This is a genomic window from Alsobacter metallidurans (assembly GCF_014636935.1).
In the GTDB taxonomy this organism is placed as follows: Bacteria; Pseudomonadota; Alphaproteobacteria; order Rhizobiales; family Beijerinckiaceae; genus Alsobacter; species Alsobacter metallidurans.
Genome location: NZ_BMES01000002.1, coordinates 742,382 through 787,410 on the forward strand (window position 1 = coordinate 742,382; position 45,029 = coordinate 787,410).

At 68.1% G+C, this 45,029-nt stretch carries 39 protein-coding genes (1 of these 39 cut by a window edge); 17 read left to right on the top strand and 22 right to left on the bottom strand.

Annotated elements, in window-relative coordinates:
- From IEV99_RS13750 to IEV99_RS13765, 4 genes are all read left to right on the top strand, one after another.
- On the top strand, positions 1-431 hold the 3' end of the coding sequence (locus IEV99_RS13750; protein WP_188518340.1) for an NAD(P)/FAD-dependent oxidoreductase. 871 nt of this gene lie to the left of the window's left edge; only the last 431 of its 1,302 coding nucleotides appear in the window; its start codon lies beyond the left edge, outside the window; its stop codon occupies positions 429-431.
- The gene (locus tag IEV99_RS13755; protein ID WP_188518341.1) at positions 428-1,330 is read left to right on the top strand and encodes a DUF1365 domain-containing protein; all 903 of its coding nucleotides are present in this window, start codon (positions 428-430) and stop codon (positions 1,328-1,330) included. The genes IEV99_RS13750 and IEV99_RS13755 overlap by 4 nt, the downstream gene beginning before the upstream one ends.
- 110 nt (positions 1,331-1,440) lie before the next feature.
- The gene (locus IEV99_RS13760) at positions 1,441-2,610 is read left to right on the top strand and encodes an SAM-dependent methyltransferase (RefSeq protein WP_244643858.1); all 1,170 of its coding nucleotides are present in this window, start codon (positions 1,441-1,443) and stop codon (positions 2,608-2,610) included.
- On the top strand, positions 2,607-3,938 hold the full coding sequence (locus tag IEV99_RS13765) for an MFS transporter (RefSeq protein WP_188518343.1): 1,332 nt from the start codon (positions 2,607-2,609) through the stop codon (positions 3,936-3,938). Before IEV99_RS13760 ends, IEV99_RS13765 begins: the two co-directional genes overlap by 4 nt.
- 3 nt (positions 3,939-3,941) lie before the next feature.
- Here IEV99_RS13765 and IEV99_RS13770 read toward each other — a convergent pair whose 3' ends face one another.
- Together IEV99_RS13770 and IEV99_RS13775 are read right to left on the bottom strand one after the other, a co-directional pair.
- Positions 3,942-4,736 (bottom strand): SDR family NAD(P)-dependent oxidoreductase, encoded by a 795-nt coding sequence (locus IEV99_RS13770; protein WP_244643859.1) that lies wholly within the window; start codon positions 4,734-4,736, stop codon positions 3,942-3,944.
- A 61-nt stretch (positions 4,737-4,797) separates the two neighbouring features.
- On the bottom strand, positions 4,798-5,457 hold the full coding sequence (locus IEV99_RS13775; protein WP_244643860.1) for a ChrR family anti-sigma-E factor: 660 nt from the start codon (positions 5,455-5,457) through the stop codon (positions 4,798-4,800).
- A gap of 198 nt (positions 5,458-5,655) precedes the next feature.
- Between IEV99_RS13775 and IEV99_RS13780 the strand changes: the two genes are divergently transcribed.
- Complete coding sequence (locus IEV99_RS13780; RefSeq protein ID WP_188518345.1) at positions 5,656-6,369, top strand: alanyl-tRNA editing protein; 714 nt, start codon at positions 5,656-5,658, stop codon at positions 6,367-6,369.
- Positions 6,370-6,399: 30 nt separating this feature from the next.
- Positions 6,400-7,248 (top strand): 3-mercaptopyruvate sulfurtransferase, encoded by an 849-nt coding sequence (gene sseA, locus IEV99_RS13785; RefSeq protein WP_188518346.1) that lies wholly within the window; start codon positions 6,400-6,402, stop codon positions 7,246-7,248.
- 867 nt (positions 7,249-8,115) lie between these two features.
- On the opposite strand, the gene IEV99_RS13790 is transcribed toward sseA, so the two are convergent.
- The 5 genes from IEV99_RS13790 to IEV99_RS13810 all read right to left on the bottom strand — a co-directional run bounded on the left by IEV99_RS13790 (position 8,116) and on the right by IEV99_RS13810 (position 12,944).
- On the bottom strand, positions 8,116-8,613 hold the full coding sequence (locus tag IEV99_RS13790; protein ID WP_188518347.1) for a hypothetical protein: 498 nt from the start codon (positions 8,611-8,613) through the stop codon (positions 8,116-8,118).
- A gap of 20 nt (positions 8,614-8,633) precedes the next feature.
- The gene (locus tag IEV99_RS13795) at positions 8,634-9,422 is read right to left on the bottom strand and encodes an amino acid ABC transporter ATP-binding protein (RefSeq protein ID WP_280514675.1); all 789 of its coding nucleotides are present in this window, start codon (positions 9,420-9,422) and stop codon (positions 8,634-8,636) included.
- A 12-nt stretch (positions 9,423-9,434) separates the two neighbouring features.
- Positions 9,435-10,619, bottom strand: a complete 1,185-nt coding sequence (locus IEV99_RS13800) for an amino acid ABC transporter permease (RefSeq protein WP_188518348.1) — start codon at positions 10,617-10,619, stop codon at positions 9,435-9,437.
- A 10-nt stretch (positions 10,620-10,629) separates the two neighbouring features.
- Positions 10,630-11,823 (bottom strand): amino acid ABC transporter permease, encoded by a 1,194-nt coding sequence (locus tag IEV99_RS13805; RefSeq protein WP_188518349.1) that lies wholly within the window; start codon positions 11,821-11,823, stop codon positions 10,630-10,632.
- Between the two features lie 101 nt (positions 11,824-11,924).
- A complete protein-coding gene (locus tag IEV99_RS13810) occupies positions 11,925-12,944 on the bottom strand; it encodes an amino acid ABC transporter substrate-binding protein (protein ID WP_188518350.1) in 1,020 nt (339 codons plus the stop codon).
- A 261-nt stretch (positions 12,945-13,205) separates the two neighbouring features.
- Here IEV99_RS13810 and metC point away from each other — a divergent pair, with 261 nt between their 5' ends.
- Entirely contained in the window at positions 13,206-14,393 is a 1,188-nt protein-coding gene (metC, locus tag IEV99_RS13815) for a cystathionine beta-lyase (protein WP_188518351.1), read from the top strand.
- 220 nt (positions 14,394-14,613) lie between these two features.
- A complete protein-coding gene (locus IEV99_RS13820) occupies positions 14,614-15,048 on the top strand; it encodes a lipid-binding SYLF domain-containing protein (protein WP_188518352.1) in 435 nt (144 codons plus the stop codon).
- A 160-nt stretch (positions 15,049-15,208) separates the two neighbouring features.
- On the opposite strand, the gene IEV99_RS13825 is transcribed toward IEV99_RS13820, so the two are convergent.
- From IEV99_RS13825 to IEV99_RS13835, 3 genes are all read right to left on the bottom strand, one after another.
- A complete protein-coding gene (locus IEV99_RS13825) occupies positions 15,209-15,613 on the bottom strand; it encodes a host attachment family protein (protein ID WP_188519664.1) in 405 nt (134 codons plus the stop codon).
- A 258-nt stretch (positions 15,614-15,871) separates the two neighbouring features.
- On the bottom strand, positions 15,872-16,543 hold the full coding sequence (locus IEV99_RS13830) for a transglutaminase-like cysteine peptidase (protein ID WP_244643861.1): 672 nt from the start codon (positions 16,541-16,543) through the stop codon (positions 15,872-15,874).
- A gap of 372 nt (positions 16,544-16,915) precedes the next feature.
- The gene (locus IEV99_RS13835; protein WP_188518353.1) at positions 16,916-18,202 is read right to left on the bottom strand and encodes a cystathionine gamma-synthase family protein; all 1,287 of its coding nucleotides are present in this window, start codon (positions 18,200-18,202) and stop codon (positions 16,916-16,918) included.
- Positions 18,203-18,467: 265 nt separating this feature from the next.
- Here IEV99_RS13835 and IEV99_RS13840 point away from each other — a divergent pair, with 265 nt between their 5' ends.
- Together IEV99_RS13840 and IEV99_RS13845 are read left to right on the top strand one after the other, a co-directional pair.
- Positions 18,468-20,792 carry a bifunctional salicylyl-CoA 5-hydroxylase/oxidoreductase gene (locus IEV99_RS13840; protein ID WP_188518354.1) on the top strand — a complete coding sequence of 775 codons (2,325 nt, stop codon included), beginning with the start codon at positions 18,468-18,470 and terminating at the stop codon, positions 20,790-20,792.
- Positions 20,793-20,978: 186 nt separating this feature from the next.
- Positions 20,979-22,226, top strand: coding sequence for a flavin-dependent oxidoreductase (locus IEV99_RS13845; RefSeq protein WP_188518355.1), 1,248 nt, complete (start codon positions 20,979-20,981; stop codon positions 22,224-22,226).
- 303 nt (positions 22,227-22,529) lie between these two features.
- Here the strand turns inward: IEV99_RS13845 and IEV99_RS13850 are convergent, their stop codons facing one another.
- The 6 genes from IEV99_RS13850 to IEV99_RS13875 all read right to left on the bottom strand — a co-directional run bounded on the left by IEV99_RS13850 (position 22,530) and on the right by IEV99_RS13875 (position 27,918).
- Positions 22,530-22,988 (bottom strand): cupin domain-containing protein, encoded by a 459-nt coding sequence (locus IEV99_RS13850; protein WP_188518356.1) that lies wholly within the window; start codon positions 22,986-22,988, stop codon positions 22,530-22,532.
- A gap of 19 nt (positions 22,989-23,007) precedes the next feature.
- The gene (locus tag IEV99_RS13855; protein WP_188518357.1) at positions 23,008-23,706 is read right to left on the bottom strand and encodes an ABC transporter ATP-binding protein; all 699 of its coding nucleotides are present in this window, start codon (positions 23,704-23,706) and stop codon (positions 23,008-23,010) included.
- On the bottom strand, positions 23,706-24,458 hold the full coding sequence (locus tag IEV99_RS13860; protein WP_188518358.1) for an ABC transporter ATP-binding protein: 753 nt from the start codon (positions 24,456-24,458) through the stop codon (positions 23,706-23,708). The genes IEV99_RS13855 and IEV99_RS13860 overlap by 1 nt, the downstream gene beginning before the upstream one ends.
- Complete coding sequence (locus tag IEV99_RS13865; protein ID WP_188518359.1) at positions 24,455-25,450, bottom strand: branched-chain amino acid ABC transporter permease; 996 nt, start codon at positions 25,448-25,450, stop codon at positions 24,455-24,457. Before IEV99_RS13865 ends, IEV99_RS13860 begins: the two co-directional genes overlap by 4 nt.
- Positions 25,447-26,373, bottom strand: a complete 927-nt coding sequence (locus tag IEV99_RS13870) for a branched-chain amino acid ABC transporter permease (protein ID WP_188518360.1) — start codon at positions 26,371-26,373, stop codon at positions 25,447-25,449. The genes IEV99_RS13865 and IEV99_RS13870 overlap by 4 nt, the downstream gene beginning before the upstream one ends.
- Positions 26,374-26,766: 393 nt before the next feature.
- Positions 26,767-27,918, bottom strand: coding sequence for an ABC transporter substrate-binding protein (locus IEV99_RS13875; protein ID WP_244643965.1), 1,152 nt, complete (start codon positions 27,916-27,918; stop codon positions 26,767-26,769).
- Positions 27,919-28,288: 370 nt separating this feature from the next.
- Here IEV99_RS13875 and IEV99_RS13880 point away from each other — a divergent pair, with 370 nt between their 5' ends.
- From IEV99_RS13880 to IEV99_RS13905, 6 genes are read left to right on the top strand one after another with little or no spacing between them, the layout of a single operon-like run.
- A complete protein-coding gene (locus tag IEV99_RS13880) occupies positions 28,289-29,053 on the top strand; it encodes an SDR family NAD(P)-dependent oxidoreductase (protein ID WP_188518362.1) in 765 nt (254 codons plus the stop codon).
- An 11-nt stretch (positions 29,054-29,064) separates the two neighbouring features.
- Positions 29,065-29,562 carry a MarR family winged helix-turn-helix transcriptional regulator gene (locus IEV99_RS13885; RefSeq protein WP_188518363.1) on the top strand — a complete coding sequence of 166 codons (498 nt, stop codon included), beginning with the start codon at positions 29,065-29,067 and terminating at the stop codon, positions 29,560-29,562.
- On the top strand, positions 29,559-30,389 hold the full coding sequence (locus IEV99_RS13890; RefSeq protein ID WP_188518364.1) for an enoyl-CoA hydratase family protein: 831 nt from the start codon (positions 29,559-29,561) through the stop codon (positions 30,387-30,389). Before IEV99_RS13885 ends, IEV99_RS13890 begins: the two co-directional genes overlap by 4 nt.
- Before the next feature lies 1 nt (position 30,390).
- Positions 30,391-31,572 (top strand): acyl-CoA dehydrogenase family protein, encoded by a 1,182-nt coding sequence (locus IEV99_RS13895; protein WP_188518365.1) that lies wholly within the window; start codon positions 30,391-30,393, stop codon positions 31,570-31,572.
- A 25-nt stretch (positions 31,573-31,597) separates the two neighbouring features.
- A complete protein-coding gene (locus IEV99_RS13900; RefSeq protein WP_188518366.1) occupies positions 31,598-33,241 on the top strand; it encodes a benzoate-CoA ligase family protein in 1,644 nt (547 codons plus the stop codon).
- A 5-nt stretch (positions 33,242-33,246) separates the two neighbouring features.
- Positions 33,247-33,687, top strand: a complete 441-nt coding sequence (locus IEV99_RS13905; protein WP_188518367.1) for a RidA family protein — start codon at positions 33,247-33,249, stop codon at positions 33,685-33,687.
- Between the two features lie 25 nt (positions 33,688-33,712).
- Here the strand turns inward: IEV99_RS13905 and IEV99_RS13910 are convergent, their stop codons facing one another.
- The 4 genes from IEV99_RS13910 to IEV99_RS13925 form a co-directional block, all read right to left on the bottom strand.
- Positions 33,713-34,687 carry an ABC transporter permease gene (locus IEV99_RS13910; protein ID WP_188518368.1) on the bottom strand — a complete coding sequence of 325 codons (975 nt, stop codon included), beginning with the start codon at positions 34,685-34,687 and terminating at the stop codon, positions 33,713-33,715.
- Positions 34,684-35,736, bottom strand: coding sequence for an ABC transporter permease (locus tag IEV99_RS13915; RefSeq protein WP_188518369.1), 1,053 nt, complete (start codon positions 35,734-35,736; stop codon positions 34,684-34,686). The genes IEV99_RS13910 and IEV99_RS13915 overlap by 4 nt, the downstream gene beginning before the upstream one ends.
- On the bottom strand, positions 35,733-37,277 hold the full coding sequence (locus tag IEV99_RS13920) for a sugar ABC transporter ATP-binding protein (protein ID WP_188519666.1): 1,545 nt from the start codon (positions 37,275-37,277) through the stop codon (positions 35,733-35,735). Before IEV99_RS13920 ends, IEV99_RS13915 begins: the two co-directional genes overlap by 4 nt.
- A 90-nt stretch (positions 37,278-37,367) precedes the next feature.
- The gene (locus tag IEV99_RS13925; protein ID WP_188518370.1) at positions 37,368-38,498 is read right to left on the bottom strand and encodes a sugar ABC transporter substrate-binding protein; all 1,131 of its coding nucleotides are present in this window, start codon (positions 38,496-38,498) and stop codon (positions 37,368-37,370) included.
- A 510-nt stretch (positions 38,499-39,008) separates the two neighbouring features.
- On the opposite strand from IEV99_RS13925, the gene IEV99_RS13930 reads away from it, so the two are divergent.
- Positions 39,009-39,971, top strand: coding sequence for an AraC family transcriptional regulator (locus IEV99_RS13930; protein ID WP_188518371.1), 963 nt, complete (start codon positions 39,009-39,011; stop codon positions 39,969-39,971).
- Positions 39,972-39,981: 10 nt separating this feature from the next.
- On the opposite strand, the gene IEV99_RS13935 is transcribed toward IEV99_RS13930, so the two are convergent.
- Positions 39,982-41,688: a response regulator gene (locus IEV99_RS13935; protein WP_244643862.1), complete on the bottom strand. Its 1,707-nt coding sequence runs from the start codon at positions 41,686-41,688 to the stop codon at positions 39,982-39,984.
- Positions 41,689-41,699: 11 nt separating this feature from the next.
- The coding region (locus IEV99_RS23760) for a response regulator (protein ID WP_244643863.1) at positions 41,700-45,029 on the bottom strand (3,330 nt) is incomplete at its 5' end.

Genomic DNA, 45,029 nt, shown 5'->3' on the forward strand with positions numbered 1-45,029 from the left:
AAAACGCCGTCTACCTGCACCGAGACCCAAGCCTGATGCCGCGGCGCCGCCGGGCGTGGTCGGCATGGAACGTGATGCAGAACGACGATCCCGACGCTGATCTCTGCGTCACTTACTGGATGAACCTGCTGCAGAACATCGACCCCGCGAAGCCGCTGTTCGTTACCCTGAATCCGCCCAAGCCGCCCAGGGATGACCTCACCTTCGCGCGTTTTGCATACGCTCATCCGCAATACGACACCGGCGCTCTCGCGGCGCAGAAGCGGCTTTCGGCGATCCAGGGTCAGAACCGCACCTGGTTCTGCGGCGCCTGGACCGCGCACGGCTTCCATGAGGATGGGCTAAAGTCGGGCCTCACGGTTGCGGAGGCGCTCGGCGCCAGCGTCTCGTGGCGCCGCTCGCCGACCGAGATCCTGCAGGCGGCCGAATGAGCATCCACTTCCCACCACCGAAGGAAGCAGCGTCGCTATACCGGGGTGGCGTGATGCACGCGCGCATGAAGCCGGTTGAGCACCGATTTTCATACGAGGTGTTCTCGCTTCTGATCGACCTTGATCGACTAGCGGAAGCGTCGCGCGCCAGCGTCTTCTTCTCGGTCGGCCGCTGGAACCTGCTGTCTTTCTGGCAGAAGGACCACGGCCCGCGGGATGGCTCGTCGCTGCGTGTCTATGTGGACCGCATCCTCGCCGAAGCAGGGCTGAGCCTGCCGGGCGGCAGAGTTCTCCTGCTCTGCTATCCCCGAATCGCCGGCATGGGGTTCAACCCACTGTCCGTCTACTTCGCCTACGCGGCGGACGGAGAACTGGCCGCCGCGATCTACGAGGTCCGCAACACCTTTGGCGAGCACCACACCTATGTGTGCCCGGTCGCCCCGGGCGAGCTCGGCCCGGAAGGACTGCGGCAAGAAAGGCGCAAGCTGTTCTACGTGTCGCCATTCAACGATCTCGACATGCGCTACCGGTTTCGCGTTCGCCCGCCAGGCGACACCATCGCGGTGCGGATCCTCGAAACAGACGACCAGGGCCCGCTGCTCGCCGCCACCTTCCAAGGCAAGCGCCGTCACTTGACGACTTCCTCGCTTCTGGCAGCATTGGCCCGGATTCCGGCTCTCACCCTCACGGTTATCGGCGGCATTCACTGGGAGGCGCTGCGCCTCTGGCTGAAGGGCATGCGGCTGGTGAAACGCCCGCCCGCGCCGCCGCCGCTGAGTTACGGCGACCGCATGGTCGGTTTCGACACGGTCGCGCGACCGCCGGAATCCGGCGCGCAAGAATTTGGCGCCCACGATACCGGCGCAAATGGGTTCGCTCCCTCGACGGCGCGGCCATGACATGACAACGAGCAGGACTCCCCCGCACCATGCATGAGACGAATCCTGATCAACACGGTCCCCTCCGTCTAACGGCGGCGAACGTCGCCGAGGTCGCACGCGATCTGCCGATGGCCGCCCGGCAGGCGCTCGCCTTTGCGACCAAGCTGGAGGTCGGCTCGCTCGAAATCCACCTGCCGGACGGCCGCGTGCTGCTGGCCCCTGGCTCGCGGCCCGGACCCGACGCGGTCATGCATATTCGCGACCTGAGCTTCGCGCGGCGGCTTCTGGAGGGCGGCGACATCGGAATCGCCGAGGCGTTTCTGAGCGGCGAATGGGAAACCCCGGACCTCACGCAGTTTCTCGAGCTCTTCTGCGCCAACCACCATCTCATCGCCAATATGCTGGAGGATCGGCCCCTCGTTCGTTTCTGGCAGCGCATGCGGCATTGGATGAACCGCAACACCAAGGCGGGCTCGAAGCGCAACATCCACGCGCATTATGACCTCGGGAACCGCTTTTACGAGTCCTGGCTCGACGGCTCGATGACCTATTCTTCGGCGCTCTACACCCAGGCGGGCGACGATCTCGCGACCGCCCAGCGGCGCAAATACGCCGCGCTCGCCGAAACGACGAGGATCGATCCGTCGCACCACGTGCTCGAGATCGGCTGCGGCTGGGGCGGCTTCGCCGAATTCGCCGCCAAGGACATCGGCTGTCGCGTCACGGGCCTGACGATCTCGCGCGAGCAGTTCCACTACGCGCAAAAGCGCATGTTCGAGCAGGGACTGAACGAACGCGTCGAGATCAAGCTTCAGGACTATCGCGACGAGCGGGGCATGTATGACCGCATCGCTTCGATCGAGATGTTCGAGGCGGTCGGCAAGGAATACTGGCCGGTGTATTTCCGGCAGCTTTCCGAGCGGCTGAAGGCCGGGGGCGTCGCGGGCTTGCAGGTGATCACAATCCAGGATCGCTTGTTTGAAACATACACGCGCGAGGTCGACTTCATCCGCCGCTACATATTTCCGGGCGGCATGCTGCCATCGCCGGGGATCCTGAAGAACCTCGGCGATAAGGCCGGCCTGGCGCTCAAGGACGAGCGGATCTTCGGCCTCGATTACGCCGCGACCCTGGCCGAATGGCGCGAGCGCTTCCGCGCCGCGTGGCCGAGCCTCATGCCGCTCGGCTTCGACGAGCGCTTCCGCCGCATGTGGGAATACTACCTCGCCTATTGCGAGGCCGGTTTCCGCTCCGGCAACATCGACGTCCGGCAGCTCGTCTACGCCAAAACCGCGTGAGGGCGGATCGCGAACCGGGCGCCAGCCGGCTGCTGGCCTACGGGCTCCCTGCCCTGCCGCTGGCGATCCTCACTTTGCCCTTCTACGTCCTGACGCCGGCCTTCTACGCCGGCGACCTGGCGTTGCCGATCGCGGCTGTCGGGCAGGTTTTGATGCTGGTCCGCATCCTGGACGCCGCCAGCGATCCCCTCGTGGGGGTGCTGGCCGACCGCTTCAGACCAAATTTTGGCAGGCGCCGGCTTTGGATCGTCTGCGCCGCGCCTCTGCTGGCCGCCGCAGCGTGGAAGATCTTCACGCCGCCGGCTGGCGCCGGGCTGTTGTATCTCGGCTTCTGGGGCGTGCTGCTTTCAATTGCCTGGACGGCGGTGCAGATTCCGTATCTGGCCTGGGGCGCCGAGCTGTCGCGGTCCTATGCGGGCCGCAACCGCGTCACCGCTTACCGGGAAGCCTTCACGGTCGTCGGGACCTTGCTGGCGCTGGTCCTGCCCGCGCTTCTGCCGAGCTTCGGCCTGAATGGCGACCGCGCCGTGCTCGGCGCCTTCGCGGCAATTGTCGCTGTCGCGCTGCCGATGGCGGTGCTGCTCACCGTCGCGACGGTGCCGGAGCCGGAGGACCGCTCGCAGCGGCGCGGCTCCTGGCGCGAGGCCGCGACGGCGTTGCTGGCGAACCGCCCCTTCCTGCGGCTCGTGGCGGCCTTCCTGATCAACGGCCTCGCCAACGGGCTGCCCGCGACGCTGTTCCTGTTCTTTGTGCGCCACCGGCTGGAGGCGCCGGATGAGGCCGGGCCACTGCTCGTGCTGTATTTCGTAGCCGGCGCGGCCGGCGTGCCGGCCTGGCTGTGGCTGGCGCGGCGCACCTCCAAGCACCGCGCCTGGGCGCTCGGCATGGGGCTCGCCTGCCTCGCCTTCGCGTTTGCGCCGATGCTGGCCGCGGGCGACGTATGGGCCTTTGCGGCGATCACGCTGGTGACCGGCCTGGCGCTGGGCGCCGACGTGATCCTCCCGGCCAGCATGCAGGCCGACGTCATCGACGTGGACACTGCCCGCACCGGCGAGGAGCGGACTGGCCTGTATCTCGCGTTCTGGGCGCTCGCCACCAAGCTTGCGCTGGCGGGCGCGGTCGGGATCGCGTTTCCGCTGCTCGGCGCGGCGGGTTTCGAGCCCGGCGCCGGCCGTTTCGAGCCAGCCGGGCTCACCATGCTGGCGTTTCTGTATGCAGGGCTTCCGGTGCTGCTGAAGCTCGGCGCCATCGCGCTGGTCTGGCGCTTTCCGCTGGACGCCGCCGGCCACGCCGAGCTCCGCGACGCGATCGAGGCGCGGCTCCGCTGAGCCTCAGCCGCGGCCCGTATCGCTGGCCGTCACCTTGCCGACCAGCGGGAAATACAGCCAGTAGGGCAGAAGGTTCGCGGCCTTCAGGATCCACGACAGCCGGCGCGGGAAGGTGATCTCGAAGCCGCCCCGGGCCAACCCGTCGCAGATGCGCACCGCAGCTTTGTCGGCCGGGATGATGAACGGCATGGGAAAATCGTTCTTGGCCGTCAGCGGCGTGCCGACGAAGCCCGGGTTCACCACCTGGAGGGTGACGCCGGCCTTGTCGAGCGTGAATTTCAGGGCTTCGGCCATGTTGATCAACGCCGCCTTGGTGGCCCCATAGGCGGTGGACGACGGCAGGCCGCCATAGCCCGCCACGGAGGCGTTCACGGCGATCTGCCCCTTGCGGCGCGCCGTCATCAGCGGGATCAGGGCCGCGAGGCCGTTCACCGTGCCGCCTACATTGATGTCGAACGTCCGCATCACGAGGTCTGGATCGAAATCCGGCCCTTTCATCGGAAAAAAGGTGCCAGCGTTCAGGAAGGCGAGCACGATCGGCCCAGCCTGCGCCTCGATGGCCTCCACGGCCCCGACCAGCTCGTCTCGGCGAGTCACGTCCGCCGGATAGGCCAGGATGCGGCCGGGACCGGTCGCCTCGGCGGCAAGCTTCTCCAGCTCGTCCTTCCGACGCGCCGTAGCCGCAACCGTAAAGCCTCGCTTCGCCAGTTCGAGGCAGGTGGCGCGGCCGATGCCGGAACTCGCCCCGGTCACCCACGCGACCCCGTCCGCCGGCGTCGCCCGATACAGGCTCGACATGCTCATCTCCGGTTTGACGTCACGGAGGCGCGCCCTTGCAAGGGTCCGCGCCGGGCCGGGCTCAATGCCCGGTAATGCGGCGCACGAAACGGGCGAGCGGCCCTGTCAGGCGCAACGGCGCGTCCGTCACCGCGAAGCAGATGCAATCCGGCCCGTCGTCCGCCTTCGGATGATGGTCGAGGTCGGCGTCCGCAATGGCGACGTCGCCGCGCCCGTAATGGCCCGTGACGTCCGAGAACGCCCCGCTGAGAACCAGCGTGACCTCGCTGCCCTCGTGCGTGTGCGACGGAATCGTCTTGCCGGCCCTGATGCGATAGAGGGTCGCCTCGGATCCATCCTCGGTCGGCAGGCGAAATTCCCGGATGCCCGGCAGCTTCAGCCGCCATGGAATCTCGTCGAGCGTCCGGCCGGTGAGCGCGCAGAGCGGCGGCGGAAGAACCGCGCAATGCGGCGGCTGGCGCACGGACTCGGGCTTCTCGGCCGCGGCGAAGATCGCCGCGAGCTTGCGGTCGCGATCCGGCAGCGGCTGCCCAGGCATCTCCTCGAGCGCCTCGCCGCCGATCTGCTCGATGGCGCGCACGAAAGCGCGGCTCTCCGGCCTCAGATAGAGGTGAGCCGCCACGAGCTTGTGCAGGCTGGCCGGCAGACTGCCGGCCGCGTAGCCGACGAGCAACTCGTCCAGCCGCGATGTCGTTGGGGGCGTTTCAGCAAAAGAACTCAAGGCAGGTCCCGTCGCGCTCCAGATTGAGCTTGTATAGCCCTTACGCCATGAGGATGCGATTGGATCACGAAACCGCGACTTCGGGCAAACCCGTACGAGCCCCGCCGCCGGCCAGGGCGCTTCCCGCTCCCCGAGAACTGGTCTAGCTTCGCGCCCCCGGGGCACGCCAGCCCGAAACTCGACCGCACGGGAACGCCGATGCCCACCGACATGCTCTTTCGATCCGACGCCTACCTGCAATCCTGCGATGCGACCGTGGTGGCGGTAAACGACCGCGGCGGCGTGATCCTTGATCGGACCGTGTTTTACCCGACTGGCGGCGGCCAGCCGGGCGACAAGGGCGCGCTCGTCACGGCCTCGGGCACGGAGATCCCGATCGAGACCGCCGTGTATGGCGAGGACAAGGGCACGATCGTGCATGTGCCGGCGGCGGGATCGGCTCTGCCGACGCCCGGCGAAAAGGTCACTGCCCGGCTCGACTGGAGCGTCCGGATGCCGCGCATGCGCATCCACACCGCCCTGCACCTTCTCACCACCGTGCTGCCCTACCCGGTGACCGGCGGCTCGATCGGCGATGGCGAAGGGCGGCTCGATTTCGACATCCCGGACGGCGGCCTCGACAAGGACGACATCGCCGCCAAGCTCGCCGAGAAGATCGCCCAGAACGCCGACATCCGCGAGCGCTGGATCACTGACGAGGAGCTCGAGGCCAATCCCGGCCTCGTGAAAACCATGTCGGTGAAGCCGCCGATGGGAACCGGCCGGGTCCGGCTGGTCGAGATCGTCGGCCTCGATCTTCAGCCCTGCGGCGGGACGCATGTCCGCAACACCGCTGAGATCGGCGGCGTCGCGGTCACCAACATCGAGAAAAAGGGCAAGCAGAACCGGCGCGTCCGGATCGCCCTCGTCTGATCCCCCCGACCCTGCCAGGAGCTGTCGCCGATGTCGGCCAACACGAATCTCGTTTCCACCGCGTGGCTGGAAGATCACCTCTCGGCGCCCGACCTCGTGGTCGTGGACGCCTCCTGGTACCTGCCGACGCAAGGGCGCGACGGCAAGGCCGAGTACGCGGCCGGCCACATCCCGGGTGCGGTGCATTTCGACATCGACGCGGTGTCGGACCACGACGACCCTCTGCCGCATATGCTGCCTCGGCCGGAGGAATTCGCCCGCCACATGGCGGCGCTCGGCATCGGCGACGGCATGCGGGTGGTGGTCTATGACGGCCTCGGGATGTTCGCCGCCCCACGCGTCTGGTGGATGCTGCACAGCTTCGGCGTGCGCGACGCGGCCGTGCTGGACGGCGGCGCGCCCAAGTGGAAGTCCGAGGGCCGGCCCTGGACGGACGAGCCCACGCGCCGCCGACCGGCCGTGTTCACGCCGCGCTTCGACCATGGCGCCGTGGCCAGCCGCGAGGATATCGCCCGCATGCTGGCGGCCGGCAGCCACCAGGTGGTGGACGCCCGCGCGGCGGACCGATTCCGCGGCGACGCGCCCGAGCCCCGGCCCGGCCTGAAAGCAGGCCACATGCCGGGCGCCCGCAACGTGCCGTGGACCGACATCGTCCGGAACGGCGAGCTGAAAAGCCCTGAGGAGATTCGCGCCGCCTTCGAGCAGGCCGGCGTCGATCTGAAGCAGCCCATCGTCACCACGTGCGGCTCCGGCGTGTCGGCCGCGATCCTCACGCTGGCCCTCAACACCGCCGGCGTAAACACCAAGGCGCTGTATGACGGCTCCTGGGCCGAATGGGGCGGCCGCGACGACTGCCCGGTGGCGACCGGGCCGGCGTGACGCTTGGTTTTTCACCGGGAGCCTCCGTTTGCCCATTGATGCCTGCCGGCGCTGCGCGCCGCCGGGGATGAAGACTGAATGGTTCAACCTACTCCCCCGTCATTGCGAGCCGGAGGCGAAGCAATCCAGCCTGAAGGCCCGGCGTTAGGCTGGATTGCTTCGCTGCGCTCGCAATGACGGCCGAGAGTTTCGGGCTTTGGCTGCAGGCATGGCTCCGCGTTCTCCGTTCGCGCGGAGGTGAGGCGATCGGTGGAGGGGCGCCGCGAGGCGCCGGCCCATCTAGGGTTTTACGCGTAGGGTTCGGACGGGCCGACGCCTCGCGACCGGCGATTTTGAACCTTTCCGACCCGCGCTCCTTCCTCGTGGCCGCTCCTTGGGGGCCGCGACCGCGAGGGTGTTAAGGTGGCCGCGTCCACGGCCCCACCGTAGTGTGGGGCGGGCGGGCTGACTGCCGGACGTTGGGTCGGCCGAGGCTGTCACCCCTCGAACCCGCCGTCCGGCCGCTCCGGAAAGGCCTCCCGGGAGGGTGGGTCCGGTATCCCCATCCGCGCAGGCGCCGCGCCCCGACCCCGCAACGGACCGCTCCGGAAGCGCCCCCTCCCTGGGTCGAGAGTAGGCGCAGGGTGCGGGAAACGAGGCGGAATGTCAAGGATTATTTTCATATCACGGGCGCCTTCCCTTTCCCCCCGGGAGAGGGACAGGGGTGGGGTGGAGGCGCACCACGATGCAGCGCCTCGCCGTCATTGCGAGCGGAGCGAAGCAATCCAGGTGGTTGGGATGACGCTCGGCGCCGGGCGTCGCGCCCCGCCTCAGCTGGATTGCTCCGCTGGCGCTCGCAATGACGGAGAAATGCAGGCGCCCTCTCCCTTACCCGCCCGCCACACGCCTGTTCCGGGCGTGGCGGGCCAGCAGCAGCGTGAGGGCGCCGGCGAGAAGGAGGATGGGGCCGATGAGGCGGTCGGTTCCGACCGCGCGCAGCGGCGGGGCGGCGTCCAGCCAGGGCAACGCCGCGCAGGGGCAGTGGCCGCCGAAGGTGACGAGCGCGGTGAGAACCCCGGCCCACGCGCAGGTGAGAAGGCCCGCCAACCCGACCGGAAGCCCGGCGCCGCGCGCGAGGCCGTGCGGGTCGAGCGCCAGCGTGACCCAGCCCACGACGAAAAACGGCAGCGACACGAGCGCGCCAACATAGAGCGCGCCGGTGGCGCATTGCCTGCAGTCCACTCCCAAGATGGCGGCCAGCGCCACCATGGCCCCGGCCAGGAGCGGCCCCACAGCCGCCCTGCCGCTGCGCCAGCCGATCAGCGCCAGCACGGCCGCGAGCGTGAGAAGCCCAAGGCCGAGCAGGGCCGCGGCCGCGCGCAGCATGGCGGCTACCCCGCTGCGGGTTAGTGCAGGATCTGGCTCAGGAACAGCTTGGTGCGCTCGTGCTGCGGGTTCTTGAAGAACTCGTCCGGCGTGTTCATCTCGACGATCTGGCCGGCGTCCATGAAGATCACGCGGTTCGCGACCTGCCGGGCGAAGCCCATCTCGTGGGTCACGCAGATCATCGTCATGCCTTCCATGGCGAGCGACACCATGGTGTCCAGCACTTCCTTCACCATCTCGGGGTCGAGCGCCGAGGTCGGCTCGTCGAACAGCATGATCTTGGGGCTCATGCACAGCGACCGCGCGATGGCGACGCGCTGCTGCTGGCCGCCGGAAAGCTGGCCCGGGTACTTGTTGGCCTGCTCGGGGATCTTGACGCGACGCAGGTAGTGCATCGCGATTTCCTCGGCGTCCTTCTTGGGCAGCTTCTTCACCCAGATCGGCGCGAGCGTGCAGTTTTCCAGGATGGTGAGGTGCGGGAACAGGTTGAAGTGCTGGAACACCATCCCGACCTCGCGGCGGATCTCGTCGATCTTCTTGAGATCGTTGGTGAGCTCCGTGCCGTCGACGATGATGCGGCCCTTCTGGTGCTCCTCCAGCCGGTTGATGCAGCGGATCATGGTGGACTTGCCGGACCCGGACGGGCCGCAGACCACTACGCGCTCGCCGCGCTTCACCGTGAGGTTGATGTCGCGCAACACGTGGAACTCGCCGTACCACTTGTTCATGTCGATCAGTTCGATCGCGGTCTCGTTCTTGAGCTGGGCGGGCGCCAGGGCGGCGGGCGTAGTCGCAAGTGCGGATGACATGATGGAACTCCCTTACCGTTTGTCGGCCCGCGCCAGGCGCGCTTCCACGCCCCTCGCATAGCTCGACATCAGGTAGCAGCAGATGAAGTAGAAGATGGCGGCGTAGAGATAGCCTGTGGCCGAGACGGTGGGCGCGCCCCAGGTGGGGTCGATGCGCGCCGCCTCGATGGTCTTCAGGAAGTCGAAGATGCCGACGATCACGACCAGGGTCGTGTCCTTGAACAGGCCGATATAGGTGTTGACGATGTTCGGGATGGTGATCTTGAGCGCCTGCGGCAGGACGACCAGCGTCATCATCTGCCAGTAGCTCAGGCCCATCGCCATCGCGCCTTCATATTGCCCACGCGGCAGCGCCTGCAGGCCGGCGCGCACCACCTCGGCCATGTAGGCGGCCGCAAAAAGCGCGATTCCGACCAGCGCGCGCAGGAGCTTGTCGGGCTGCAGGTAGTCCGGCACGAACAAAGGCAGCATCACGCTGGCCATGAACAGCACCGTGATGAGCGGCACGCCGCGCACGAACTCGATGAAGATCACGCTGATGAGCTTGGCGGCCGGCATGGTCGACCGGCGCCCCAGCGCCAGCAGGATGCCGAGCGGCAGCGACACCACGATGCCCACCGCCGAGCACACGATGGTGACCAGGATGCCGCCCCACAGGTTGGTCTCGACATTGCGCAGGCCGAGCCATGGCGCCCCGACGAGAAGGATGTAGGACAGGATCGGCAGAACCACGAAGAAGTAGACGCCGCCGAGATCGCGTCGCGGCGCCTTCAGGTTGAGCAGCCACACCACGCCGATCGCCAGCAGGGCGAAAAACACGTTCACCCGCCAGCGCTCGGCCACCGGGTATGAGCCGTAGGTGAAATAGGCCGCGCGGTCCCAGATAAACGCCCAGCAGGCGCCCACCGCTGTGCGCTCGGGCGTGTAGATGCAGACGTCGCGGTTGGCCCCGCTCCACACCGCGTCGAAGATCGCGAAGCGGAGGAAGGGCGGGATGATCCAGGCCAGCAGCAGCCCGATGATAATCGTCAGCGCGATGTTCACCGGCCCGGTGAACAGGTGCTCGCGCATCCACGCCACGGGGCCGACCACGCTGTAGGGCGGCGGCGACGGCGCGAGCGTGGTCCGGCTCACATAGGCTGGGCCGGCGTCTACACGCGGCGGCGTTGGAAAGGAGGAAGCGTCTGCGGTCGTCATGGCGCGCCCCTCACCGCTCAACCAGAGCTTTGCGATTGTTGTAGATGTTCATCACGAAGGAGGTGCCCAGGCTGATGGTGAGATAGACCATCATGGTGATGCCCACGACCTCGATCGCCTGCCCGGTCTGGTTCAGCACCGTGCCGGTGAACACGTTGGCGAGATCGGGATAACCCACGAACACCGCCAGCGAGGAGTTCTTGGTGAGGTTGAGGTACTGGCTGGTGAGCGGCGGGATGATCACCCGCATGGCCTGCGGGATGATGATCAGCTTGGTGGTGATGTTGGGCCGCAGGCCTAGCGCGTAGGCGGCCTCGGTCTGGCCGTGCGAGACGGCCAGGATGCCGGCGCGCACCACCTCGGTGATAAACGCGCCCGTGTAGATGGTGAGGCCGAACAGCAGCGCCAGGAACTCCGGCTGCAGCACCATGCCGCCGCCGATGTTGAAGCGCGTCGCGGCCGGATAGTCGAACGCGATCGGGCGGCCGAGCAGCAGGAACACGAGCACGGGCAGGCCGACGATGAGGCCCAGCGTCACCCAGCCGACCGGCGCCTGCGCGCCCGTGGCCTCCTGGCGCTTGCGGGCCCACCAGCGGAACGCGATCGTGGCCACGACGCCGAAGCCCAGCGCCAGCCAGACGAAGTCGAACAGCGGCTCGGGATCCGGCCGGGGCGAGAACAGGCCGCGATTGTTGAGGAAGATGCCGAAGGGCAGCTGCGCGCTGTCGCGCACGCTGGGCAGCGCCTTGAGCACGGCGTTGTACCAGAACAGCAGTTGCAGCAGCAGCGGCAGGTTGCGGACGATCTCCACGTACCAGCGCGCCACCCCGGCCACGAGGATGTTCTTGGAGAGCCGCGCGATGCCCATCGTGAAGCCGAGCAGCGTGGCCAGCACGATGCCGACCACCGCGACCAGCAGCGTATTCAGCAGGCCGACCCAGAACGCCTGCCCGTAGGTGCTGTAGCGCTCGGAATAGTCGAGCAGCGTCTGGCTGATCGGGAAGCCCGCGAGGTTGTTCCAGAAGCCGAGCCCGGTGGCGATCTTCTGCCGCGACAGGTTCTCGTGCGCGTTGCTGACCGCCACATAGACCAGGAAGCCCAGGGCCGCGCACAGCAGCACCTGAAACGCGACGCTGCGCACCTTCGGGTCATAGAGCGGCGAAACTTTGGGCCGCGCGGACGCAGCCTCGGTCTGAACTGACATGATCCCGTTCCCCACTCCCCGACGACCGTCTAGCAAGCGTCGTTCCACTTGCGGCCGCCGTGATGCGGGGCGTGGTTGATCCACGCCCCGCGGTACTCAGATCAGCGGATCGGCGGGGCGTATTGGAGGCCGCCCTTGTTCCACAGCGCGTTGAGGCCGCGCTTGATCTTCAGGGGCGAACCCTGGCCGACGGTGCGCTCGAAGCTCTCGCCGTAGTTGCCGACGAGCTTGATGACGCGATACGCCCAATCATTGGGCAGGCCGAGCGCTTCGCCGAACTTACCCTCGGTTCCGAGCAGGCGCTTGATGTCCGGGTTGTCGGACTTCAGCATCGCGTCGACGTTCTTCTGGTCGACGCCGAGCTCCTCGGCGGTGAGCTGGGCGTATCCGACCCACTTCACGATGTCGAACCACTGGTCGTCGCCATGGCGAACGGCCGGTCCGAGCGGCTCCTTGGAGATGATCTCGGGCAGAACCAGGTGCTCGTCCGGCTGCGCCAGGCGCAGGCGCTCGGCGTAGAGGCCCGACGCGTCCGTCGTGAACGCGTCGCAGCGGCCGGCCTCGTAGGCCTTGAGCGTCTCGTCCGACGACGCGAAGGTCACCGACTTCAGCTGGATCTTGTTGGCGCGGAAATAGTCAGCGAGGTTGAGCTCGGTGGTGGTGCCCTGCTGCACGCAGACCGAGGCGCCGTTGAGCTCGAGCGCGGACGCGACCTTCAGGCTCTTGCGAACCATGAAGCCCTGGCCGTCATAATAGTTCACGCCCGTGAAGTTGAGCCCGAGCGAGGTGTCGCGCGAGATCGTCCAGGTGGTGTTGCGGACCAGGACGTCCACTTCGCCGGACTGCAGCGCCGTGAAGCGGTCCTTGGCGGACAGCGGCACGAACTTCACCTTGGAGGCGTCGTTGAACACCGCCGCCGCGATGGCGCGGCAGAAGTCGACGTCGAGGCCGGTCCAGTTGCCCTGGGCGTCAGGCTGGCCGAAGCCGGCGAGGCCGGTGTTCGAGCCGCACTGCAGGAAGCCCTTCTGCTTGACGTTGTCGAGCGTGCCGGCCGAGGCCGACCCGGCGACCAGCGCCGCGACGGCGCCGAAGGCTGCCGAGACGAGGATGTTGGTTTTCATTGAAAAAAGCTCCCACTCCGTGATTTTCGCCCCTGTTTTCAAGGGGTCTGGTCCGACCTGCGCGCGCAGTGCTCCGCGTCTTGGCAGGGCCCGGAATGGCTGCATCTCATGTGACTTTCGGCGTGCGGTCAAGGGCTTGGCCGCCATCCTCCGGCCAAGGCCTCGCCGAAGTCCCGCCACCTTCGGGGTTGACGCGGCCGGATGTCGCTGCACCCTTTGCGCCCTCGCCTGCCCCGACGCCCCAAGTTCCGGAACACCCCGATGAAGAAGCTCACCGAAGAAGACCGGCGCAAGCTGGCCGTCAGCACCCAGCTCGTCCATGCCGGCCGCGACCCCTCCGAGCAGCACGGCTTCGTCAACACGCCGATCTATCGCGGCTCCACGGTGCTCTATCCCACCTATGACGACATCCTGCACCGGCGCGGGCGCTACAGCTACGGCACCAAGGGCACGCCCACCATCGAGTCGCTGGAGACCGCCTGGACGCAGCTCGCCGGCGCGGCCGGCACGGTGCTGCTGCCGTCGGGCCTCGCCGCCATCGTGGTGGCGCTGCAAACCTGCCTCAAGGCCGGCGACCACCTGCTGGTGACCGATTCGGTCTACCGGCCCACCCGCGAGCTTTGCGAGGGCCTGCTCAGGAAGTTCGGCGTCGAGACCACCTATTTCGATCCCGCGCTGGGCGCCGACGTCGAGCAACTTTTCCGGGCCAACACGACCGCGATCCTCACGGAGGCGCCGGGCTCGCAGTCCTTCGAGATGCAGGACGTGCCCGCCATCGCGGAGGTCGCGCACCGGCGCGGGCTGTGCGTGCTGATGGACAACACCTGGGCGACGCCGATCTATTTCCCCCCGCACGCGCGCGGCGTCGACATCGCGATCGAGGCCGGCACCAAATACCTCTCCGGCGGCTCGGACCTCCTGATGGGCGTGGTCTCGGCCAACGCCGAGTGGTTCCCGCGCCTGCGCAAGACATTCGACCTCACCGCCCCCTGCGCCGGCCCCGAGGACGCGTTCCTGTGCCTGCGCGGCATCCGCACCATGGCGCTGCGCCTGCGCGAACACGAAAGCCAGGCCCTCCACATGGCCCGCTGGATCGAGGCGCGCCCCGAAGTGCACCAGGTGCTGCACCCGGCGCTGGAAAGCTGCCCCGGCCACGCCTTGTGGAAGCGCGACTTCCTCGGCTCCTCCGGCCTCTTCTCGGTGCTGCTGAAGCCCGCCTCCCCGGCCCAGCTCGCCGCCCTGCTGGACGACCTCAAGCTCTTTGGCATGGGCTATAGCTGGGGCGGCTTCGAAAGCCTCGTGATCCCGTTCGACTGCGCGACCTATCGCACGGCGACGACCTGGGCGCCTCCCGGCCCGGCGCTGCGCTTCCATATCGGGCTGGAGGATCTGGAGGATCTGAAGGCGGATCTGGATGCGGGATTCGCGCGGATGCGGCGGGTGGTGTGAGGGATGGGCGCGCGGGGATGACGGAGAGCGTTGAGCGGCCCCGGTTGGGGCGTCGCCAGCCAACGACAATGGGCCGCGCCCTTTGGCCGTGAACGCGACCTCCGCCTAATTCTCGCCAAATGACCCTTGGACCCGCGCGGTTGCGCGGCCTACGTTGAACATCCTGCAATCGCAGGTTTGCGCCTCCCCGCCCGCACTCGTGCCAAAAGGTCTGTCCCCCATGAATGTTTTCTCGAAGCTGAGCGTCGCCGCCGTCGCCCTCTGCGCAGTTGCGGGCGCAGCGACCCAGGCTGAGGCGGCCAATGGGGCCGTGCGGCTGCGGATCTTCAAGGCCGGGTTCGTGCTGGGCGGGTCGGCCGGGGAAGGGACGCTGGTGTTCCAGGGCCGGCGCTATCCGCTGTCGATCGGCGGGCTGAGCTACGGGTTCACGTTCGGCGCGTCGGAGACGCGCTTTCGCGGCACGGTGAGCAACATTCGCCGGCCGTCCGACATCGCCGGCGTCTACGCGCAGGCCGGCGCGGGCGCGGCGGCCATCAAGGGCGCGCAGGCGGTGGTGCTCACCAACCAGAACGGCGCCGTGCTGACGCTGGCCGGCGAGCAGACCGGCGTGATCGTCAGCCTGGACCTGAGCGGGCTGGCGCTGGGGCTGAAGTAGCGCCTCGGGCGCGACGCCTGCCGCAAGCCGCCGGGATTCGGCTCGGCGGCGCCTTGGCTCAGCTTGGCCGGGCGCGGCCGCAGACTGATCAGGAAACGGCGGGGGCGCAGGCCCTCGCCATCTCGATATGCCGACCGGCCCGGGCCGATCGCGGTTGGCGTCAGGCGGCGGCGAGCGTCTTTTCGATGTCGCGCACCGCGTGGCCGGTGAGGTCTTTCGCAATCTCATGCTGGAGAACGGCGATCAGCGCCTTGTGGTAGTGCTTGCGCAGCTCGCCCAACGTTCTCGGCGCCGCGATGATGACGAGGCTCGATATGGCGCCGTCAAGGACCTGGCGATTGAGCAGGTTTGCGGCTCCCGCGGCGAAACCGTCCTCCGCAGCCTGGCTTTCGTCGGGATTGGCCGCGCTGCTGTGATGGCGGGCGCCCGAGCTGGCGCTTTCGCTCTCGACATGAGCCGTCGGCATGGCCGAGAGCTTCATTTCACGTTCGTCGCCATGGTTTTTGAGCATGACCAGCTTTTCGCCGTCGATCACCGCGACAATGGCTCCTAAGGGAAGGATCATCGGAAATTCCTTTAACGATAGGGGCATGGCCGCCGGATTGGCGGCGTCGCCCTGACCGTTAACGCCCGAGATGGTCGATCGATACGCCCGCGGGCGCCCTCTGGCGGCGCTCAGCCTAAAGGCCCGGCAACTAGACTGGATTGCTTCGCCTCCGGCTCGCAATGACGGCGTGGCGGTGGGGCGGTCGTGACGTCCGGCCGGGGATGCCGACTGAGTTGGGGCGCGAACCGCGAGGCGGGGCGCTGAGGCGCCCTCCCGCTAGCGCTGGCCGGAGGCGACGCGCGCCGTACGCGCCCCAACCCCACCGTTTGCGCGCTTCAGCGCGACCAGGATCTGCGTCGGCGGGGCGGTGAAGACCCACTGGCGGGGCGCATCCGCGGATTGGCGGGTGAGAAAGAAATAGCCGGTGCTGCGCCAGGGGCGGATCTCGTCGCGCTTGTTGTCCAGCACGAGGTCGCCGCCGTCCGTGACCGCGGTGAGCACGGCATGGCCTTCGCCGTTCTGGTCGATCACGGCCGTCATCAGCAGGCGACCGGAGGGCCAGCCGAGCGCGATGAGTTTGCGGCGCTTCAGGAGGGCGAAATCCTCGCAGTCGCCGGCGCCGTCGTCCGGAAAGCCCCAGACATCGGAGACGCCGTAGTGCTCCAGGTCGGTGACCTGCCGGATCGTGTCGTTCACCTCGCGGTTTACGGCCTCGAGTTGGGCCATGCGCTCGGGCGTGGCGACAAAGGCGGCGGCGTCGCCGCGGACCACGCACTCGCCGGGGTTCTTGTCGCAAAAGGGGTAAAAGGCCTTCGGCGCAGGGGCGACGCCGCTCACCGTCATGGCGAGCTGGCTGCCGCCCTGGGCGGCGCCGACGCTGCGGGGCCTGGCGTCTGCCGGCGCGTGGGCGCAGGCCAGCAGCATCACCGCGAGGACCGCCGTCCCCAAGCCTCGAATCGCCCCCATCCGACCAACCCCCAGTTGCGGAGATTGCAGCTTGAGGCTGCGCCCCCGGGGTCGTCATCCGGATAGTTCCCTACGCGACGCAAGACCGCGGCGGTGAGTCTTCTGCGCCACAGTCAGGCTTGCGCCGATGCCGGGAGTGGGGGGCGCGGTGGATTGGTTCAGGGCTGAACGGCCGGTTTTGAGGCTGCTTTGCTGGCGCTGCTGGCGGAGACCTTGCGGCATGCCGCGACCAACCTCCCGTCATTGCGAGCGCAGCGAAGCAATCCAGACCTAAAGGCCCGGCCATCAGACTGGATTGCTTCGCCTCCGGCTCGCAATGACGGTGGAGGGGTTGGCGTGTCGCGAGGACCCGCCCTAAGCAATCGTCTCCAGCGCCTGGGCGAGATCGGCGATAAGGTCGTCAGCGTTTTCGATGCCGATCGACACCCGGATGGTGGCGTCGCTGACGCCAAGCCGGTCGCGGACCTCTTTTGGAACGCCCGAATGCGTGGTGGAGGCCGGGTGGCAGGCGAGCGACTCGGTGCCGCCGAGGCTCACGGCCAGCTTCACGATCTGCAGCGCGTTGAGGACCTTGAACGCCTCCGCCTCGCCGCCGCGCACGTCGAACGAGAAGGTGGAGCCCGGCGCCTCCGACTGCGTCTCATAGACGCGCCGCTCGGGCGAGCCTTCGGGCAGGAAGCCAAGGAAGTACACGCCCGTGACGCTGGGGTGCCGGCGCAGCCATTCGGCCGCCTTCTCGGCGTTGGCGTTGGCGGCGCGCATGCGCAGCACCAGCGTCTCCAGCGAGCGGCCGAGCATCCAGCACGAATGCGGATCGAGCTGCGTGCCGATGGCCGAGCGCAGGAGGCGGATGGAGCGGATGTGGTCGTCCGAGCCCAACGCCGCGCCGGCGATCAGGTCCGAATGGCCGCCCACATATTTGGTGAGCGAGTAGAGCGACAGGTCCGCGCCCTGCTGAATCGGTTTCTGAAACACCGGCCCCAACATGGTGTTGTCGCACGCGATCAGCGGTCGGTCGCCCTGCTTCCGGCCGATGACTTCGGCGACACGGCGCACGGCCGCGATGTCGACGATGGAGTTCATCGGGTTGGACGGCGTCTCGATGAAGATCATCGGCACGCGCCCCTGCGCCATCGCGGATTCGGCCGCCGCCATCATGCCGGCCTCATCGACGCCGTCGCCCAGCGGCGCGGCCTTGATGCCGAAATTCGCCAGGGTCTTGGTGATCAGCGTCTCGGTGCCGCCATAGAGCGGCTGGGAGTGGAGGATCACGTCGCCCGGCCGCGCATACGCGAGGATGCTGGTGGAGATCGCAGACATGCCGGAGGAGAACAGCAGCGCCTTCTCGGCGCCCTCGAACACGGCGAGCCGGTCCTCCACGATCTCGGCGTTGGGGTGGTTGAAGCGCGAATACACGAGCCCGGCCGTTTCGCCGGCGGGCAGGCGCTTGCGGCCGGACACGTAGTCGAAGAACTCCTTGCCGTGCTCGGCCGACGTGAACACGAAGGTGGAGGTGAGAAACACCGGCGGCTTCACGGCGCCTTCCGACAGGGTCGGGTCATAGCCATAGCCCAGCATCAGCGTCTCGGGCGCGAGCTTGCGATTGCCAAGCGTGTCCTTGTGGTAGCGTTTCTCGGCCATGGGGGCGTCCTGCTGGTGAGGGTATGGGGTTGCGTCAGCCTAGCATGGTTGTGGCGGCGGGTGCTCCCCGCCGCCTCAGCGTTCGGCCCCAGGCCGCGACGCCCACCCTCCCCCTCGGGGGGGGGGAGGGTGTTGCGCGCCACACTGGAAGGCTGTTCTGGGTTGCGGCGTCACATCACCCTCCCTTGCCCCCGAAAATGTTTTAAGCTTAAATCATCTTGCGGCCTGCGGGGCGGTCAACCGCGGCGAAGCCATGGAGGCGAGCATGCGCATCAGCATCATTGGCGGCGGGCCGGCGGGCCTGTATTTCGCGATCCTGGCGGCGAAAAGCTTCCAGCAGTCCTCCATCCGGGTGCTGGAGCGCAACCAGGCCGACGACACCTTCGGGTTCGGCGTGGTGTTTTCCGACCAGACGCTGGACAATTTCGAGCGCGCCGACCGCGAGAGCTACGAGGCCATCACGAACGCGTTCGCGTATTGGGATGACATCTCCATCCACGTCCGCGGCGAAGAGCACCGCATCGGCGGCAACGGCTTTTGCGGTTGCTCGCGCCGGACCCTGCTGATGCTGCTGCAGGACCGCGCCCGGGCGCTGGGCGTCGAGCTCGTGTTCGGCCACGAGAGCGACGTCCTGCCGGGGCCGGACGAGGCCGACCTCGTGGTGGTGGCCGACGGCGTCAACTCGCGCTTCCGCGAGCAGAACCGCGACCATTTCGGCACGCAGGTGGACCTGCGTCCCAACCGCTTCGCCTGGATGGGCTCCACCCGCCCGTTCGACGCCTTCACGTTCTTCTTCAAGGAAACCGAGCACGGCGTCTTCATCGCGCATTGCTACCAGTACGAGGCCGACCGCTCGACCTGGGTGCTGGAGACCGACCCGGAAACCTTCGAGAAGGCCGGCCTCGGGGCGATGTCCGAGGGGGAAAGCGTCGCCTTCATGGAGCGTATCTTCGCCGAGGAGCTGCAGGGCCACCCGCTCATCGCCAATCGTTCGCTCTGGCGGCAGTTTCCCATGATCCGCAACGCGCGCTGGACCATGAACGAGCGCGTGGTGCTGCTCGGCGACGCCAAGGCGACGGCGCATTTTTCCATCGGCTCAGGCACCAAGCTCGCCATGGAGGATTCGATTGCGCTGCACCGGGCGCTCGTGGCCGAACGCGGCGCGGTGGCGACCGCGCTCGGCCGTTTCGAGACCGGCCGACGCGAGGAGGTGGAGAAAACACAGCACGCGGCCGATGTCAGCCTCGTCTGGTTCGAGCACGTGAAGCGCTTCCTCGACATGGACCCGGTGCAGTTCGCCTTCGGGCTGATGACGCGGGCGAAGTCCATCACCTACGACAATCTGGAGCTGCGGGCGCCCGACTTCGTCCGCGCGGTGGACCGGAGCTTCGCGGCGGGCGTGGCGAAAACGGGCCTGCCGGTGGACGCGCAGCGCGCCGCCGCGCCCGCCTTCCAGCCGCTGCGGCTGCGCGAACTCACGGTTCCCAACCGGCTCGTGATGTCGCCGATGTGCATGTACTCGGCCGTGGACGGCATGCCGGGCGACTTCCACCTCGTCCATTACGGCTCGCGCGCCATGGGCGGCGCCGGGCTGATCTTCACCGAGATGACCTGCGTGGCTCCGGACGCCCGCATCACGCCTGGTTGCACCGGGCTGTGGAACGACGCCCAGCAGGCCGCCTGGACGCGCATCGTCGATTTCGTGCACGCCAACTCGGCCGCCAAGATCTGCCTTCAGGTGGGCCATGCCGGCCGCAAGGGCGCGACCAGGCTGATGTGGGAGGGCATGGACCGGCCGCTGCCGGAGGGCGGCTGGGACATCGTTGCGCCATCGCCCCTGCCCTACTACCCGGAAAGCCGCGCGCCCAAGGCCATGGACCGCGCCGACATGGACCGTGTGCGCGACCAGTTCGTCGCCGTCGCCCGGCGCGCGGACGCGTGCGGCTTCGACATGCTGGAGCTGCACGCCGCCCACGGCTACCTGCTGGCGAGCTTCCTGTCGCCGGTCACCAACCAGCGCACGGACGCGTACGGCGGTTCGATCGAGAACCGCCTGCGCTTCCCGCTGGAGGTTTTCGGCGCGATGCGGGAGGCGTGGCCGGCGGAAAAGCCCATGTCGGTGCGCATCTCGGCCACGGACTGGATCGAGGGCGGCCTGACCGGCGACGACGCGGTCGCGATCGCGGAGAACTTCGCGCAGGCGGGCGTCGACCTCGTGGACGTGTCCACCGGCCAGACCTCGCCGGCCTCGCGGCCCTTCTACGGGCGCATGTTCCAGACGCCCTACGCCGAGCAGATCCGCAACGAGGCGCGGGTCGCCACCATGTGCGTCGGCAACATCACCAGCGTCGACCAGGCCAACACTATCCTGGCGGCCGGCCGCTCCGACCTCGTCGCCTTCGGCCGCCCCCACCTCGCCGACCCGGCCTTCGCGCTGCGCGCAGCCGCCTGGTACGGCGCCGAGGCGCATCCGCCCAAGCCCTACGCGCCCGGCTGGGACCAGCTGAAGCGCAACACGCCGCGCGAGAAGGCCGACCTCACCGACCTGAAGCTGAAGGCCAAGCCGAAATCGCACCGGGTCGGGGCGTGATGCAGGATTCAACACCCTCGCCGTCATCGCGAGCCGAAGGCGAAGCAATCCAGCCTGATGGCCTGGCCTTTAGACTGGATTGCTTCGCTGCGCTCGCAATGACGGGAGGATGTTGGGTACAGCGCGGAACGGATTGCGCCTTGCCGCCAAACCGACTTTGATGCCGCCCTGGGGGGGAAATTCCGCATGCATGTCATCATCGTAGGGGGCGGGATCGGGGGGCTGACGGCCGCCTTGATGCTGCACCGACGGGGGATCAGGGCCACCGTCTTCGAGCAGGCCGGCACGATCCGCGAGGTCGGGGTGGGCATCAACACGCTGCCGCACGCCATCGCGGAGCTGGAGGAGCTGGGCCTCCTGCCGGCGCTGGACGCCGTCGGCATCCGCACCCGCGAACTGCATTACATGAACCGCTATGGCCAGACCGTCTGGCAGGAGCCGCGCGGCGTCTTCGCGGGCTTCAAGGTCCCGCAGTTCTCCATCCATCGCGGTCGGCTGCAGAAGCTCATCCACGACGCCGTGGTGGAGCGTCTCGGCCCCGATTCGGTGCGAACCGGTCGTCGGCTGCTGGGCCTCATCGAGGATGAAGGCGGCGTCACCGCGCACTTCGCCGACAGCCACTACGGCGCCGCCGGCGAGAGCGTGCGGGCCGATGCGCTTGTGGGCGCGGACGGCATCCACTCGGCCGTGCGGGCGCGCTATTTCCCCAACCAGGGTCCGCCGCGCTGGCAGGGCGTACGCATGTGGCGCGGCGCGATCGACTGGCCGAAATTCCTCGATGGCGAGAGCATGATCATCGCCGGCGGCATGCAGGCCAAGCTGGTGCTCTACCCCATCGGCAGGGGCGATCGGCCCGATACGCGCCTCACCAACTGGGTCGTCAACGTGCGCCTCGGCGATCCCGAGAAGCCGCCGCCGAAGGAGACATGGTCCGGCCAGGGCCGGCTGGAGGACGTGCTGCCCTTCGCCCGACGCTTCACCGTGCCGGGCGTGGACATCGAGGGTCTCGTCAAGGCGACGCCGCAGTTCTGGGAATATCCCATGTGCGACCGCGATCCCCTGCCCCGCTGGACCCACGGCCGCGTGACGCTGCTCGGCGACGCCGCGCATCCCATGTACCCGGTCGGCTCCAACGGCGCGAGCCAGGCCATCCTGGACGCGCGCTGCCTCGCCGACAGCCTCGCCAACGCCGACCACCCCCGCCACGCGCTGGCGCTCTACGAAGCCGAGCGCCTGCCCAAGACGGCCGAGATCTGCGCCATGAACCGCCAGGGCGGCCCCGAGCGCGTCATCGACGCCGTGGAGGCGCTGGCGCCCAGCGGCTTCGACGACGTCGAGCGCGTGCTGAGCTACGCGCGGCGCGAGGCGATCGTGAAGAGCTACGCCGGCAAGGCCGGCTTCGCGCTCACACAGGTGAACCGCCGGGCGGGGTGAGGCCACTGCGCCGGGCTTAGCTTGCGCGGTGTGTGAAGCCCTCCCGTCATTGCGAGCCGGAGGCGAAGCAATCCAGCCTAACGGCCCGGCATCAGGCTGGATTGCTTCGCTGTCGCTCGCAATGACGGCAGGGTGTGACGGACGCTGCGACTTACGCGTTCGAGAACCCTCCCCGCGGTCATCCCCGGCGCGCCGAAGGCGCGTGAAGGGGATCCAGGGCCACAAGCCCGAGCCTCAGCCCAGTCTCCTGGATCCCCTTCCCGGCGCTGCGCGCCGCCGGGGATGACGGAGAGAGTGCAATCCTTACGCCCCGTCAGGCGGAGGCGGCAGGAAGTCCACTTCGTGCTTGGCCGCGAGTGCAACCACGTCGCCGGGGTTCTGCTCCGCCATGGAGTGGATTCCCCAGAACAGGTCGTACAGGGGCCCGGTGGGCGACACCCAGAACACGCACTTGGTGGCCGCGTCGGACTTGTTGAAGATGCCGTGCGGCACGCCGCGCGGGAGGCGGATGAGGTCGCCGGGGCCGGCGCCCACTTCCTGGCCGTCGAGCACGAGCTCGAAACGGCCTTCCAGCACATAAATGAACTCGTCCTGGTTGGGGTGGATGTGCGGCGGCACAAAGGTGCCGGGCGGGAACGTCGCGTGCCACGAGAAGGAGCTCTCGGTGAGGTGCTTGGGCACGTAGGTCTGGCCCAGGATGTTCCAGCTGATGCCGTCGATCCCCTGTCCGGCCGGCGTCACGCCTGCGGTCATCGGCTTCATGGTTGCCCTCCCTTGCTTGCTACAGGTGCAGATAGCGATCCTTGACGCTGCTGTCGGCCAGCAGCGCGCCGTTGGAGCCGGACCACACAACATGGCCCTTCTCCAGCACCACGTGCCGGTCGGCGATGCGCGCCAGCGCGTCGATGTGCTTGTCGATCACCAGGATCGACTCGCCCTCGGCCTTGAGGGCCGCGAGGCAGCTCCAGATCTCCTGCCGGATGATGGGCGCCAGCCCCTCGGTCGCCTCGTCGAGGATGATCAGCTTCGGATTGGTCATCAGCGCCCGGCCGATGGCGAGCATCTGCTGCTCGCCACCCGAAAGTTCGTTGCCGCGATTGCCCTTGCGCTCCTCGAGCCGCGGCATGAAGGCGTAGACGCGGGCCAGCGACCAGCGCGCCTTGCCGAAGCGGTCAGCCGCGGTGGCGATGAGATTCTCCTCGACCGTGAGGGTCGGGAACACCTGCCGGCCCTCCGGCACCAGCCCGAGCCCGGCCTGCGCCCGGCGGAACGGCGGCGCGGCCGAAAGGTCCACCCCGTCGAAGCGCACCGAGCCGCCGCGCGGCTTCAGCAGGCCCATGACGGTCAGCACCGTGGTGGTCTTGCCCATGCCGTTGCGGCCGAGCAGCGTGACGACTTCGCCGGCGCCAACGTCGAGATCGACGCCGAACAGCACCTGCGCGTCGCCGTAGCCGGACTGGAGATTGCGGACTTCCAGCATCAGGCGGCCTCGTCGCCGAGATACGCGGCCCTCACGGCCGGATCGACCCGGATCGCGTCGGGGGTCCCGGTCGCGATCACGCTGCCATAGACGAGCACGCTGATGCGATCTGCGAGCGAGAACACCGCTTCCATGTCGTGCTCCACCAGCAGCATGGCGTAGCGCCCCTTGAGGCCGAGCAGCAGCTCGACGATGCGGGCGGATTCCTCGCGCCCGACTCCCGCCATGGGCTCGTCCAGCAAAATGGCCTTGGGCTCCATCGCGAGCGCCATTGCAATTTCCAACACGCGTTTCTCGCCATGCGACAGCATGCCGGCCGGCGCGCCGGCCCGGGCCGAGAGCCCGACGGCCGCGATGGCGGCGCGGGCCTGGGCGTTCAAGGCCTCGTCCGTCGCGGCGCGCCCGAACAGCCGCAGCGCACGGGGCGATCGGGCCTGCGCGGCGAGCGCCACGTTGCCGAGCACGTCAAGCGTCGGGATGATGGAGGTGATCTGGAAGGTGCGCGCCAGACCGGCGCGGGCGCGGGCGGCCGGCGACGCGCCGCTGAGGTCCACGCCGCCGATCAGGATGCGGCCCGCATTGGGCTGCAGCGTGCCGGCGATCTGGTGGATGAGCGTCGTCTTGCCGGCGCCGTTCGGCCCGATCAGCGCGTGCAACTCGCCCGGCGCGACGTCCAGCGACACGTCGTCCGTCACCACGAGCGCGCCGAAGGACTTGCGCAGGCCCTCGATGCGGATCAGCGGCTCGCTCATGCGCGCCCTCCGGTGAGGCGTCGCGCGAGGTCGGCGAGGCCGCCGCGCGTGAACAGCACGAACAGAACGATCAGCACGCCGAAGCCGAGCTTCCAGTGCTCGGAGAAGCCGGACAGCGCCTCCTCCAGCAGCAGAAACGCGGCCGCGCCCAGCACCGCGCCCCAGAGCGAACCGAGCCCGCCGATGATGATCATGAAGATGAGCTCGCCCGAGCGCTGCCAGGCCATGTAGGCCGGGCTGACGAATTCGGCCTGGTTGGCCAGGAGGACGCCCGACAGGCCGGCGAGCATGCCCGAGATCACATAGGCGCCGAGGCGGATGCGAAACACGTCGAAGCCGAAGCTCCCCACGCGGACCGGGTTGTCGCGCGCCCCTTGCAGCGCGCGGCCGAATCGCGAGCCCGCCACGGCCCGGACCAGCAGGTAGGCGGCGACGAGGAAGCCCAGTGACACGTAGAAGAACGTCACCTTGTTGGCGAGGATGGGGAAGCCCGCCACGGTGGAGCGCTCGGGCAGGGTCAGCCCGTCGTCGCCCCCATAGGCATAGAGCGCCTGCGAGAAAAAGAACGCCATCTGGCCGAAAGCCAGCGTGATCATGATGAAGGCGACGCCCTTGGTGCGCAGCGACACGGCGCCGGTGAGAGCCGCAAACACGGCGCTCACCAGGAGGGCGGCTGGAACCACGAGCAGCAGGTCGCCGCGCCCGGCGTCCACCATCACGCCCGCCGTGTAGGCGCCGAGCCCGATAAAGGCCGCGTGGCCAAAGCTCACCAGCCCGCCGACGCCGAGAATCAGATCGAGCGACAACGCCGCGATGCCGAGGATGACGATGCGGTTGATCAGCGACAGCCAATGCGTCTGCCCGGTCGCGATGGCGAGCAGCGGCAACAGCGCGAACAGCGCCAGCATGACCAACGGCGCCGTGGTGGACAGCGCCAACCGCGAACGCGCGCGGGCCGCTGCGGCGGGCGCCGACGTGGCTTCCGCGCTCATGACCGCCCCCGCGCCGGCAGCAGGCCTTCGGGTCGGAAAAACAGCACCACGGCCATCAGGATGTAGATGAACATGGAGGACAGCCCGCCCGCTACGCCCCGCGCCGCAGCCGGCGGCAGGAACAGGCGCAGGAGATCCACCGAGTAGGAGCGGCCCAGCGTGTCGAGCAGGCCGACGATCAGCGCCGCCGCGAAGGCGCCCCGGATGGAGCCGATGCCGCCGATCACGATCACCACGAAAGCCAGGATGAGCACGCTGTCGCCCATGCCGGGCTCGACCGACAGGATGGGGGCCGCCATCGCGCCCGCGAAGCCCGCCAGCATGGCCCCGCAGGCGAACACGATCATGAACAGCCGGTTGATGTCGACGCCCAGCGCCGACACGATCGGGGCGTTGGACGCGCCGGCCCGCACCAGCATGCCGATGCGGGTGCGGTCGATCACGAGCCAGAGCCCCGCCGCCACCGCGAGGCCCGCCGCGATGATGGCGAAGCGGTACACCGGGTAGAGCACGCCGTCGCCCAGCGATACCGAGCCCTGCAGCGCTTCCGGCACGCCGACGCTGATGGGAGCCGCGCCCCAGATCATCTTTACCCCCTCGTTGAGCACGAGGATGAGGCCGAAAGTCGCCAGCACCTGGTCGAGATGACTTCGCCCGTAGAGATGGCGAAAGATCAGCCCCTCCATCACGAGCCCGATCGCCAGCGCGCCCGCGAGGGCCAGCACAAGGCCCAGTGCGAAGCTGCCCGTATAGGCGATCAGCGCGGCCGCCAGATAGGCGCCCACCATGTATTGCACGCCGTGCGCGAGGTTGATGAAGTCCATGACGCCGAACACCAGCGTCAAACCGGCCGCCACCAGAAACAGCAGCAGCCCGAGCTGCAGCCCGTTCAGGATCTGGATGGTGAGGAGGGTGAAGGACATCAGGTGCTCAAAGCTGCGTTTGAAGGTCCGAATAGCCCGCCCTCTATCCACACATCCTGAGGAGCAGGCCCATTTTGGGCCTGCATCCCGAAGGACGGAGGATCTCAGCGGGCGCTACGATTCAGCGAACTGAATCCCCTCGTCCTTCGAGACGCCCGGCTATGCCGGCCTCTCAGGATGAGGGGCGATCGTGCGGCGGCAGAATTTCTCACACCGGCCGCCCCCTTTCCGGCTCCTTCGCCAACGCACTCCTGCGTGGCGCAGCCGCTCCACCGTCAGCTCCGGTGGAGCGCAGCGCCGAGAAGGGGAACCAAAGGATGAGCGCCGCTACCCTGGATCCCCTCGCCTTCCGCCGCTACGCGGCTCCGGCCAGGGGCGACGGCGCTCATCCGCTCACTTCAGCGGGCAGTCCGCGGCGTGGGTGTCGCCGTAGTCGGTGAACACCTTCTCGCCGATCTCGGTCTGGAACTTGCCGTCCGGCCGCTTGGCGACCTTGACGACATAGAAGTCCTGGATCGGGTAGCCGTTGGTGTTGAACTTGAACTTGCCGCGCAGCGAGGTGAAGTCGGCCTTCTTGATGGCCGCCCGCAGCGCCGCCTTGTCCGAGGTGGAGCCCTTGGTGGCCTTCAATGCGCTGTCGATGATCTGCGCGGCGTCATAGGCCTGCATGGCGTAGGACGCCGGCACGGCGTTGTAGGCCGCCTCATAGGCCGCGACGAACTTCTTGTTCTGCGGGTTGTCCATGTTCGGCGCCCAGGTCATGCCGCCGAAGAAGCCGAGCGCGGCGTCCTGCTGGGCCGGCAGCGTCGACTCGTCCACCGTGAAGGCGGAGAAGAACGGCGTCTTGTCGGCGAGCCCGGCCTGCCGGTACTGCTTCACCAGGTTCACGCCCATGCCGCCCGGCATGAAGGCGAAGAACACGTCCGGCTTGGCGGCCGCGATCTTGGCCAGCTCGGCCGAGAAGTCGAGGTTCCCGAGCGGCATGTAGACTTCGTCGACGATCTCGCCCTTGAAGTGCTTCTTGAAGCCGGCCAGCGAATCCTTACCGGCCTGGTAGTTCGGGGCCATGATGTAGGCGCGCTTGTAGCCCTTGTCCTGCGCGTACTTGCCCATCACTTCGTGCGGCTGGTCGTTCTGGTACGACGAGACGAAGAAGTTCTCGTTGCACTGCTTGCCGGCGAAGTTGGACGTGCCCGCGTTGGGCGAGATCAGGATCGTGCCGCTGTCCGTGACGGGCTTGAAGATCGCCTGCAGGATGTTGGAGAACACCGGCCCGACCACGAAGTCGACCTTGTCGCGCTCCAGCAGCGTGCGGACCTTGGTGACCGCCACGTCGGGCTTGAGTTCGTCATCGACGACGATCACCTCGACCGGCCGGCCCCCCATCTTGCCGCCGAGATCCTTGATCGCGAGATTGAACCCGTCGCGAACCTGCCCGCCCAGCGCGGCCTGCGGCCCCGTCAGCACGGTCACGAGGCCGATCTTCAGCGGCTCCTGCGCCAGTGCGCCGGACGCCGAAAGCGCCAGCACGCTGGCCCCAAACATCGACGCCAACACCGTTTTTTGAGCGATACGCCTCATCTGCACAACCCCTCCCCTGTTTCGGGCGCCATGCTAGGACGGCCGCCCACCCGGGCTCCACACATAATTGTTGGCACGACCCAATCCGTCGCGCAAATTATTTTAGGGTTCAAATAATCTGCGGTACTCCCGCTTGGATTTCCCCTCGCCGTCATTGCGAGGAGCGAAGCGACGAAGCCATCCAGGCGGTGGGCGGAAGGCGCGCCATCTGGCCCGGCGTCAGCTGGATTGCTTCGCTGCGCTCGCGATGACGGGAGGTTGACCGACGCCACGCCGCTCTTGCGCTCCCCCGCAGAACAGTTTTAAGCTTAAAGCATCTGGCGCGAGGCACAGCATGGCCGACTGCAGTGGACGCAGAGCGATCGTCACCGGCGGAAGCCGCGGCATCGGCCGGGCGATCGCCCACGCGCTGGCCCGGGCCGGGGCCGACGTCACCATTCTGGGACGCTCGCAGGCGTCGCTGGACGAGGCGGTCGCGGCAGGCGACGCCGCCCGCGGCATTGCGGCCGACGTGGCGGATGCGCCGGCGCTCAGGCAGGCGCTGGAATGCGCCCTGAACGACGGGCCGATCGATATCCTGGTCAACAACGCTGGAACGGCGGCCTCCGGCCCCTTCCTGAAGGACGACGGCGCGGCGCTGGCCGCCATGCTGGCCCAGCACGTCACCGGGCCGGCCGAGGCCATCCGCATGCTGCTGCCCGGCATGGTGGCGGACAAGCGCGGCCGCATCCTCAACATCGCCTCCACGGCGGCGCTGAAGGGCTACGCCTTCATGACCGCCTACGCGGCGGGCAAGCACGCCATGCTGGGCCTCACCCGCGCGCTGGCGCTGGAAACGGCCCGAACGGGCGTGACCGTGAACGCGATCTGCCCCGGCTTCACCGAAACCGACATGGTGCTGAGCGGCATGGCGAATCGGGCCGCGAAGGTCGGCCGCCACGCCGGCGACCTCATGGCCGAGTTCGTGGACGCCAAGCCGATGGGCCGGCTGGTCCAACCCGAGGAGATCGCCGCCGCCGTGCTGTGGCTCGTCTCGGACGCCGCTGCGGCCGTCACCGGCCAGGCCATCGTGATCGATGGCGGCGAAACCATCGCCTGAAAGGCACGCCCATGCTGCTGGACGCTGAAACCAAGGCGCTGGAGGAGCCATCCGCCCACGAGAGCGAGGTGAGGCTCTGGCTGCGCCTGCTCACCTGCGCCAACCTCATCGAGGGCGAGATCCGCTCCAAGCTGCGCGAGCGCTTCGACATCACCCTGCCCCGCTTCGACCTGATGGCGCAGCTGGACCGCGCGCCGGACGGCATGACGCTCTCGGACGTGTCCAAGCGCATGATGGTCTCCAACGGCAACGTCACCCACGTGGTCGACAAGCTGCTGGCGTCCGGCGACGTCGATCGCCGCACCGCCGAGCACGACCGGCGCGTGCAGGTGATCACCCTGACGCCCAAGGGCCGGGCCGAATTTCGCGCCATGGCGGCCGAGCACGCCGACTGGCTGGCGCGCCTCTTCGCCGGCATGGCGGAGAACGACATCAACGACCTCATGCGGCTGCTCGCGAAGGCCAAGGCCTCCGTACGCGCCGGACTGGCCGGGAGCAATGCACGATGAACGCCAACCCGATCACGCTGCCGCTGGGCGGCTACGAGGCCCAACATTTCGGCCTCGAGGTGCGCGGCAAGACCGCCGTCGTGACCCTGAATCGGCCTGAGAAGAAGAACCCGCTCACCTTTGAATCCTATGCGGAATTGTGCGATTTCTTCCGCGCCCTCGGCAAGGACGAGACCGTGAAGGCCGTGGTGGTGACGGGCGCGGGCGGCAACTTCTCGTCCGGCGGCGACGTGCACGAGATCATCGGCCCGCTGGTCGCGATGGACACCGTGCGGCTGCTCAAGTTCACCCGCATGACCGGTGAGCTCGTGAAGGCCATGCGGGCTTGCCCGCAGCCCATCGTGGCCGCCATCGACGGCGTCTGCGCCGGCGCGGGCGCCATCGTCGCCATGGCGTCGGACCTGCGCTACGGCACGGTCCGCGCCAAGGTGGCGTTTCTGTTCAACCGCGTTGGGCTCGCCGGCTGCGACATGGGCGCCTGCGCGATGCTGCCGCGCATCGTCGGCCAGGGCCGCGCCTCCGAGCTGCTCTACACGGGCCGCGCCCTGCCGGGCGACGAGGCCGAGCGCTGGGGCTTCTTCAACCGCCTGCTCGAGCCCGAAACGCTGCTCGACGCCGCGCTCGCGATGGCCGACGAAATCGCGGCCGGCCCCACCTTCGCGCATGCGATGACCAAGCGCATGCTCCACATGGAATGGGCGATGGGCGTCGACGACAGCATCGAGGCCGAGGCCGTCGCGCAGGCGCTGTGCATGCAAACCGAGGACTTCGGCCGCGCCTACCGGGCCTTCGCGGCCAAGCAGAAGCCCGTGTTCGAGGGCGACTGACATGCCCGACCGCTCCTATCTGGACTGGCCCTTTTTCGAGCGTTGCCACGCGGAGCGCGCCGCAAAGCTCGACGCCTGGGCGACGGACGTCCTGCCCGGGCTGGTCGACCACCACGACGTCGACGCCTCCTGTCGCCGCCTCGTGGCCGAGCTCGGCCGCGCCGGCTGGCTGAAGGCGGTGGCACCCGCCGCCTGTGGGGGCGAAGGCGACGGCTACGACGTGCGCAGCCTCTGCGTGTCGCGCGAGACGCTCGGCTACCACGACGGCCTCGCCGACTTCGCCTTCGCGATGCAAGGGCTCGGCTCCGGCCCTATCGCGCTGTTCGGAACGGATAAGCAGAAGCGCCGCTGGCTCCCCGAGGTCTCGGCCGGGCGCGTGATCCCGGCCTTCGCGCTGTCGGAGACCGAGGCCGGCTCGGACGTCGCCGCCATGGCGTGCGCGGCGACGCCGGACGGGCCTGACCACGTGCGGCTCGACGGCGAGAAGACCTGGATCAGCAATGGCGGCATCGCGGACGTCTACGTGGTGTTCGCCCGCACCGGAGAGGCGCCGGGCGCGCGTGGCATCTCGGCCTTCATCGTCCCGGCCGACGCGCCGGGCCTCACAATCGCCGAGCGCATCGACGTGATCGCCCCGCACCCGCTGGCCCGCCTCGCCTTCGAGGGCTGCCGCGTCCCGCTCGCCAACAGGCTCGGCGGCCCTGGCGAGGGCTTCAAGGTCGCGATGGCGACGCTGGACGTGTTCCGCTCCACCGTGGGGGCTGCGGCGCTGGGCTTTGCTCGCCGGGCCCTGGACGAGGCGCTGGACCGCGCCCTCACGCGCAAGCTCTTTGGCGCGCCCATGGCGGACCTGCCACTCGCCCAGGCGTCGCTGGCCGAGATGGCGACCGACGTCGACGCCGCCGCCCTGCTGGTCTACCGCGCCGCCTGGGCGCGCGACGCCGGCGCGCCGCGCATCACCCGCGAAGCCGCCATGGCGAAGATGACCGCCACCGAAAACGCCCAGGCGGTGATCGACAAGGCCGTGCAGCTCTTCGGCGGGCTCGGCGTGAAAAGCGGCACGGTGGTGGAGCGGCTCTACCGCGAGATCCGGGCGCTGCGGATCTACGAAGGCGCCACCGAGGTGCAAAAGCTCATCATCGCCCGCGAGGTGCTGAAAGCCCGCGCGGCGAGCCAGTCCTGAAGGCAGAGGCGCGAGGTTCCCCCCCATGACCCGTTCAGCGCATGTCGACACCTTCACGCGGGAGAACCTGCCCCCGCCGGAGCTGCAGCCGGACTTCCTGTTCACGCTCCCGGAGCTGCAATACCCGGAGCGGCTGAACGCCGTGACGGAGCTGCTCGACAACTGGCTGGCGCAGGGACACGGGGACGCGCCCTGCATCCATGCGCCGGGCGGAACCTGGACCTATGCCGACCTCGCCGAGCGGGTGAACCGCATCGCCAACGTGCTGGTGGGCGACCTCGGTCTCGTGCCGGGAAACCGCGTGCTGCTGCGCTCGGCCAACACGCCGATGCTGGTTGCGGCCTACCTCGCCATCCTGAAGGCGGGCGGCGTCGTGGTCGCCACCATGCCGCTGTTGCGCGCCCGTGAGCTGGCGTATCCGATCGCAAAAGCCAAGGTTTCGCTCGCCCTGTGCGACGCGCGCCTGCTGGCGGATCTCGAAACGGCCCAAGGCCTCGCGCCCGACCTGAAGCGGATCGTCGCCTGGGGCGACGGCGCGCCCTCCTCGCTCGAAAGCCTGATGGCGAAGGCGTCGCCAAGCTTTGCGCCGGTCGACACCGCGGCCGAGGATTGCTGCCTCATCGGCTTCACCTCCGGCACCACGGGCGAGCCGAAGGGCACGATGCACAACCATCGCGACCTGCTGGCGATCTGCGACGCCTATGGCCGGCAGGTGCTGAAGGCCGGCCCGGACGACGTTTTCATCGGCTCGCCGCCGCTGGCCTTCACCTTCGGGCTCGGCGGGCTCGTGCTGTTTCCGCTACGCGCCGGCGCGTCGTCGGTGATCCTCGACAAGGCCGGGCCGGACGAACTCCTCGCCGCCATCGAGCGGTTCCGCGCGACGATCAGCTTCACGGCGCCGACCGCCTACCGGGCCATGCTGGGCAAGCTGGAGGGCCGTGACATCTCCAGCCTGCGCCGCTGCGTCTCGGCCGGCGAGAGCCTGCCGGCCGCAACCTTCGAGGCCTGGCGCAAGGCGACCGGCATCCCGATGATGGACGGCATCGGGGCGACCGAGATGCTGCACATCTTCATCGCCGCCCCCTTTGAGCAGGTTCGCGCCGGCGCGACCGGCACGGTGGTGCCCGGCTACGAGGCCCGCATCATCGACGACGAGAGCCGCGAGGTCGCGCGCGGGACCCCCGGCCGCCTCGCGGTGCGAGGACCGACCGGCTGCCGCTACCTCGCGGACGAGCGCCAGCGCAACTACGTGAAGAACGGCTGGAACGTGACCGGCGACACCTTCCTGCAGACTCAGGACGGCTACTTCGTCTACCAGGCCCGAACGGACGACATGATCATCTCGTCCGGCTACAACATCGCCGGTCCGGAGGTCGAGGCCTCGCTGCTGGCGCATCCCGCCGTGGCGGAGTGCGGCGTGGTCGGCGCGCCGGATGAGGAGCGCGGCATGGTGGTGCGCGCCTATGTGGTGCTGCGCGAGGGCGTGCAGGCCGGGCCGGACATGGTCAAGGAGCTGCAGGATTTCGTGAAGCGTGACATCGCGCCCTACAAGTACCCGCGCTCGATCCTCTTCGTGGAGCGCCTGCCGCGCACTGAAACCGGCAAGCTCCAGCGCTTCGCCCTGCGTCAGGTCGCGTTGGCGGCCGACCCCGTTCCCCTGTCCGCGTGACCATCATGACCGACATCAGCCCGGCGCTTGAAGCCGCTCCCCTCCCTGACGCCTCCCGGCGCGACCTGCTGCCGGAGGGCTGGCCCCGTCCGCGCGGCTACAGCAACGGCGTGCTGGCGCGCGGCGCGCTGCTGGTCACGGGCGGCGTGGTCGGCTGGGACGCGCAGGAGCGCTTCCCGGACGGCCTGGTCGCGCAGGTGCGCCAGTGCCTGGACAACATCCGCGCCATCCTGGCCAGCGGCGGCGCTGAACCCCGGCATCTCGTCCGGCTGACCTGGTACGTGACAAACATCGCCGACTACCAGGCGAACCTCAAGCCGATCGGCGCGGCGTACCGCGACGTGCTGGGCGCCAATTACCCTGCCATGGCGCTCGTCCAGGTGGTGCGCCTGGTGGAGCAAAGCGCTTTGGTGGAAATAGAGGCGACGGCGGTGTTGCCGGACTGAGAGGCGTTCTGGAGAGCGCAAGCCATCACCCTTGGTGGACGCGCCCGCTGCGGTAGGCCAGCAGCATGGTGATGATCACCGCACCGTAGATGATCTGGCGGCCAGCCTCGGGCATCTGCATGATCGACAGGACGCTGTTCAGCAGAACGATCAGCACCACGCCCACCACTGTGCCGGCGTAGCGGCCGCTGCCGCCCAGGATGTTGGCGCCGCCGATCACCACGGCCGCGATGGCGGGAAGGACGTAGGCGTCGCCCATGCCCTGGTAGGCCTTGGTGGAGTAGCCGGCGAGCAGCACGCCCGCGAGGCCCGCCAACATGCCGCAGGCCGCGAAGGCCGCCACGATCACGCCGCGGGTGCGCATGCCGGCCAGGTAGGCGGCCGCCTCGCGGTTGCCGATGGCGTAGATGGTGCGGCCGAACACAGTGCGTTTCAGCACCACCGCGATGACGATCGACACGCCAACCCAGACGAAGATCGCCATCGGAATGCCGCCGACCCGGCCCGCCGCCAGGAAGCGCATCAGGTCGGTCGCGGCCGTCTGCGGCGCGAAGCCGCCGGTGTGCGCCACCATGAGGCCGCGCATCACGGCGTTCACCGCGAGCGTGAAAATCATCGACGGCACGCGCAGATAGGCGACGCCGAGCCCGTTCACGAGGCCGACCGCCAGCCCCACCGCGAGCCCGGTCGGGATCGCCCAGGGGCCGCCGACCGTCGTGGCCATCATGGCGGAGGCCGCCAGCGTCCACGCGACCGAGAGATCGATGTGCCCGATCAGGATCACCAGCATCATGCCGGCCGCCACGATGCCCAGAAAGGCGCCGATCTGGAGCTGCTGCAGCAGGTAGTTCGGCGACAGCAGCGTCATGGTGCCGGCGGTCACCAGCGTGTAGGCGGTGCCGATCACCAAAAGGAGGATGATGAAGGCCGACGCGATCACGATCGGCTTGTCGTCCGGCCCGAGCGCGAAACGGGCGGGCTTCTCCAGCGCGGCGCTCATCGAAACAGCTCCAGCCGGTTCTTGACCTGCAGCACCCGCAGGCCGCCGAGGCTCACGGCCGCCAGCAGGATCAGCCCCTCCACCAGGGACTGCATCAGCGGCGGGATGTCGAAGATCCGGAAATTGAACGAGATCACCCGCAGGATCAGCGCGCCGAACACCGAGCCAACCGCCGAGCCGGAGCCGCCCAGCAGCGAGGTGCCGCCCAGCACCACGGCCGCGATGGAGTTGAGCGTGTAGGCGCTCGCCTGCGGCAGGTCGGCGTTGCCGGAGGAGGTCTGGATGGCGAGAAACAGCCCGCCCAGCGCCGCGAAGACGCCAGACAGCGTGAAGGCCGCGATCTTGGCCCGGTCCACCGGCAGGCCGGACATGAAGGCCGCGCCTTCCGCCGAGCCCACCGCGTAGATGGTGCGCCCGATCACGGTGCGGCGAAACGGAACCCAGATCAGCAGGATCACGAGAACCAGCAGCACCAGCGCGGCCGGGATCCAGGCGATCGGCTGGAACCACGCCGCCTTGCCGCCGTCGAACAGCCCGTAGGTTTCGGCGAAATCCGAAAGGCTGTTGGTGAGCGCCCAGGACAGGTCCTCGTCGACCTTGCCGCCGGGCTTGGGACGGAGAAACAGCGCGATGCCGATCGCGATCGCGCCTGTCGCCAGGGTGGTGATGATGGGCTGGATGCGCCCGTACACGACGATGCAGCCATTGGCGAAGCCGAATGCCGCGCCGGCCGCGATGCAGGTGACGATGCCGAAGGCGATCTGCAGCGGCGAGCCGATCACGAGGTGGCTGGCGAGGCAGTTGACCATCGTCATCACGGCCCCGACCGAAAGGTCGAGCCCGCCCATCAGCACCGGGATGGTCTGCGCCATCGCGACCATGGCCAGCGCGATAGCCTCGTCGGCGTTCTGCACCAGGACGGGAGTGGAGAACCCCTTGGGATGGAAGATGTTGTAGAATAGGTAGAACGCCAGGAAGAGCGCAATGGCGCTGGCGAGCCCGGTGTTCTGGCGCAGGCGGATCAGCCAGTCGGCCGTAGGTCGGCTCATGAAGCATGCTCCAGCGCTGGCGTTGAGGCCGTGTCGATGTTCAGCGCGCTGGCGATCAGGGCCTGCTCGGTGATGGCGTCGCCCTCCAGCTCGACCCGGATCGCGCCGTCATACATCACGGCCACGCGGTCGCAGCAGCCGATGAGCTCGTCGTAGTCGGTCGAGTAGAACAGGATCGCCGCCCCGGCGTCGGCCAGCACGCGCAGAAGGCCGTAGATCTCCTGCTTGGTGCCGACGTCGATGCCGCGCGTCGGGTCGTTCAGCAGGATAATGCGCGGCTTGGTCATCAGCCACTTGGCGATCACGACCTTCTGCTGGTTGCCGCCCGACAGCGTCGCGACCGGGTCGGCCGGGCTGCCGATCTTGATCTGCAGCTGCCGGATCGCCTCCGCGACGGCCACATCCTGTTTGCCTGGGTCGATGAACGGGCCGGACGACAACGCGTCCAGCGACGCCGAGCACAGGTTCTCGGCGATCGACATGGGCAGCATCAGCCCTTCGGTCTTGCGGTCCTCGGGGATCAGCGCGATGCGCCGACCCGGGCCTTTCGCATCCACCGGCGAGGATGGCAGCGCCGGCTTGCCGTCGATCAGCATGTCGCCCGATACGCCCTTCAGCACCCCAAACAGCGCCAGCAGCAACTCCTTCTGCCCCTGCCCGTCGAGGCCGCCGAGCCCAACGATCTCGCCCATGCCGAGGCTCAGGTCGACGTCGCGCAGGCGGTTCTCCCAGGAGAGCTTCCGGACCTCCAGCAGCGGCGCCGGCCGGGGCCGCGTGACGCGCGTCGGATACTGCGCGCTGATCTCGCGGCCGATCATCAGCTCGACGATCTCGCCATGGCTGCGCGCGCCCATCGGAAAGGTCTCGATGTGGCGGCCATTGCGAAACACGGAGGCGCGATCCGCCAAGGCCTCGATCTCGTGCATGCGATGCGAGATGTAGAGGATCGAGAGGCCGTCCTCGCGCAGGCGTTTCAGCACCTCGTAGATCACCGTCACGTCCGCGTTGGTGAGCGCGGAGGTCGCTTCGTCGAGGATCAGCAAGCGCGGCCGCTTGCCGAGCGCCTTGGCGATCTCCACCATCTGACGGCGGGACAACGGCAGGTCGCGCACGCGAAGCAGCGGGTTCACGTCCTCGCAGCCGATGCTGGCGAGCAGTTCCTCGGCCCGGCGGCGCTGGGCACGCGCGTCGATGAGGCCCATCCGGGTCGGCGGCCCGGCGATCGAGATGTTGTCCGCGACCGACAGGTCGGGCATCAGCGACAATTCCTGGAACACACAGACGACGCCGGCCGCGTTGGCGGCGGCCGGATTGGAAAAGCGAACGTCCTGCCCATCGAGGCGCATCGATCCCGAGTCGGGCTGCACCACCCCTGAGACGATCTTGATCAGCGTCGACTTGCCGGCGCCGTTCTCGCCCAGGATGGCGTGGATGCTGCCGGCCGAGCACGCAAAGTCGACGCCCTCCAGCGCCCGCACGCCGCCATAGCGCTTCGACGTCTGCGAGAGTTCGAGCAAAGGACGGGCGTCCCGGTCGATCATGGCCTGGTCGATCTCACGCAAGGTGGATGGGTAGCGTCGGCGGCGCCGTCGAACACGGGCGGCCTGGGTCGCCCCAGGCCGCCAAACGCGTCAGTTGGTGGTGTTCTTCTCGTCCTTTGCCATGATCTCGGTGGCCGTGATGTTGACGTTGCACGGCTTGAACTCGTTCACGGTGAAGAAATTGTCCGTGAGGTTCGACCAGTAGTTGGCGCCGTCCTTCATCTCGTCATAGCGCGCCTGCGGGATCGGCACCGAGATGAGCTGCGGCATCGGGTTGCCCTCCAGCGCCGAGAGCGCCGCCTTGGTGGCGATGGCGACGAGGCCGGGCGACTGGCCGACCGACAGGCCCTTGAGGCCGTCCTTGCCGTACTGCGCCAGCAGCTTGCGGAAGCCGTTCTCGGACTCGCCCGCGATCGGCACCCACGGGTGCTTGGCGTCCTGCATGGCGCGTGTCACGCCCGTGGAGCCGCCCTGCACGATGATACCGTCGAACTTGCCATGCGCCGCGATGGCGTCGGCCGTCACCTTCTGGGCCGTGCCGTCGTCCCAGTTGCCCACCACTTCGATGATCTCGAAATTGGCGCCGTTCTTCATCACTTCCTGGAAGCCGATATGGCGGTCGCGATCCACCGAGTTGCCGGGCAGGCCGCGCACTTCGAGGATCTTGCCGCTCTTCTTGTCGCCGAGCTGCTCGCGCAGCCAGCGGCCGTAGATCTTGCCCATTTCGAGCTGGTCTTCGTTGACCATCATCACCTTGTCGGTGTCGAGCACGTTGTCGAACGGCACGACCACGACGTTGTTCTTGTCGGCGAGGCGGATCACCCTGTCGAAGCCTTCCGGCGACACCGCGATGGTGACGATCGCGTCGTAGCCCTGGTTGATGAAGTCCTCCATCGCGCCGAGCTGGGCGGCGACGTCCGTGCCGGTCGAGATGACCTTGAATTCCTTGATCTTCTCCTTGACGCCAGGCTGCTCCGCATAGGCCTTGGCGGTCTTGATCATCTGGATGCGCCAGGTGTTGCCCACGAAGCCGTTGACCACCGCGATGCGGTACGGACCAGGCTTTTTGTCCCACTGGAGATACTTGGTCTTCTCGTTCCAGGGCTTGAAGCACTGCGGATCGGCGCCGGGGCCGGACACGGTCTTAGGGCCGGCGAGAACCGCCACGGACGAAAGAAGAAGGCCGGCGAACGCGACGCCGGCGATGCGTGAAGCATGCATTGTAAGCCTCCCAGATGGCGTCTTTTGTCGGTCTAGATGCCCATCGAGGAGCATTCCGCCATTCGCCAAGCCCGAGCATGGAACAAGCCGGCGCGGGTGGCAATCCCTGAGGTACGATCCTCAGGACTGTGTTTGCGCTGAAAGCCGGGCGGCGGTCGAAATGCAAACGAGCGGTGGCGAAGGGGCTTCGCGCAACCGCTCTGTCTTCACGAAAAGGTCCCGACGGGCTCCTTGGCCGGGGCCCGCCTCGTACTCTCATGGGTGGGAGCGCCTGACCCATACGAGGCGGTCGGAAGCCCGGAAAACCGAGCTTCAGCGCAACGTTGCCAAGCGCGATGGGCCGCCGCTATCCCCAAGACGCAGCATGCTCCCGAAAGCGCAGGAAGCGGATGATTTCGGCCGCGCCGCGCCACGCGGCGCGCGATGTGTGATCCACCGTGAGGGGAACCGCGTATTGCAAAGCTCAGGTTGTACGATCACATTTGTGCAACCTCTGCGAGGTGAACACGCATGGCGCCGAGCCCTTGGCCGGAGATTATGCTGCGCGACGTGGACTACCGCGACCCGGATGAGGCGCGCGAGGCGCTGCAGCTGCGAACGAGCCGGGTGAGCCGGATCACGGCCCTCAATCGCCAGTTCAAGCTGCGCTACCGCTCGGTGGAGATCGCCGGGCTGCACGTTTCCCGCACGTGGGAGACCAGCGCCGAGTTCAGCATCAACGGGCAGGTCGTGCCCGTGATGTTCTTTCCCGCCTCGGGTGGAACCGTGCTGACCACCCGCGGCGGCGAACAGCGCTTCACGACCGCATCGGTGGGAGGCTTCACGGTCGCGGAGGAAGCCCGGTTTTCACCGGCCAAGGGCTACAGCGAGATCGTGCTGCGGCTGGACCGGAGCGCGCTGCGCGACGCCATGGACCTTCTGGACATCGATGTCGACGTTGACGCGGCGCTTCGGGTAGCGGCGCTCAGGTCGGATCTCGCCGGCCTCGACAGGCTGCGCGCCAAGGTGTTCGGGTTCTTCGACGATTGCACCACGGAGCCGGAGCCGTTCCGGTCGCGCAACGCCCGCCTTCAGCAGCAGGCGATCACGCTTCGCGCCGCGTCGCTGCTCTCGGTGGCCTTGGGGCTGAACGAACCGGCGGACCACGGCTCCCATCCGGCGCTGGGCCGAGCGATCGAATTCATCAGGACGCGGCTGAACGACGACATCGGCTTCCGGGACATCGCACTGGCGTCAGGCGTGAGCCTTCGCTTGCTGCAGGCGCTGTTCAGGCGCGATCTCGGCTGCACGCCGGGCCAGTTCATCCGGACAGAGCGGCTGCGGCATGCGCGGACGCTGCTGGACACGGGCGCCGCCGCGTCCGTCACCCAGGCCGCGCTGGACAGCGGGTTCAGCCATCTCGGGAAGTTCAGCGCCGCCTATCGGCAGAGCTTCGGCGAAACTCCTTCGCAAACGCTGCGTCGCTGGTCCTGAGGGGAACGTCTCAGCGTCCGGCCGGTATTGAAGGCCGAGCCGGCTGCGCCGCAAGGGCCTTCGAGATCGCAGCTGCGAGCTCGTCCTGATTGAACGGCTTGGCGAGGCGGATCGCATCCGTCGGACCTGGCCCTGTCGGGAGCTCGGCGTAGCCGCTCGCCAGGATGGCCCTCACGGAGGGATAAAGTTCATTCACATGGAGCAGCAGTTCGGCCCCGCTCATGCCCGGCATCGCGTGGTCGGTCAGCAGCAGTTCGACGCCGGCATTGGTTTTCAGCAGGTCGAGCGCCACGGCGGCCGAGTCGGCCTCGATCACGGTGTGCCCCAGGTCCTCGATCATCGCGCAGGTTCCGGTCCGCACCAGAGCATCGTCGTCCACCACCAGAACGAGCCGCGTCGTCGTGGCCGGCGCCGGCGTTTCCCTGAACGGAAGCGGATTCGGCCGGGCCGCCAGCCCGTCCCGCGACGCCACGGGCAGCACGAGGTGAACGGTGGTGCCTTCACCGGGCTTGCTCGACAGGCGCAGGGCTCCGCCCGACTGCGCCGTCATCCCGTGCACCATGGAAAGGCCGAGCCCGGTGCCTTTGCCCGGCCCCTTGGTCGTGAAGAAGGGTTCGGCCGCCTTGGCCAGCGTCGCCTCGTCCATGCCCAGCCCCGTGTCCCTCACGGTGACGCAAAGGTATTCGCCCGGGGCGAGGCCGTCATGGGTCGGCGTTTCGATCTGGAAACGCTCCGCCGAGATATGTAAGACGCCGCCGTCCGGCATGGCGTCCCGGGCGTTGACGGCCAGGTTGAGAAACGCGAGTTCGAGCTGGTTGACGTCGACCTGGATGGGCGGGAGATCAGGCTCGAAGACCGCCTCGATGGCGACCGCCGGACCCACCGCACGCCGCAAAAGGTCTTCCATGCCGCCAAACAGAGCCTCGATGGCGACGCTCTCGGGTTTCAGCTCCTGCCGCCTGGCGAAAGCCAGGAGACGCTTTGTCAGCGCGGCGCCGCGCTGGGCCCCCTCCGTGGCGTTGTCCAGCAGCCGCAGGGACCGCTCCTCCGTCACGCGTTTGCGCAACAGTTCAAGGCTTCCCAACACGGCCATGAGAAGATTGTTGAAGTCGTGCGCCACGCCGCCGGTGAGCTGGCCGATGGTGTCCATCTTCTGCGCTTCGAACAACTGTGCGAGAGCAGCTTCGCGCTCGCGGGTGCGCTCCTCGATGCGGACTTCGAGTTCCTCGTTCAAACGCGTGAGCGCCTGGCTCGACGCTTCCAGCGCAGCCGTGCGCTCTGACACGCGCCGCTCCAGTTCCTCGTTCATGCGCTCGAGCTGGCGCGTCTTCCGGTAAAGATCGACGAAGATCCGCACCTTCGCGCGCAGCATCTCGGGCGCGACCGGCACCGGGACGTAATCGACCGCGCCCGCCGCATAGCCGCGCAGCCGGTCGAGGTCGGTCAGGTGGATCGCCGAGACGAAGATGATGGCGATCTTCTCGAACCGCGGATGCTCCCGGATCAACGCCGCGAGCTCGAAACCGTCAAGCTCGGGCATCTGCACGTCCATAAGCACCACCGCGACATCGCTGCGCAGCAGGTGCTCGAACGCTTCGCGCGCGGTGGACGCTTTCAGGAGCGTTTCGCCGAGATCTTCCAGGATGACCTCGTAGCTGAGCAGCTTTGCCGGCTGGTCGTCCACGAGGAGGATGTTGACCTTGTCCTGATCGCTCACGCTGGTTTGACTCACCGGTGCAGCCACATGCGCAGCGCCGAGAGGAGCTGCTCCGTGTTGACGGGCTTGGCCAGGTAATCGGACGCGCCGGCTTCCAGGCATTTTTCGCGATCGCCCTTCATCGCCTTTGCGGTCAGGGCGATCATCGGCAAGCGCCTGTGGGCCGGGTTGGCCCGGATCACCTGCATGGTCTCGTAGCCGTCCATCCCGGGCATCATGATGTCCATCAGCACGATGGCGAGCTCGGGGGTCTGCTCGATCACCTGGATCGCCTCGCTGCCCGTGGTCGCCGTCAGGACCTTCATGCCGCGCCGCTCCAGAACGCTGCTGAGCGCGAAGATGTTGCGGGCGTCGTCGTCCACCAGCAGCACGCTGCGGCCGACGAGATCCTCGTCGGAGCTATGGAGGCGCTCCAGCATGCGCTGCTTCGGCGGGGGCAACTGCGTCACCACCCGATGGAGAAACAGCGCAGTCTCGTCGAGCAGGCGCTCGGGCGACTCGACGCCCTTCACGACGACGCTGCGCGCCATGGTGTGCAGCTGCGCGTCCTCCTCGGGCGACAACTCCCGCCCGGTGAACACCACCACCGGCGTATCCGCCAGCTTGGCGTCGTCACGAATGCGTTCGAGCACCTCGAAGCCGGAGATGTCCGGCAGCTTCAGGTCGAGCACGATGCAGTCCACCGGCTGCTCGCGGAGCTGCGCCAGGGCCCCCTCCCCGGTGTCGGCGGTCAGGATCTCGACGTCGTCATGCCCGAGCAGTTCGCGCAGCCCGAGTTGCTCAGCCGGGTTGTCCTCGATCACCAGGAGCCGCTTGCGCCGCGGCCCGACCACGCCCTTGAGGCGGTTCAGCGCCGCCTCAAGCCCCTCGATGGTGGTGGGCTTGTTCATGAACGCGAAGGCGCCGCGAGCCAGCCCGTGCTGTTTGTCCTCGTCGAGCGTGACGATCTGCACCGGGATGTGGCGCGTGTTCGGATCGCGCTTGAGCTGGCTCAGCACGGTCCAGCCGAGCATGTCGGGCAGGAAGACGTCGAGCGACACAGCGCTGGGCTGGTACTGGCGCGCGAGCGCGAGCGCGTCCGCGCCCCTGAGCGCGACCAGCACCTTGAAGCCGTTGTCGCGCGCCAGGTCGGCGACCACGCGGGCATAATGCGGGTCGTCTTCCACCACCAGGAGAACGAGGTCGCCCGGGTGGATCGCGGCGCGGTCATCCGTCAAGGTTTCGGCCGGGACCTCGGTGAGGCGCTGCGCCGACGCCGGGCGCGGGCTGGCGTAGCCCGGGCCCGGGCCGAGGTCTCGCTGCGGCAGGCCGGCGGACTGGCCGCCCACGTAGGTCAGCGGGAGGTAGAGCACGAAGGTGCTCCCCAGTCCGGGCTGGCTTCGCAGCTGGATTTCGCCGCCGAGCAGGTTGGCGAGCTCGCGGCTGATCGCGAGGCCGAGCCCGGTGCCGCCGTATTTGCGGCTTGTGCCCGCGTCGGCCTGCTGGAAGGCCTCGAAAATGATCTTCTGCTTCTCGGGCGGAATCCCGATGCCGGTGTCTGACACCTCGAAGGCGACCACGGACGGGGCGTTCCGCAGCATCGGGTGCTCCGGGTTCCAGCCGCTCGCGGCCGGCCGCACCGTAAGCCGCACGCCGCCCTTCTCGGTGAACTTGAAGGCGTTGGACAGAAGGTTCTTCAGCACCTGCTGCAGGCGCTTGGAGTCCGTGATGATGCTGCGCTCCAGATGCGGGTCGAGATCCACGTCGAAGCTCAGCTTGCGGCTGTCCGCCTCGTGCCGGAACGGCCGAGCCATCATGTCGAGCAGGTTGGAGAAGACGATCTCCTCGGCGTCCACCGACACCGTCCCAGACTCGATCTTTGACAGGTCCAGGATGTCGCTGATGAGGTTCAGCAGGTCCGTGCCGGCGCCGTGGATGGTGCGGGCGAACTCCACCTGCTTGCCGGTGAGATTGCCGTCCGGGTTCTCGGTCAGCTGCTGGCCGAGGATCAGGATGCTGTTCAGCGGCGTCCGCAGCTCGTGAGACATGTTCGCCAGGAACTCGGACTTGTACTTGGAGGTGAGCGCCAGCTCGGCTGCCTTCTCCTCCAGGGCGCGGCGGGCCTGCTCGATCTCCTGGTTCTTGGCTTCCACCTCGACGTTGCGCTCGGCCAGCTGCTGGGCCTTCTGCTCCAGCTGCTCGTTGGTCTGCTGCAGCTCCTTCTGCTGGGTCTGGAGCTCGGCCGCGAGCTGCTGCGACTGGGTCAGCAGCCCTTCGGTCTGCATCGTAGCCTCGATCGAGTTCAGCACGATGCCGATGCTCGTCGTGAGCTGGTCCAGGAAGGACATCTGCAGGTCGGTGAAGTGATTGAGCGAGGCGAGCTCGATCACGGCCTTGACCTGCCCTTCGAACAGCACCGGCAACACGATGGCGTTCTGCGGCGTGGCCTTGAACAGGCCGGACGTGATCGGGACGACGTTGGACGGCAACTCGGTGATCACGAACCGCCGCGCATCCAGGGCGCACTGCCCGATGAGCCCTTCGCCAAGCCGCAGCCGCTTCGGGTGCCCGGATTCGGCGGCGTCCGCATAGGCGTGGAGGAGGCTCAGCCCGCCCTCGTCGACCTGGTAGATGACGCCGTGCTGGGCCTCCACGAGGGGCGCCAGCTCCGACAGCAGCATGCGGCCCACATTGGACAGGTCGCGCTGGCCCTGCAGCATGTTGGTGAAGCGGGCGAGGTTCGTCTTCAGCCAGTCCTGCTCGGTGTTGCGGTCCGTCGTGAGACGGAGGTTGCCGATCATCGTGTTGATGTTGTCCTTCAGCTCTGCCACCTCGCCGCGCGCCTCGACCTGGATCGAGCGCGTCAGGTCGCCCTTGGTCACCGCCGTGGCGACCTCCGCGATGGCGCGCACCTGCGTGGTGAGGTTGGCGGCGAGCAGGTTCACGTTGCCGGTCAGATCCTTCCAGGTGCCGGCCGCGCCGGGCACGTGCGCCTGGCCGCCGAGTCGCCCTTCCACGCCCACCTCGCGCGCCACCGACGTCACCTGGTCGGCGAAGGTCGCCAGCGTGTCCGTCATATTGTTGATGGTCTCGGCCAGGGCCGCGACCTCGCCCTTTGACGCCACCGTGAGGTTCTGCTTCAGGTCGCCGTCCGCCACCGCGGTCACGACCTTGACGATGCCGCGCACCTGCTCGGTGAGGTTGGCGGCCATCACGTTCACGGTGTCGGTGAGGTCCTTCCAGGTTCCGGCGACGCCCGGCACCTGCGCCTGGCCGCCGAGCTTGCCCTCGGTGCCCACCTCGCGCGCCACGCGCGTCACCTCGCCCGCAAAGGCGTTGAGCTGGTCCACCATCGTGTTGAT

What these genes read in the sequence shown, in the direction of transcription:
- IEV99_RS13755 (WP_188518341.1), top strand. Translation starts at nt 428, where the DNA reads ATGAGCATCCACTTCCCACCACCGAAGGAAGCAGCGTCGCTATACCGG.
- IEV99_RS13760 (WP_244643858.1), top strand. Translation starts at nt 1,441, where the DNA reads ATGGCCGCCCGGCAGGCGCTCGCCTTTGCGACCAAGCTGGAGGTCGGC.
- IEV99_RS13770 (WP_244643859.1), bottom strand. Translation starts at nt 4,736, where the DNA reads ATGTCGAGCCTGTATCGGGCGACGCCGGCGGACGGGGTCGCGTGGGTG.
- IEV99_RS13780 (WP_188518345.1), top strand. Translation starts at nt 5,656, where the DNA reads ATGCCCACCGACATGCTCTTTCGATCCGACGCCTACCTGCAATCCTGC.
- sseA (WP_188518346.1), top strand. Translation starts at nt 6,400, where the DNA reads ATGTCGGCCAACACGAATCTCGTTTCCACCGCGTGGCTGGAAGATCAC.
- IEV99_RS13790 (WP_188518347.1), bottom strand. Translation starts at nt 8,613, where the DNA reads ATGCTGCGCGCGGCCGCGGCCCTGCTCGGCCTTGGGCTTCTCACGCTC.
- IEV99_RS13795 (WP_280514675.1), bottom strand. Translation starts at nt 9,422, where the DNA reads ATGTCATCCGCACTTGCGACTACGCCCGCCGCCCTGGCGCCCGCCCAG.
- IEV99_RS13800 (WP_188518348.1), bottom strand. Translation starts at nt 10,619, where the DNA reads ATGACGACCGCAGACGCTTCCTCCTTTCCAACGCCGCCGCGTGTAGAC.
- IEV99_RS13805 (WP_188518349.1), bottom strand. Translation starts at nt 11,823, where the DNA reads ATGTCAGTTCAGACCGAGGCTGCGTCCGCGCGGCCCAAAGTTTCGCCG.
- IEV99_RS13810 (WP_188518350.1), bottom strand. Translation starts at nt 12,944, where the DNA reads ATGAAAACCAACATCCTCGTCTCGGCAGCCTTCGGCGCCGTCGCGGCG.
- metC (WP_188518351.1), top strand. Translation starts at nt 13,206, where the DNA reads ATGAAGAAGCTCACCGAAGAAGACCGGCGCAAGCTGGCCGTCAGCACC.
- IEV99_RS13820 (WP_188518352.1), top strand. Translation starts at nt 14,614, where the DNA reads ATGAATGTTTTCTCGAAGCTGAGCGTCGCCGCCGTCGCCCTCTGCGCA.
- IEV99_RS13825 (WP_188519664.1), bottom strand. Translation starts at nt 15,613, where the DNA reads ATGATCCTTCCCTTAGGAGCCATTGTCGCGGTGATCGACGGCGAAAAG.
- IEV99_RS13835 (WP_188518353.1), bottom strand. Translation starts at nt 18,202, where the DNA reads ATGGCCGAGAAACGCTACCACAAGGACACGCTTGGCAATCGCAAGCTC.
- IEV99_RS13840 (WP_188518354.1), top strand. Translation starts at nt 18,468, where the DNA reads ATGCGCATCAGCATCATTGGCGGCGGGCCGGCGGGCCTGTATTTCGCG.
- IEV99_RS13845 (WP_188518355.1), top strand. Translation starts at nt 20,979, where the DNA reads ATGCATGTCATCATCGTAGGGGGCGGGATCGGGGGGCTGACGGCCGCC.
- IEV99_RS13850 (WP_188518356.1), bottom strand. Translation starts at nt 22,988, where the DNA reads ATGAAGCCGATGACCGCAGGCGTGACGCCGGCCGGACAGGGGATCGAC.
- IEV99_RS13855 (WP_188518357.1), bottom strand. Translation starts at nt 23,706, where the DNA reads ATGCTGGAAGTCCGCAATCTCCAGTCCGGCTACGGCGACGCGCAGGTG.
- IEV99_RS13860 (WP_188518358.1), bottom strand. Translation starts at nt 24,458, where the DNA reads ATGAGCGAGCCGCTGATCCGCATCGAGGGCCTGCGCAAGTCCTTCGGC.
- IEV99_RS13865 (WP_188518359.1), bottom strand. Translation starts at nt 25,450, where the DNA reads ATGAGCGCGGAAGCCACGTCGGCGCCCGCCGCAGCGGCCCGCGCGCGT.
- IEV99_RS13870 (WP_188518360.1), bottom strand. Translation starts at nt 26,373, where the DNA reads ATGTCCTTCACCCTCCTCACCATCCAGATCCTGAACGGGCTGCAGCTC.
- IEV99_RS13875 (WP_244643965.1), bottom strand. Translation starts at nt 27,918, where the DNA reads ATGTTTGGGGCCAGCGTGCTGGCGCTTTCGGCGTCCGGCGCACTGGCG.
- IEV99_RS13880 (WP_188518362.1), top strand. Translation starts at nt 28,289, where the DNA reads ATGGCCGACTGCAGTGGACGCAGAGCGATCGTCACCGGCGGAAGCCGC.
- IEV99_RS13885 (WP_188518363.1), top strand. Translation starts at nt 29,065, where the DNA reads ATGCTGCTGGACGCTGAAACCAAGGCGCTGGAGGAGCCATCCGCCCAC.
- IEV99_RS13890 (WP_188518364.1), top strand. Translation starts at nt 29,559, where the DNA reads ATGAACGCCAACCCGATCACGCTGCCGCTGGGCGGCTACGAGGCCCAA.
- IEV99_RS13895 (WP_188518365.1), top strand. Translation starts at nt 30,391, where the DNA reads ATGCCCGACCGCTCCTATCTGGACTGGCCCTTTTTCGAGCGTTGCCAC.
- IEV99_RS13900 (WP_188518366.1), top strand. Translation starts at nt 31,598, where the DNA reads ATGACCCGTTCAGCGCATGTCGACACCTTCACGCGGGAGAACCTGCCC.
- IEV99_RS13905 (WP_188518367.1), top strand. Translation starts at nt 33,247, where the DNA reads ATGACCGACATCAGCCCGGCGCTTGAAGCCGCTCCCCTCCCTGACGCC.
- IEV99_RS13910 (WP_188518368.1), bottom strand. Translation starts at nt 34,687, where the DNA reads ATGAGCGCCGCGCTGGAGAAGCCCGCCCGTTTCGCGCTCGGGCCGGAC.
- IEV99_RS13915 (WP_188518369.1), bottom strand. Translation starts at nt 35,736, where the DNA reads ATGAGCCGACCTACGGCCGACTGGCTGATCCGCCTGCGCCAGAACACC.
- IEV99_RS13920 (WP_188519666.1), bottom strand. Translation starts at nt 37,277, where the DNA reads ATGATCGACCGGGACGCCCGTCCTTTGCTCGAACTCTCGCAGACGTCG.
- IEV99_RS13925 (WP_188518370.1), bottom strand. Translation starts at nt 38,498, where the DNA reads ATGCATGCTTCACGCATCGCCGGCGTCGCGTTCGCCGGCCTTCTTCTT.
- IEV99_RS13930 (WP_188518371.1), top strand. Translation starts at nt 39,009, where the DNA reads ATGGCGCCGAGCCCTTGGCCGGAGATTATGCTGCGCGACGTGGACTAC.